This window comes from Amycolatopsis sp. 195334CR (assembly GCF_017309385.1).
Lineage (GTDB): Bacteria > Actinomycetota > Actinomycetes > Mycobacteriales > Pseudonocardiaceae > Amycolatopsis.
The window spans coordinates 1,748,349-1,803,321 of record NZ_JAFJMJ010000001.1; the positions used below are offsets into that span (position 1 = coordinate 1,748,349).

Genomic DNA, 54,973 nt, shown 5'->3' on the forward strand with positions numbered 1-54,973 from the left:
GCGTCTGGAAGCGCTCGGCGTTCTCGCAGCGGGTGATCGGGGTCTTGCCGTCCTTGACGTAGGCCTCGGTGAAGAAGGCGCGCTTGGCGCGGTCGAGGGTGATCGAGATGCCGCCCATGGACAGGTCGCAGGTGCGGCCGAGGTCGTCGACCAGCGTCTTCCAGGTGGTCGGCACGATGGTCAGCCGCACGCCGAGGCGCTTCGCGAAGTCACCGGCCATGTCCACGTCGATCCCGCTCCACTGCCCGGTGGCCGGGTCTCGGTAGGTGAAGGGGCGGTAGTCGCCGGTGGAGCAGACCTTCACCTCACCGCGGGCGAGGATGCGGTCGAGTTCGCTGCGTGCGTGGCTCACCGGGCCCGCCGCGCTCGCCGTCCCCATGCCGAGCAGGGCGAGTGCGACCAGCCAGAGCGCCGTTTTCCGAACCGTCATACCCGAAGCCAACCACACTCTCAGGGTCTCGATTCCGGGTTCGGCCAGGGCCGTTCCCTGATGTCCGTGGTGCGCGGGCGCTCCACCATGGACTCATGACGAACAACGTGTACCAGCCCGAGACCAAGAAGCTCCGCCGCAGCACCACCGACAAGATGCTGGCCGGCGTGTGCGGCGGCTGGGCGCGCATGCTCGGCGTGGACGCCGCGATCCTGCGCATCCTGCTCGTCGCCGCCACCATCTTCGGCGTCGGCACCCCGGTGCTGATCTACGCCGCCTGCTGGGTGCTGATGCCGGAGGACACCGCGAGCTGACCCGCCCGTGCCACCCCAGCGACCGACCCAGGAACGACGAACGGCCCGGCCCACGCGAACGTGGACCGGGCCGTTGTGTCTAGCGCCGGGCTGGACTCAGAAGTCCATGCCACCCATGCCGCCGGACGGGTCGGCCGGAGCGGCGGCAGCCTTCTCCGGCTTGTCCGCGACGACAGCCTCGGTGGTCAGGAACAGCGCCGCGATCGAAGCGGCGTTCTGCAGCGCGGAGCGGGTGACCTTGGTGGGGTCCGGCACGCCGGCGGCGAGCAGGTCCTCGTAGACACCCGTGGCGGCGTTCAGGCCGTGACCCTGCGGCAGGCCCTTGACCTTCTCCACCACAACGCCGCCCTCGAGGCCGGCGTTGATCGCGATCTGCTTGAGCGGAGCCTCGACGGCGACCTTGACGATGTTCGCGCCGGTCGCCTCGTCACCCTCGAGCTTCAGGCCCGCGAAGGCGGCCTCGGCGGCCTGCAGCAGCGCGACGCCACCACCGGCGACGATGCCCTCTTCGACGGCGGCCTTGGCGTTGCGCACCGCGTCCTCGATGCGGTGCTTGCGCTCCTTGAGCTCGACCTCGGTGGCGGCACCGGCCTTGATCACGGCCACGCCGCCGGCCAGCTTGGCCAGCCGCTCCTGCAGCTTCTCGCGGTCGTAGTCCGAGTCCGAGTTCTCGATCTCGGCGCGGATCTGGTTGACGCGACCCTGGATCTGGTCGGCGTCGCCAGCACCCTCGACGATGGTCGTCTCGTCCTTGGTGATGACCGCCTTGCGGGCGCGGCCCAGCAGCGACAGGTCGGCGTTCTCCAGCTTGAGGCCGACGTCCTCCGAGATCACCTGGCCACCGGTCAGGATCGCGATGTCCTGCAGGATGGCCTTGCGGCGGTCACCGAAGCCGGGCGCCTTGACGGCGACGGACTTGAAGGTGCCGCGGATCTTGTTGACGACCAGGGTGGCCAGGGCCTCGCCCTCGACGTCCTCGGAGATGATCAGCAGCGGCTTGCCGGACTGGATGACCTTCTCCAGCAGCGGCAGCACGTCCTTGACGTTCGAGATCTTGGAGCCGTACAGCAGGACGTAGGGGTCCTCCAGCTCGGCTTCCTGGCGCTCGGCGTCGGTCACGAAGTAACCGGAGATGTAGCCCTTGTCGAAGCGCATGCCCTCGGTGAGCTCGAGCTCGAGCCCGAAGGTGTTCGACTCCTCGACGGTGACGACACCTTCCTTGCCGACCTTGTCCAGCGCCTCGGCGATGAGCTCACCGATGGTGCGGTCGGCGGCCGAGATGGAAGCAGTAGCGGCGATCTGCTCCTTGGTCTCGACGTCCTTGGCGGCCTTGTGCAGCTGCTCGATGACGGCCTCGACGGCCTGCTCGATGCCGCGCTTCAGGCTGATCGGGTCGGCGCCGGCGGCCACGTTGCGCAGCCCCTCGCGGACGAGGGCCTGGGCGAGCACGGTGGCGGTGGTGGTGCCGTCACCCGCGACGTCGTCGGTCTTCTTGGCAACTTCCTTGACGAGCTCGGCCCCGATCTTCTCCCAGGGGTCCTCGAGCTCGATCTCCTTGGCGATGGAGACACCGTCGTTGGTGATCGTCGGCGCGCCCCACTTCTTTTCGAGCACGACGTTGCGGCCACGCGGGCCGAGCGTCACCTTGACGGCTTCGGCGAGGGTGTTGAGGCCGCGCTCAAGACCGCGGCGGGCGTCCTCGTCGAACGCGATCAGTTTGGCCATTACGGTGTGGTCCTCCGATATTGGGCGCCGCCACCTCGCACGGGGGCGGCAGGAACACTTCCTCGGCCAGGTTCGGTGCCCGCGACGGACGACCGGCTCGGTTTCCCGGCCCGGCCTCACCGTCCCGACCTTTCAACCGGACGATCGGTGACCGCCCGGCTGGCACTCAGGCATACCGAGTGCTAATTCCTGTTTAGCACTCTCGGAGGGCGAGTGCAAGAAAGCCAGGTCTCAGTTGCCCGGCTTGATCGGGATGGAGGCGGGCGGCGGCTTGTTGCCACCGGTGTCACCGGGCTGCCCGGTCGCCGGGCCCTCACCGACCGGGATGGACGGCGCGGGCTGGTTGGTGCCGCGATCGGTCGGGGCGTCGCCCGCGCTGTCGTCGCCGCTGGTGAGCACCAGCACGAGCACCACCCCACCGGCCGCCACGGCCAGGCCGACGAGCAGCCAGATCAGCCAGGCCTTGCTGCCGCTCTTCTTCTCCTCCCACGGGGAACCACCCGCGGGGGACGGCGGGCGCAGCCGCATCGGGTCGCCGGGCGGCGGACCGTACCCGGGCGGGGGACCCTGCGGCGGCATGCCCTGCGGGGGCATCCCCTGGGGCGTCATGCCCGGCGGCATGCCCTGGGGAGGCTGGCCCTGCGGGGGCTGTCCCGGCTGCTGGCCGTAGCCGGGCGGCGGACCGTACCCGGGCGGCGGGCCCTGCGGCGGCATCCCCTGCGGGGGCATGCCCGGCGGGGGCCCGTAGCCGGGCGGCGGTTGCTGCTGCGGTTGCTGAGGACCGCCTTGTCCGTACGGGTGCATCCGGGCCCCCTCGCCCTGTGGTCGTTGAGGTGCACTCTGCTGTGCCGGCGAGCCGACGGCAACCGGTTGCGACGGCGGCCCGGCGGGCACCGGCTGCGACGGCGGGCCCGCTGGGACCGGCTGCGACGTCGGTCCCGCGGTCTCCAGCGCGCGACGGGCCGCGGCGATCAGCTCCACGCAGCTGCCGTACCGGTCGCCCGCGCTCTTCGCCATGCCCTTGCGGACCACCGCGTCGACCGCGGTCGGCAGCGAGACCACCCGCGACACCGACGGCGGCTCGCCCTGGAGGTGGCCCTTGATCACCGCGGGCACGTCGCCCTTGAACGGCGGGCTGCCGGTCAGGCAGGCGTAGAGCACGCAGGCCAGCGCGTACTGGTCGGTGCGCCCGTCCAGCGGCTCCCCGCGCAGGTGCTCGGGCGCGGCGTAGGTCGGCGAGCCGAGGAAGTCGCCCCCGCGCGTGCGGTGCCCGGTGGCCCCGCGGCGGGTCAGCCCGAAGTCGGCCACGTAGACGTGCTCGCGGGCCGACTCGCGGCTGGTGACCAGCACGTTCGCCGGTTTCACGTCGAGGTGCACCAGGCCGCGGTCGTGCAGCGTGTCCAGTGCGTCGGCGACCTGTTCGAGCAGGCCGAGCGCGCGGTCGGGGGCCATCGGCGCGCCGTTGATCAGCCCGGCCAGGTCCTTGCCGTCGACCAGGCGCATGGCGATGTACAGCATCCCGTCGAGCTCGCCGAAGTCGTACAACGGCACGACGTTGGCGTGGTCGATCGCCGAGGTGCTGCGCGCCTCGTCGACGAACCGTTCGCGGAACTCGGCGTCGGCGCCCAGGTGCTCGCCGATCACCTTCAACGCCACCTTGCGACCCAGTCGCACGTCGGTGGCCCGGTACATCACACTCATGCCGCCCTTGCCGAGCACCCCGTCGATGCGGTAGTTGCCCAGCCGGCGACCGGTGAGGTCCCCCGACACATCGCCTGTCACGCCGTGCAGCCTAATGCCCTGTCCACGGGCGCCGCTCCCGGTTCGGCGTCTCGGCGATTTTCACTGGACGAAAGGGAGCTCAGGAGACCTTGCGGACGTCGGCCGCCTGGCTGCGGCCGTCCCGGCCCGACTGGACCTCGAATTCGACCCGGTCCCCCTCGTCCAGGGTGCGGAATCCATCGGCCTGGATGGCCGAGTAGTGCACGAACACATCGGGACCGTCCGAGCACTCGATGAAGCCGTAGCCCTTTTCCGAGTTGAACCACTTGACCGTGCCGACCGCCACGCCCGTTCCTCCTTGTATTGCACGCCGAAGCGCAAGGTGAGGTGGATTCACGCTACCGGATCGAACCGGCCCGGCAATGGTCAATTCGTCGCAAAATCACGGCGTTCTACCGGGTGCTGCGGGCCTGCACGAGCACCCGGCCGGGGCCGGCGAAATCGAGGGCCAGCCCCTCGCCGGTGCGCACCGACTGCGGTCCGGCCGGGTCGACCGCGCGCAGGCGCACCTGCACGTTGTCCGGGTAGGCGACCAGGAAGCCCGGCATCACCGTGACGATCTCGCCGGGGTCGAGGCTGAACACCTCGACCGGCCCGGTGCAGCTCAGGATCAGCGGCCCGACCCCGCCGTAGTGCTCCAGGAACCCGCCGTCGCCGCCGAACAGCGACTGCAGCGCGGGCCAGTGCTGGTCCCGGCGGACCCCGGCGGGACGGCCGAGCACCGCGTCCTTCGCCACGCACCAGCCCTGGGTGCCGTCGAACTCCAGTGGGTAGACGTCACCGGCCCGCTTCGGCGCCAGGTCGACCCAGCCGCCCTCGGCGGGCGCGGTGAACACCACCGGCCCGCCCTTGCGGACCGGTGCGCTGGGCGCCACCCCGAAACTGCTGGCCAGCAACGCTTCCGCGGCCGCCTGCACGGCCTCGCCAGGACCGAGCACGACCCTGGCGACGCCGAACGCGGGCGTGTGCCGCGTGTGCACCCGCATCTGCCCGCGCCCTACCGCTGCGGCACCTGCGCGACGACCCACGCCGCCAGCGCCGACGGGTTGCGGGTCTGGGTCAGCACCTGCCCCGGCCCGGCGAAGTCGAACACCAGGCCCTCCCCGCTCTTGATCGACTGCATGATGCCGCTGGCCACCTTGCGGGTCTGCGTCTGCACGGTGTCGGCGTAGGCGACCACGTGGCCGGAGTCGATGGTGACCACCTCGCCCGGCTGCAGGGTGACCGTCTCCAGCGCGCCGTAGCAGGCCACCACCAGCGGACCCTGGCCGTGCGCGTGGGTGAGGAAGCCGCCCTCGCCGCCGACCAGGTTGCCGAAGCCGCCCCAGCGGGTCTCGGTGGTCACCGAATGCGCGGACGCCAGCCACGAGCCCTTCGTCACACACCAGCCGGTGCGGCCGTCGAGGTTGATCACCTGGATGTCGCCGGGCAGGTTCGCGGCCACGTCCACCCAGCCGCCGTTCTGCGGCGCGGTGAAGGTGGAGATGAAGAACGACTCCCCGGAGAGGAACGCCCGGCCCAGCCCCTTCATGATCCCGCCCTGCGCCTTGGACTGGACCTGCACGCCGTAGCTGGTCGCCATCATCGCGCCTGCCTCCACCTGGGCGGGCTCGCCCGGCGCGAGCATCAGCCTGGCGACCGCGAAAGACGGCTGCTGGCGGACATTGACCTGCATGGAACCCCTCCGTGACTTCATGTCGAATCGCCGTGCGGCGGGGAGAGTCTTGCACGGCGAGCGCCGCCGAGGAGGATGGTCCGCGTGATCTCCGTCGAACATCATCGCGCCGAGGTGACCGCCCTGCTCGGCACCAGGACCCCGGTACGGCTCCCGGTGGCCGAATGCGCGGGGTTGATCCTCGCCGAGGATGTGACCGCCGACGTCTCCCTGCCACCGTTCGACAACTCCGCGATGGACGGTTACGCGGTCCGCGCGGTCGACGTCGCCGAGGCGAGCGAGGACAGCCCGGTGACCCTGCCGGTCGCCGAGGACATCCCGGCCGGCCGGGTGGATTCGCCCCCGCTGCTGCCCGGCACCGCGCACCGGATCATGACCGGCGCGCCGATGCCGCCGGGCGCCGACACCGTGGTGATGGTGGAGAAGACCGACGGCGGCGCGGAAACCGTGCGCGTCTTCGCCGCCGTGCCACCGGGCAACCACCTGCGGCGGACCGGCGAGGACGTCCAGCGCGGCACCACCGCGCTGACCCGCGGCACCCTGCTCGGCCCCGCGCAGGTCGGCCTCGCGGCCGCCGTCGGGCTGGATTCGCTGCTGGTGTTCACCCCGCCGCGGGTACTCGTGGTGTCCACCGGTTCGGAGTTGGTCACCGCGCCGAACCCGTTGAAGCACGGGCAGATCTACGAGTCGAACAGCGTGATGCTGGTGGCCGCGCTCCGCGCGCTCGGCTGCGAGGTCGAGACCGTTCGCAGCGTGGTCGACGACGTGGCCGAGTTCCGCGCGGTGATCGAGCCGAAGCTGGCCTCGGCGGACCTGCTGATCACCTCGGGCGGGGTGAGCGCGGGCGCCTACGAGGTGGTCAAGGACGCGCTGACCGGCGCCGGGGTGGAGTTCCGGAAGGTGGCCATGCAGCCGGGCGGGCCGCAGGGGCTCGGCCGGTGGAACGGGGTGCCGGTGTTCACCCTGCCCGGCAACCCGGTGAGCAGCCTGGTCTCGTTCGAGGTCTTCGTCCGCCCCGCCGTGCTCGCCGCGATGGGGCACGCGCTGGTGGACCGCCCGAGGGTGCGCGCGAAGCTGACCGAGGCGCTGCGCTCGCCGGCCGGCAAGGTGCAGTTCCGGCGTGGTTTCTACTCGCACACCGACGGCGAGGTGACCGGCGAGGTCGGCCCGCGCGGCGGTCCCGGTTCGCACCTGCTGGCCGCGTTCGCCCAGGCGAACTGCCTGATCGTGCTGCCGGAGGAGGTCACCGAGGTGCCGCAGGGCGCCGAGGTCAACGTGCTGCTGCTCTGACTGCGTGTCATTGCCCCCGCACGGGGAGTGGTCAAACTGCCGTTGGGTGGAATAGAATCCGGCTTCCGCGGGTATTCAGCCGAAAGTACCGGGCGCGTGCACTCGTCGGGGGGTGCACGTACCCGGTCGGTAACCCGGCGTTCCCGGCTGGGCGGTAGCGTGGCCACACCACGCGGCGGGCCAGCCGCGCCGCCGACCACGACCCCCGGGGATTCAGCAGAGATGAGCGCCAACGCGCCGGGCAACCCGATCAAGCACGCGATCACCCTCGCCCGCGAGACCGTGCCGCCGATGCACCGCGCCGGGCGGCCCTTCGTGCTCGGCGGCCTCGCCGCCACCCTGGTGCTGCGCCGGTTCTCCAAGCCGCTCGGCCTGATCGCCGGGCTCGGCACGGTGGCCACCGCCGCCTTCTTCCGCGAGCCCGCCCGCGTGCCACCGACCCGTCCCGGCCTGGTGCTGGGCGCCGCCGACGGCCTGGTCTCGCTGATCGAAGAGGCCACCCCGCCGCCGGAGCTGGGCCTGCCCGCCGAGCCGCGGATGCGGGTCAGCGTGTTCCTGTCCGTGTTCGACGTGCACGTCCAGCGCGCGCCGGCCACCGGTGTGGTGGAGAAGGTGGCGTACCGGCCGGGCAAGTTCCTCTCCGCCGACCTGGACAAGGCCAGCGACGACAACGAGCGCAACTCGCTGCTGCTGCGCACCGAGGACGGCCACGAGCTGGTGGTGGTGCAGATCGCCGGGCTGGTCGCGCGCCGGATCCTGTGCGAGGTCGGCGACGGCGAGAAGGTCGACGCCGGCGACACCTACGGCCTGATCCGGTTCGGCTCACGGGTGGACACCTACCTGCCGCCGGGCAGCCGGGTGCTGGTGAGCAAGGGGCAGCGCACGATCGGCGGCGAGACGCCCATCGCCGAGCTGCCGCAGCGCTAGGTAAGGGGCCCCGAGTGACCGTCCGGACCAATCCGGGCGTTCGGCTGCTGCCGAACGCGATCACCGTGCTCGCGCTGTGCGCCGGCCTGTCCGCCGTGCAGTTCGCGCTCACCGGCAACTACGCGATGGCGATCGCCTCCATCGGCATCGCCGCCGTGCTGGACAGCCTCGACGGCCGCATCGCCCGCCTGCTCGACGCCACCTCCAAGATGGGCGCCGAGCTGGACTCGCTGGCGGACGGCATCTCCTTCGGCGTGGCCCCGGCGCTGGTGCTCTACGTCTGGCACTCCGACGGCGAACGCGTCGGCTGGCTGGCCGCACTGGTCTTCGCGGTCTGCATGATCCTGCGCCTGGCCCGGTTCAACACCCTGCTCGACGACACCGAGCAACCGCCGTACGCGGCCGAGTTCTTCGTCGGCGTGCCCGCACCGGCCGGCGGCCTGCTGGTCCTGCTGCCGCTGACGCTGACCCTGCAGTTCGGCGAGGGCTGGTGGTCGGCGCAGGTCGTGGTGTGGGTGTGGACGGTGGCGATCGCCGCGCTGGCGATCAGCCGGATCCCCACGCTGTCGCTGAAGACGGTCAAGGTGGCGCCGAAGGCGGTCGGCCCGCTGCTGGTGGCGGTCGGCGTGCTGGCCGCGACGATCATCCTCTACCCGCTCATCGCGCTGGCCGTGGCGATGCTGCTGTACCTGGTGCACCTGCCCTACGCGGTGCGCCGCTACCGCTGGCTGGCCCGGCACCCCGAGGCCTGGGACGTGCCCGCGCGCGAGCGCCGGGCGATCCGCCGGGCCCGGGCGCGCGACGGCTCGGCCTCCGTCGGCCGCTGCGGCGCCGGGTGGCCGGTGCGGCCCCGCCGGGCCGTGCGGCGCAACGGTCACGACGGTGGCGGCCAAGGCCCGAGCGGCCGCCGCGACCGCGGGCGCAGCTGGCGCAGCCTCGGCATCCGCCCGCGCGGCAACCGCTCGGACTGAGCCGCCCGTTCCGGATAGGGTTCAGGCGTGAGTGCCCCGCAGATCACGCTGACCGTCCGCCACAGCCCGTCCGCGACCGACACCCGCCGCGGTGTGGTCCGCCTGCACCCGGAGGTGCTCGACGCGCTGGGCCTGCACGCCTGGGACGCGGTGCACCTGACCGGCGCGCGCGTGAGCGCCGCGCTGGCCGCGCCGTCCGACGGCGACGGCCCACCCGGGGTGGTGCTGCTCGACGACGTGACCATGTCGAACCTCGGCGTCACCGAGGGCGCGGAAGTGGTGGTCGCCCCGGCCGAGGTCGCCGCCGCGAAGTCGATCACCGTCGCCGGTTCGCGGCTGGCCAGCGTCTCGCTCTCGCCGTCGACCGTCCGGCTCGCGCTGATCGGCAAGGTGCTCACCGTCGGGGACGCGGTTTCCCTGCTCCCCCAGGACCTCGCGCCGCCGCCGGGTTCGGACGTCACCGCGGTGCGCAGCAAGCTGTCCAACGCCATCGGCGGCACGTGGACCAGTGAGCTGCTGACCGTCACCGCCGCCGAGCCGTCCGGCCCGGTCGCGGTCGGACCGTCCACTGTGGTCGCCTGGCGCGACGGCGCGCGCACCGGGGACGCGGTGCCCCCGGCTTCGGCTTCGTCCCGGCCCGGTACCGCGGTCACCGTCACCGCCGCCGCCCCTCAGTCCACTGTGGACGACTTCATCGACGCCGAGGTGGTGGAGGAGACCGAGGACGAGCCGGTGGTCCCGGTCGCCGACCTCGCCGGGGCGGCCAGTTGCGCGCGGCGGTTGTCCGAATGGTTCGAACTCGCCTTCCAGCGGCCGGAACTGCTGGCGAAGCTGGGGACTTCGGCACAGCTCGGCGTGCTGGTGTCCGGGCCGGAGGGCGTCGGCAAGACCACGCTGGTGCGGTCGGTCGGGCAGGCCGAGGACGTGCGCGTGGTGACGCTGGCCGCGCCGAACCTCGCCGTGCTGGAGCCGAACGCGGCGGCCTCGCGGCTGGACGAGGCGATCGAGCGCACCGCGGGCGGCACCACGCCGGCGGTCCTGCTGATCACCGACATCGACACGCTGCTGCCCGCCTCATCCCCGCCGCCGGTGGCGACCGTGTTGCTGGAGCAGTTGCGCGGGGCGCTGACCCGGACCGGGGTGGCGCTGATCGCGACCACCGCGCACCCCGAGGGCGTGGACCCGCGGCTGCGCGCGGGCGACCTGCTCGACCGGGAGCTCTCGCTCGCCCTGCCGGACGCGAAGGTGCGCACGGAACTGCTGCGCATCCTGCTGCGGGACGTGCCGCTCGACGGGGACGTGGACTTCGGCGCGATCGCCGAGCGCACGCCCGGTTTTGTCGCGGCGGACCTGCTCGCGTTGCGCCGCGAGGCCGCGCTGCGCGCCGCCCTGCGCCAGCGCGAGACCGACGAACCGGTGATCGGCGCGCGGGACCTGCTCGACGCGGTGGCCAGCGTGCGGCCGATCTCGATGTCCACTTCGGACAACCTGGCCACCGGCGGGCTGACGCTGGAGGACGTCGGGGACATGACCGAGGTGAAGCAGTCGCTCACCGAGGCCGTGCTGTGGCCGCTGCGGTACCCGGACTCCTTCGCCCGGCTCGGGGTCGCGCCGCCGCGCGGGGTGCTGTTGTACGGGCCGCCGGGTGGTGGCAAGACCTTCCTGGTGCGCGCGCTCGCGGGCACCGGCGCGCTGAACGTGTTCGCGGTCAAGGGCGCCGAGCTGATGGACAAGTGGGTCGGCGAGTCGGAGCGGGCGGTGCGCGAGCTGTTCCGCCGGGCCGCCGAGGCCGCGCCGTCGCTGGTGTTCCTGGACGAGATCGACGCGCTGGCACCGCGGCGCGGCCAGTCGAGCGACTCGGGGGTTTCGGACCGGGTGGTGGCCTCGCTGCTGACCGAGCTGGACGGCGTGGAGCCGATGCGCGAGGTGGTCGTGCTCGGTGCGACGAACCGGCCGGAGCTGGTGGACCCGGCGCTGCTGCGGCCGGGCAGGCTGGAGCGCCTGGTCTACGTGCCGCCGCCCGACGCCGAAGCCCGCGCGGCGATCCTGCGGGCCAGCTCGAAGAACACCCCGCTGGCCGACGACGTCGACCTGGACCAGCTCGCGTCCACTTTGGACCGCTACTCGGCGGCGGACTGCGCCGCGTTGATCCGGGAGGCCGCGCTGACCGCCATGCGCGAGTCGCTGGACGCCACCGAGGTCACCGCCGCCCACCTGGACAAGGCCCGCGGTGCCGTGCGCCCCTCACTGGACCCGGCGCAACTGGCCGACCTGGAAGCCTACGCCGCCAACCGCGCCGACTGACCCCCCACCGATGCTGTGAATGTGGCTTTCACTGCCGATTCCGGCGTGAAAGCCACATTCACAGCATGTTTGGGTGCGCTGGCGGTGGCCCTTGGGGGCTACTTGCCCTTGGTGGTGGCGCCCCGGTAGTCGTTGGTGACGATCACGATGACCCCGCCGCTGGAACCCGCGATGCCCTCGAAGCGCGGTTCGACGCGCATGCCGAACGCGGCGCCCAGCGCCCGCGCGGCGGTCTCCTCGTCCGCCACGCCGGGGCGGAAGTAGGCGGTGGTCGTCGGGATGATGCCGCCCGAGTAGTTGCTCGTCTCGGCGACGTTCCACCCCTGCGCCCGGAAGTCGTCCCCGGCGCGGGCGGCGAGGCCGTGGATCGTGCTGTTGTTGTAGACGCGCACGGTGACCCACTTCGCCGCGGCCTGGTCCTCCGGGGTACCCCCCGGCGCGGGCGGCGGCACCGGCTCACCGGGCGGCGGCGTGGAGGCGGGCGGCGTGGGCGGCGCGGCCGAGGACGGCGGCGGGACCTCCGACGAAGCGGGTGGTGAAGGCGGCACCTCCGACGGCGGCGGGTTCTGCGCGCTGCCGGAATCCCCCGGTGGCGGGGTCGACGTGGGCGCGGCGGTATCGCCGCCGTTCCCCCCGCTGAGCGCGGTGACGCCGCCGGCCACGGCGGCCACCAGCGCCAGGCCGATCAGCACCAAGCCAGCCAACCGCAGCGGCCGCCCCTGGATCCAGCTCATGGCAGATCTATCCCCAACCGTCGTGCCGCGCGGGTCCGCTGACGGGCGGCACGCGTCTTGCGCAGGCGTTTGACCAGCATCGGGTCCGCCTGCATCGCCTCATGTTTGTCGATCAACTGGTTCAGCACCTGGTAGTACCGGGTGGACGACATCGCGAAGAGCTCGCGGATGGCCTGCTCCTTGGCCCCGGCGTACTTCCACCACTGCCGTTCGAAAGCAAGGATCTCCTGCTCCCGCGGCGAGAGCCCGGCCTGATCGGCGGCGTCCGGCGGGCGGCGACGGCGAGCCATCGACTCCGCGGCGTCCATCTGGGCCCTCGCAATCAAGTTCGCTTGCGTGCGCGAATCACACGGTTGTCGTTTCCGCGGCGCCCATTAGATCACGCGCGTAGCCGTCCGTCCCGGCATCACTCCCGGCGCGTCACGGGGAAGCCGTCGGTAAGCTCCCGGGCTGTGACCGTCCACCCCATCGTGATCGCCGGCGAGCCCGTCCTGCACCAGCCAACGCGTGAGATCGACAAGTTCGACGACGAGCTGCGCACGCTGGCCGACGACATGTTCGAGACCATGTACGCCGCGCAGGGAGTCGGCCTCGCCGCCAACCAGATCGGCCTGGACCTGCGCATCTTCGTCTACGACTGCCCCGACGACGAGGGGGTGCGGCACAAGGGCCTGGTGGTCAACCCGAAGCTGGAGACCAGCGAGATCCCGGAGACCATGCCGGACCCGGACGACGACTGGGAGGGCTGCCTGTCGGCCCCCGGCGAGTCCTACCCGACCGGGCGGGCGAGCTGGGCCAAGGTCACCGGACAGGACCTCGACGGTAACCCGATCGAGGTAGAGGGCACCGGTTACTTCGCGCGCTGCCTGCAGCACGAGACCGACCACCTCGACGGCTACATCTACCTGGACCGCCTGGTCGGCCGGTACGCCCGCGAGGCCAAGCGCATGCTCAAGCGCAACAAGTGGGGCGTGCCAGGCAACTCGTGGCTGCCCGACCCGGAGCACGACCCCGAGGACTGAGTCCCCGGGGTCGCCCGCCCGTCAGCAGGAACCGAGGTAGCGGCACCGCACCACCGCGGGCTGCTCGATCACCTTCCCCTCCTGCACCGACCACGCGAGCCGGACGAACTGCGCGTGCGTCCAGGCCAGCGGCGTGGCCGACTGGTTGCCCTTGCCGGTCGGGAAGCCCGGCTGCCCCGAGGGCGCGTTCTCGTCCCACACCTGCTCGGGCATGGTGTCGCCGCTGCCCGCCACCCGGCCGAGGTCGCGCAGGCGCCGCTTTGCCGCGGCCGGCTCGCCGTTCGCCAGTTCGTACTCACCGCGCTCACCGGCGAGCAGCGGCCACAGCCGCCCGAACGTCTGCCGCGAACCCGGCGGCAGCTCCATCTCCCACTGCGAGCCGTCGGCCTTCTCGCCGTACCCGTCGCCGGTGTAGCGGTGCCAGAACTGCCCGGTCGGCGTGGCGAAGGAGATCTCCGCGTCGACCACGGCGAGGCTGTTGCGGATCACCGGGTCGTCCGGCGCGTAGATGCCGAGGCGCACCAGTTCGAGGAAGCCCGCGTCGGCGACCGCGCGCTGGTCGGCGTCGTAGCTGGAGTTGCCCAGGTTGTAGACGGTGCCGTTGTTCGCGTTGCCGTCCTTGGTCAGGCGCACGAAGTACGGGTCGTCCGACAGCGGCCCGTTCGTGGTCACCGTCCACTCGGCGAGTTTGCCCTTGAACTCGTCGGCCTTGGCCAGGTAACGCTCGGCGGAGGCCGCGTCACCGTGCTCCTTCGCCAGTTCGGCCGCGCAGACCAGCCCGGCGATCACCGAGGCGATGGTGGACGGTGAGTACCCGTCCTGCTCCTCCCACCGCTCCTGCTGCGACCACGGTGACGCCTGGCCCTTCGGACCGCGGTAGTCGATCAGGAAGTCCGCCGCCCTGCGGATGTTCGGCCACAGCTCCGGGTCGATGCCGACCTGCTGCGCGAGCACGATCGGCAACGCGGTCTCGTCGAGCTGGATGGAGGTCCAGTACGGCGTGCCGTCGACGTCGGTGTTCTGCGCCAGGTGCCCGTCGGTCTGCTGCTGCTTGGTGAACATGTACTCGATGGACCGGTGCGCCGCGCCCTCGTCGCCGGCGGCCAGCATGCCGGTGGCGATCTGGTACAGGTCACGCGGCCAGACCAGGTGGTAGGTGCCCGAGGGCAGCCAGCCGGGGCCGTTGTCGCCGAACTGCCACGGCATGCTGGGCGACGCGATGAAGGCACCCGGGTTCTGCTTGTCCTCGCTCGCGGCGAGCATCAGCATGGACGCCTCGTACAGATCGCGTTTCCCGGCGACCGAGGACGGCGTTTTCTTGAGGTCGCGCAGATAATCGCGCCAACCGGCTTCGTTCGCTTTGCGCGCCGGGCCGAATCCGGTCTTCAGCGAGGCTTTCGCCGTTTCGACGGCCTTTCCGCCGAAACCGAGGGAAAGCGTCGCCTTCCGTGACTTGACGCCGTCTGCATCGAGTTGTCCAGTTTGGACGACGTTGCCCTTGCCCGCGCTGTCGTAACTCTTCAGCTGGAACGACTTGAGCAATTGCGTCGCGCCGTCGGAAGTTCCGGAGAAACCGTTGCTGGTCTTGGTGAACGACGGGTTCGCGGCGAGCGCGGAAGTGACCTTGCCGTCGCTGGCGACCAGCGCGTCACCCACGGTTTTGGCCATGTCGTCGGTGCCGTTGTTGTCGAGATCCGGGTCGAGCACGGCGTAGAGCTGGTACGGCTTCCCGGTCAGCGAAGTGAAGTCCACGTCGACCAGCACGCTCGCGCGGTCCGGGTCGGTGACGTAGGTCTTGCGCAGTTTCCAGCGCTTCTTCTCGTCGGTGATCGTCTGCTCGTAGGTCAGCCCGTCGGTGCGCCGGACCTGTTCGAACTTCGCGTCGGCATCGGTGGCGGCGAAGCTCTTCCCGTCGGTCACCACGAAGCTGAGCGAACGGATGCTCGGCGTCGACAGATCGGGGTAGTACACGTCCGACAGCTGGCCACTGTGGAGGGTGAACCAGACGTTGCTCGCCTGGTCCCGCGAGCCACCGAACCCGGTTTTCCCCGCGGGGAGCCACAACGGGTGCGCGCCGGGACCGCCTGGCGCCGCACCCCCGTCCGGCTCAGCCGTCGCCACCGCGGGTAACAACCCCGCGGCCAGCATCCCGGTCACCGCGAGGATCAACGACCTGCGCATGCTCACCCCAATCTGCACCGTTACAGAAGCGGGCCCATTCTGCTCGTTGCCGCCCCACCGCGCATGGCCCATCCAGGTGAGTTTCTGACCGCGAAAACCGGTCGCGCGGCCACCGGCCCCCTGGGCACACTGCGCGGATGACCTGGGGAAACCTCACCGCGTTCCTGCTCAGTTCGGTCGTGCTGGCCCTCGTGCCCGGCCCGGCCACCGCCCTGCTGGTGCGCCAGTCGGTGCACGGCAAGCGGGCCGCCTTCGCCGCGGTGGCCGGGATCGAGACCGGCGTGCTGGTCTGGGCGGTGTCCGCCGCGCTCGGCGTTTCGGCGTTGCTCACCGCGTCCGAGATCGCCTACCAGGCACTGCGGATCACCGGGGTGTGCGTGTTGCTGTGGCTGGGTTTCCAGGCGCTGCGGGGATCGCGGGTGGCCGCCCCCGAACCGCCGACGGCCGCCTCCGGTTTCCGCGCCGGCCTGGTGATCGCGAGCGTGCTGAGCCGGTTCACCGGCTGGCTGCGCAGGGCGGAGATCCGGCGACGCCTGGAACGGGTGACCGGTGTGGTCCTGATCGGCCTCGGCGTCCGGCTGGCGTTCGACACCACTCGTTGACCCCCTTGTTCATCCGGCGGTCGGCATGGCATGGTCGGGGGACAACCGAACACCGCAACCGCGGGAGCTCGCGCCTTGGCGGGCTGAGAGGGTGGCTGGTGTCCTGTCGAAGGGACCCGGTGCCGCCGACCGCATGAACCTGACCGGGTAATGCCGGCGTAGGGAGTGAATGTCGTTGACGACACTGGAAAATGACGCCACCGTCGCGCCCAGCGTGACCACCGGGCCGATCACCGGATCGCACAAGGTCTACCACCGCACCGAATCGGGGCTCCGCGTCCCGGCCAGGCGGATCGACCTGTCCACGGGGGACCACTTCGACGTCTACGACACCTCGGGCCCGTACACCGATCCCGACGTGGCCATCGACGTCCACAGTGGACTGCACCGGCTGCGCGCCGGCTGGGCCGACGGCCGCGAGCACAAAACCCAGCTGGGCTGGGCGAAGGCCGGCGTGATCACCAGGGAGATGGAGTTCATCGCCGCCCGCGAGCGGGTGTCACCGGAGTTCGTGCGCGACGAGGTGGCCCGCGGCCGTGCGGTGATCCCGGTCAACCGCAGGCACCCGGAGAGCGAGCCGATGATCATCGGCAAGAACTTCCTGGTGAAGATCAACGCGAACATGGGCAACTCGGCCGTCTGGTCCTCCGTCGAGGAGGAGGTGGACAAGATGGTGTGGGCCACCCGCTGGGGCGCGGACACGATCATGGACCTGTCCACCGGCAAGCGGATCCACGAGACGCGCGAGTGGATCCTGCGCAACTCGCCGGTGCCGGTCGGCACGGTGCCGATCTACCAGGCGCTGGAGAAGGTGGACGGGGAGCCGGAGAAGCTGTCCTGGGAGATCTACCGGGACACCGTGATCGAGCAGTGCGAGCAGGGCGTGGACTACATGACCGTGCACGCCGGGGTGCTGCTGCGGTACGTGCCGCTGACCGCCCGCCGGGTCACCGGCATCGTCTCGCGCGGTGGCTCGATCATGGCGGCCTGGTGCCTGGCGCACCACCGGGAATCGTTCCTGTACACGCATTTCGCCGAGCTGTGCGAGATCCTGCGCGAGTACGACGTGACGTTCTCGCTCGGTGACGGCCTGCGCCCGGGTTCGATCGCGGACGCCAACGACCGCGCCCAGTTCGCCGAGCTGGAGACCCTCGGCGAACTGACCCACATCGCCCGTGAGCACGACGTGCAGGTGATGATCGAGGGCCCCGGCCACGTGCCGATGCACAAGATCAAGGAGAACGTGGAGCTGGAGGAACAGCTCACCGGCGAGGCCCCGTTCTACACGCTCGGTCCACTCGCGACGGACATCGCGCCCGGCTACGACCACATCACCTCGGCCATCGGCGCGGCGCAGATCGGCTGGTACGGCACGGCGATGCTGTGCTACGTCACGCCGAAGGAGCACCTGGGCCTGCCCAACCGCGACGACGTGAAGACCGGGGTGATCACCTACAAGATCGCCGCGCACGCCGCCGACCTGGCCAAGGGGCACCCCTACGCCCAGGAGTGGGACGACGAGCTGTCCAAGGCCCGCTTCGAGTTCCGCTGGAACGACCAGTTCAACCTCGCGCTCGACCCGGACACCGCCCGCTCGTTCCACGACGAGACGCTACCGGCCGAACCCGCCAAGACCGCGCACTTCTGCTCGATGTGCGGTCCGAAGTTCTGCTCCATGCGGATCACCCAGGACGTGCGCAAGTACGCCGAGGAACACGGGCTGTCCACTGTGGAGGCCATCGAGGCCGGGATGCGGGAGAAGTCCGAGGAATTCGGCGAGCAGGGTGGCAAGGTCTACCTCCCGGTGGTCGAGAAGCCGTGACCGCGACGCCGCGCACCGCGCTCACCATCGCCGGCTCCGACTCCGGTGGTGGAGCGGGCATCCAGGCCGATCTGCGCACCTTCTTCGCCAACGGGGTGCACGGCATGACCGCGATCACCGCGGTCACCGTGCAGAACTCGCTGGGTGTGCAGGGGTTCACCGAGATCCCGGCGGAGGTGGTCACCGCCCAGATCAAGGCGGTGGCCGGCGACATGGGCGTGAACGCGGCGAAGACCGGCATGCTGGCCACCGCCGAGATCATCCAGGAGGTGGCCAAGGCGCTCGACGAGGTCCACATCGGACGGCACGCGGAGATCCCGTTCGTGGTGGACCCCGTCGCCGCCTCCATGCACGGGGACGCACTGCTGCGGGAGGAGGCGCTGGAGGCCATCCGCACCGAGTTGTTTCCGCGGGCCAGCCTGGTCACCCCCAACCTGGACGAGGTGCGCCTGCTCACCGGCGTCGAGGTGACCAGCCGCGAAACCCAGCGGGACGCGGCCAGTGCCCTACTGGAGTTCGGGGCCCAATGGGCCCTGGTCAAAGGCGGCCACCTCTACGACGACCCGACCTGCACCGACCTGTTAGCCGATGGGAAGCAGTTCATCGAACTCACGGGCCCCCGGCACAACACCCCCCACACCCACGGCGGCGGCGACACCCTGGCCTCGGCCATCACCGCAGGCCTGGCCAAGGGCTTAGGCATGCCGGATGCCGTCAGCGCCGGAAAGCACTTCATCGAACGCTCCGTCGCCGAGGCCTACCCCCTAGGCTCCGGCGTCGGCCCAGTCTCCCCCTTCTGGAAACTGGCGCAGCCTTAAAAACCACCGCCAGCCGACACCAGCCACCCACCACCAAACCGCCAGCCGGCCACTCCACGCGCCCACCTACCCACCCATCCCTCCCCATCCCCGGTCCACAGCCAAAAACACGGCGAAGGCCCTGAAGTCAAGGCATCTTTCCCGCCTTGACATCAGGGCCTTCGCCGTAGTCACACTGAAATACCGGGGTGGCCCCCCTCACCGCATCCCGTCCCAGCCACCTCCCGCAGCAGTTTCTCGCTGCACTCAAGAAACCCAGCCAACTCCCCCTCATCCAGATGCCGCTCCAGCGTCTCCGACAGCACCCGCAAATACACCGCCCGAGCCGCCTCCAGCACCCGGCCCCCCTCCTCCGTCAGCACCGCGTAGACCTCTCGCCGGTTGTGCTCCGGCCGGTCCCGCCGGACCCAGCCGCGATCCACGTGCCGATCGATGATCCGCGTCAACCCGCCCCGCGTGACGCCGAGCCGGTCGGCCAGGTCGAGCATCTGCAGCTTCCCCCGCTCGCTGCAGCGCAACGCCGTAAGCAGGTCGTGATCGGCCAGTGAACACCCCGCCTCACCCTCGATCCCCTGGTCGAGCCGGCGCCGGACGGCGCCGTAGAGCTGCTGGAGGTTCCCCCAGGCCCGGGCCGCGTCACTGTCTGCCATCACCCGTCCAGTCTAGCCGGAGAACCACACAGTTGACGCACTAACGATTGTCGCTACGATAGTTGTCATGGAAATCGTGACCACGAAGAACGGCACCCGCGGCGCGCGCGGCACCAAGGCGATGCTGTGGGTGATGAAGCACCTGCGGCAGCGGCTGATCAACCAGCACCGCAAGCAGGGCGACAAGTTCCGGGGCATGGACGTGCTGTACCTGACCGCGATCGGCGCGAAGTCGGGTGAGCCGCGCACCACCCCGCTGGCCTACTTCCGCGACGGTGACGGCTGGCTGGTGATCGCCTCCGCGGGCGGTTCGGTGAACAACCCGGCGTGGTACTACAACGTGGCGAAGCACCCCGACCGCGTCTCGATCGAAATCGGCGGCCAGCGGATCCCGGTCACCGCCGAACAACTGGACGGCGAGCGCCGAGCCGAAGTCTGGGCGCGGGTGACCGCCGAAGCCCCCAGCTTCTTGGACTACGAAGCCAAAACCGACCGGCTCATCCCGGTCATCCGCCTGACCCGCACCGAAACCGCCTGACCCGAGGCGGCAACAAGCGGCGCAAGCCAGCGAGCCAGCCCCACCGAGCCACGAGACGGCGCCAGCCAACCCAGGCCACCACCGCGGTCACCCCACCGTGCGGCACGAGCCAGCGGGCCGTCCCACCTCCCCCGCACCGGCGAGAGACACTGGTGGGCATGACGGAAGCTACGAGCCCGCCTGCCGCGCTGACCATCGCCGGCTCCGACTCCGGTGGGGCCGCCGGACTGCAGGCCGACCTGCGCACCTTCCTCACCTGCGGGGTGCACGGCCTGGTCGCGGTGACCGCGGTGACCGTGCAGAACACGCTCGGCGTGCACGACCGCACGGACATCCCACCGCACATCGTCGCCGGGCAGATCGAGGCGGTCGCCGCGGACATGCGGGTCGGGGCGGCCAAAACCGGCATGCTCGCCTCCGCCGAGATCATCGAGGCGGTGGCCGCGGCCTGCGACGCCGCCGAGATCGGCCGCGACCGGCGCATCCCGTTCGTGGTCGACCCGGTGGCCGCGTCCATGCACGGGCACCCGTTGTTCGACGCGGCCGGCCTCGACGCCCTGCGCGAACTGCTGCTCCCCCGCGCCACCGTGCTCACCCCGAACCTCGACGAGGTGCGGCTGCTCACTGGTATCGACGTGACCGACCGGAACGGCATGCGTGACGCGGCCGTCGCACTGCACGCGCTCGGCCCGCGCCACGTGCTGGTCAAGAGCGGCCACCTGGTCAGCGACCCCGAATGCGTCGACCTGCTCTTCGACGGCGAGGAGTTCGTCGAGCTGACCGGGCCCCGCCACGAAACCCCGCACACCCACGGCGCCGGCGACGCGATGGCCTCGGCGTTCACCGCCGGCCTCGCCCGCGGCATGCCGGTGGTCGAAGCAGCCAGGTTCGGCAAGTGGTTCGTCAGCAACGCGGTGGCGAACTCGTACCCGATGGGCGCCAAGGTCGGCCCGGTCTCGGCGTTCTGGCGGCTGGCTCCGGAGGACCGCGCGTGACCCGAGAACGGGTGGGGGCGGTCGTCGAGAGCAAGCGGTTCCAGAACTTCATCATCGCGGTGATCATCGGCAACGCGATCACGCTCGGGCTCGAGACCTCACCGCGGATGGTCGCCGACCACGGCACCCTCCTGCACACCCTCGACTACCTCGCGCTGAGCATCTTCGTGCTCGAACTGAGCGCCAAGTTCTACGCCTTCCGCGGTGCCTTCTTCCGGGACCCGTGGAACCTGTTCGACCTGGCCGTGGTGGGCGTCGCGCTGGTGCCGGCCACCGGCCCGTTCGCCGTGCTGCGGGCGCTGCGGGTGCTCCGCGTGCTGCGGTTGATCTCCGTGGTGCCGTCGATGCGCAAGGTGGTCACCGGCCTGCTCGCCGCGGTACCGGGCATGGCCTCGATCGCCGCGCTGCTGGCGTTGATCATCTTCGTGGCCGGGGTGATGGCCACCAAGCTGTTCGGCACGATCACCCCGGAGCACTTCGGCGATCTCGGCTCCTCGCTGTTCACCCTCTTCCAGGTGATGACCGGCGAAGCGTGGCCGGACATCGCCGACGACGTGATGGCGCAGGCGCCCGCCGCCTGGATCTTCTTCGTCGTCTACATCCTGATCTCCAGCTTCGCCGTGCTGAACCTCTTCATCGCGGTGGTGGTCAGCGCGATGGAGGACGAACTGCGCGACGAACTGCGCGAAGAAGAGGACAAGCAGGCAGCCGCCCAGGCCGCGGCGAACCGCGAGATCCTGGACGAACTGCGGGCGCTGCGCTCGGAGATCGCCGAACTGCGAGCCGAGCGCGAGCGCCCCTAGGCACCGTCCTACGAGTCACGCTCGCGGGACAGCGCCCCTAACCGTCTTCGTCGTCGGAGAGCAGGGCCTCCAGCGCGGGCAACGCGTCGATCAGCTGGCGGCGCTGGTCCGGGGAAAGCCGGTCGATCCGCCGGTTCAGCTCCTGCACCCTGGTCGAGCGGACGCCGGAGACCATGCGCTCGCCCTCCTCGGTGGCGGTGGCCAGCCAGGCCCGGCGGTCCACCGGATCCGACTCGCGGCGCACGTACCCGGCCTCGACCAGCGCGGCCACTATCCGGGACATGGTCGCGGCGGCCACGCCCTCCTTGGCCGCCAGATCACCGAGGCGCAACTGCCCGTAGTTCACCAGCGTGGCCAGCGCGGAGATCGCACCGTGGCCGGGGCCCGGCGCGCCCGCCTGCCGCAGCGAGCGGGAAAGCCTGCCCACAGCCAGGAAAAGCCGGCCGGACACGTCCTGAGACGGCGACGTGGTCACCTCACGCTCCTTACCGCGCACGTAAGGTGTGGCGCGGGTCAGCCCCGAGTGGTCGAAAGTGCCGTCAACCATACGTGCCGCAACCCGGGGTTCCGCGTGAACCCACCGTGATTGTGATGGAGCCCTTCCGCTCAGCGGGGAGGCGAGGAGGCCTGCGCCCAGAACCGCTGCGGAATCCGGCCCGCACCCCGCGCCAGCCGCCCGGCGGTGACCGCCGAGCGCATCGCCAGCGCCATGCGCTCCGGGTCCTGCGCGCGGGTCACCGCGGTGGACAGCAGGACCGCGTCGCAGCCCAGTTCCATCGCCAGCACGGCGTCCGACGCGGTGCCGATCCCGGCGTCCAGCACCACCGGCACCCGCGCCCTGGACACGATCAGCTCGATGTTGTGCGGGTTGCGGATGCCGAGGCCGGTGCCGATCGGCGCGCCGAGCGGCATCACCGCCGCGCAGCCGACCTCCTCCAACCGCAGCGCCAGCACCGGGTCGTCGTTGGTGTACACCAGCACGGTGAAGTCGTCGGCGGCCAGTTGCTCGGCGGCGTCCAGCGTTTCCAGCGGATCGGGCAGCAGCGTGCGGTCGTCGGCGTGCACCTCGAGCTTGATCAGATCGGTTTCGAGCGCCTCGCGGGCCAGGCGCGCGGTGAGCACCGCCTCGGCCGCGCTGCGACAGCCCGCGGTGTTGGGCAGGAGCTTGATCCCCAAGCGCCGCAACAACTCCAGCACGCCGGAACCGCCTTCGGCATCGGCCCGCCGCATGGCCACGGTGGTCAGCTCGGTGCCCGAGGCGACCAGTGCGCGTTCGAGCGCGGCCAGGCTGCTCGCGCCGCCGGTGCCGATGATCAGGCGTGAGTTCAGCTTGTGCTCGCCGATGAGCAACTGGTCGCCGGTTTCCGCTTCGGTCATGTCAGCCTCCCTGCACGGCGGTGAGGATGTCGAGCGAGCTCCCGTCGGCGGGCACGAACCCGGCCCAGTCGCGGCGGGCGACCACGTCGGCGTCGACCGCCACCGCCACGCCCTTCTCGCCGATGCCGAGCGCTCGCAGCAGGTCCCGCACGGTGGTGCCGTCGGGGAACTCCCGTTCGTCGCCGTTGACCACGATCCGCATCAGACACTCTCCTTCTCACGAAGCCGGGCCGGATCGGCCGCGGCCACCCCGGGCGGCGCCGGTGCGCCGTCGAGCGCGGCGAGCACCGCGTCGGCGGTGATCGGCGCCATCAGCAGGCCGTTGCGGTGGTGCCCGGTCGCGGCGAACACCCCGTCCGGCAGCCTGCCGATGAAGGGCAGGTTGTCCACGCTGGCCGCCCGCAGCCCGGCGGCCGTCTCGGCCAGTTCGTACTCGGCGATCGCCGGGAACACCCGTTCGGCGCCTTCGAGCAGCTCGCGCACCCCGCGTGCGGTGACCACCTCGTCGAAGCCCGCTTCGTACTGGGTCGCGCCGAGCACCAGCTCACCGCCCGCGCGCGGCACGAGGTAGATGGGACGGCCTTCCGCGTACGCCCGCACGGTGTGGGCGGGCGGGCCGAGCGTGGTGCGGCGGGCCCGCAGGCGCAGGATCTCGCCCTTGAGCGGGCGGACCGCGGTTTCCAGCGCCGGGTGCAGGCGGGCGCTCCACGCCCCCGCGGCGAGCACGACGAGGTCGCTGGTCAGCGTGCGCCCGGTGGTCCGGACGGTCTCCGGGCCGAGTTCGACGACCTCCTCGCGGATCGGGTCGAGGTGCCGGGCCAGGGCGTCGAGCAGGGCGCGGTTGTCCACCGAGAGGTCGCCCGGGACGGACAGGCCACCGCGGATGGAGCCCGCGAGGCCGGGTTCCCGCTGCCGCAGTTGTCGACTTGTCAGCTTTTCGGCCTCGCGACCGACGTGGTGGAGGTAGGCCGCGAGCTGGTCGAGCACGCCCAGGTCAGCGCTGTCCAGAGCGGCGACGAGGGTGCCCTTTTCGGACAGTCCGCACCCGCCGAGGCCTGCGGCGAACCGCGGCCACCGGCGCAGCGACTCCTCGCCGAGGGTGAGCACTTCCTCCTCGCCGGGCCAGGCCTCGGTGACCGGCGCGAGCATGCCGCCGGCCACCCAGGAGGCGCCGGTCTTCGGCCACGGGTCGACCAGTTCGACCTCGTGACCTCGGGTTTTCACGCGCCAGGCGACGGCGAGGCCGACGACTCCGCCGCCGACCACGGTGACGCGGTGTTTTCGCTTCATGGAAATCACGCTCCCTGCGCCGGCATGACCCGGATCAGGTTCCACGGTCGGAGCGGCAGCTCCCTCTCAGCCCGTGCCTCGGGCTCCCGTGCGGACATTTCCACCGTAACACCGCGGGGTACCGTCGCGAACATGCCTGGGCTGGATGGTGACGAGATCAGGAAGCGCCTCGACGCGGCGAAGCTGTACCTGTGCGTGGACGCGCGGGGTGCCCGCGGGGACCTCGCGGAGTTCCTCGACGCGGCGCTGGCCGGTGGGGTGGACGTGGTGCAGCTGCGTGACAAGACCAGCGGCGCGCCGCTGGAGGCGAAGCAGGAGCTGGCGGCGCTGGAGGTGTTCGCCACCGCGTGCGCCCGGCACGGCGCGCTGCTGTCGGTGAACGACCGCGCGGACGTCGCACTGGCGGCCGGGGCCGACGTGCTGCACCTCGGTCAGGACGACATCCCGGTGCCGCTGGCCCGGCGCATCCTCGGTGACGACGTGGCGATCGGGCGTTCGACGCACTCGGGCGCCCAAGCCCGCGCGGCCGCCGCCGAGGCGGGCGTGGACTACTTCTGCACGGGGCCGTGCTGGCCAACGCCGACCAAGCCGGGCCGGGAAGCGCCGGGCCTCGACCTGGTGCGGGAAACCGCTTCGCTCGGCACGACCCGGCCGTGGTTCGCCATCGGCGGCATCGACCAGTCGCGGCTGCCGGAAGTCCTGGAGGCCGGCGCCACGCGAATCGTGGTGGTCCGCGCCATCACCGACGCGGAGGATCCCACGGCGGCGGCTCGCGCGCTGAAATCCGCCCTCGTTTAACGTCCTTCGCCGGCCGGAAAGTCACTACCGGTGGAGTTCGGCGTTCTGGTCCGACTATTTCCGCGACCAGCAGGGCCAGATGGTCTAAAGCCGCGCCGACTCCGCGGCAGAACGTTGAACAATGGCGACAGACCGCGCGTGTAGAACTGCCGGTCAAGCGTTATACCCAGCTGTCCGGCCGAGCCGAACACCACCCGGCAGGCCGGACAGCGGCGTGTTCGAGTCGCCGACTCGCGCCGGAAACCTTTGTCGTCCCGGGGCGAAACCACCATACTGGGCACCTGTACCTGTTCTGCACCCGCAGAGGAGAGCACAAGTGCGACGGCGACGTACGTCCGCACCACCGCCTACCTCATCGTGTGACGAGCAGGGACACATTTTCACCCGGGCAATGCACACGCGCGCCACCACACGACCGAGCAGACACCGCCCGCGTGCCCACACGACCGCCCGGCCCCTCACCCGGGAAAACCAATCGGCCCCCGGAACGAGTGAGGTGGGCCGCACTTGATCTTTTTCGCGGATGACACTGCGTCACTTGATAGCACAGACGACTGGATTCCCGCCGCGTCGAAAGTTCTGCCTCAAACTCGCACCCAGAGTGCGATTCGAATCACCCGAAAACGCCATAGCTCCGAATCTTTCGATGCAATTCGACCTGGTAGCCTCTGTGCCCCGCCAACGGAAACAATCGTGCGACAATTGACTGCGAGGGGACAAGTCCTTGTCCGAGAAAAGTGGAAAAAAAGTGGTCATAGCCGTGGACGGGCCCGCCGCCGCCGGCAAAACGACGACCTGTCTCGCCCTGGCCGACACCTTTGGCCTGCGCTACCTGGAGAGCGGGCGCACGTATCGGATCGTCGCCTACGAAGCGCTGCGCCGCGGCGTAGCCGTGGAGGACGGGCGAGCCGTGGTCGGCCTCTGCGACGACCTGATAGACGAAAGCCGCAGCACCAACCTGCTCGCCTCCACCAGATACGAGCCCCAGGAGCTGAGATCGATTTCGGTCAACCGAACGGTTTCCGCGGTGGCCAGGATCGGCGAATTACGCGGCCGCGTCACCGAGCTCATCCACCTGTGGGCGAACGCGCAAGCCCGGTGCGTGGTGGAGGGGCGGGACATCGGCACCGTGGTGTTCCCCTCGGCACGGGCGAAGTTCTACTTGACGGCGCGACCGGAAACCAGGGCGCGGCGAAGGGTCCAGCAGGAGGGGCGCGGTTCCTACGAAGAAGTGCTGAAGGACGTCATCCGGCGTGATGAAGCCGATATGTCACGGAGCGTCTCCCCGCTGAAACCGGCCCCTGACGCGGTGGAAATCGACACCACTTCACTCTCCGTCAACCAGGTGGTGGACCGAATGGTCGACGTTTGCCGAACCCGGGGTGTAGCAATTTCATGATCGACAACGACGGAACGATGGAGTCGCCCTACGCCCGACGTCGCGGTGGCGACTCCCGGCGATCGGACGGTGACGACGTGACGGACTGCTTGTTCTGCGAAACCGACGACCCGTCACTGAACGGCGTCCTGCTCGACGGACAGTTGTTCTACGTTCGCTGGGACAACTTCCCCATCGCCGAAGGACACGTCGAGATCGTGCCCAAACGGCACGTGGCCAGTTATTTCGACCTCACCGACGAAGAAGCCGCCGAAGCGTACGAGACCATCAAGAAAGCGCGCGAACTCCTCGACAAGAAGTACCAGCCGGATGGCTACACGATCGGGGTCAACGAGGGACGAGCGGCGGGACGCACGATCGACCACCTGCACATCCACCTGATTCCACGCCACGAAGGCGACGTACCCGATCCACGGGGCGGGGTGCGGGGAGTGCTGCCTGGCCCCCACCCGGACGAGTGGAGTTCTAGGACTTGAGAGCTTCGGTGACGAACCAGTCGCCACGCGAGCTGTACACGGTCGTGGTGGAAATGAACCCCACAGCCAGGAGATCCGCTTCGACCGATTCCGAGGTGCGCAGCGCGAACCACCGCTCACAGGGCAGTCGCCTCCCCGTTTTCCACCCGTCGTAGTCGCCGGCCTGGAGGCTGATCGCGGCAGTTCCTCCTGGCCGGAGCACTCGCTTCAGCTCGGAGAAACTGCGGCGGTGGTCGTCACGGGGCACGTGGAGCACACTCGCGCAGGCCCACACACCAGCGAACACCGCGTCGCGGAACGGCAGATCGAGCAGGTTGAGCTGCACGATTTCGGCCGCGGCGCACCGAGTTCGGGTCTTCTCGAGCATGCGCTCGCTGATGTCACCGGAGATCACCGCCAGCCCCTTGCCGAGCAGGTACTCGGTGTCCCGGCCCGCCCCGCAACCCAGGTCCAGCACCGGACCGCTCGGCAGCGCGGCGGCGAACCGGTCCAGTTCCAGGTCCAACCCGGGGAATTGGTCGAGGGTCCTGGTCGCCTGCTCGAACTGGTCGGCGTACTCGTTGTAGGTGTGCCTGGTCGCCCGCGCGATCTCCGCCGCGCCACGGAGGTTCAGATGCACTCGAAGTCCTCCCGGCCGATGTAGATGCCCAGGTTGGTCATCTCCTCCAGCACCTCACGGCGGTAGAGCACGGGGTAGCCGTGGCTGGCGTCGAGGCTGATGCAGCCGACGAACTTGCTCCGGCCGTTGCGGATCGGTGTCGCGAGGACCGCGGCGCGGTGCTTGACCCGGTCGAAGCCCTCCCAAGTGAGGTTCATCACCCTCTCCGGATCATCCTCCCGGACCCGGTCGAACGCATCTCGATCAGTCAGCTCGGCGGCCAACGGCCCCACATCGACGGCGTACTCGCGGTCGTACTTCCAGCACAGGCCGACCACACCCTCACCCAGGACCGGGGTGAACCGCCGCGTGACCGGGTGGGTGGACATCCGGTAGGTCGCCAGGCGCTTGAGCACCCCGCGGATCGGGTGGCGCAGCGTTCTCCGCTTCCGCCACACGTGCAACGCCAGGTCCCCGGTCTCCAGGGGCGGCTCGATGGCTTGGCTGATCACCAGCAGCTTGCCGAAGCTGGAGAGGATGCTCCGCCGCATGATCACGTTGCGGTCCGCCATCGCGCGCGCCTGCCAGGCTTCGAACGGGGTCAGCGCACCGAAGACGCCGGCGATGCCGAGCAGCACGAGCATGACGTACGGCCGGTTGCCGAGCAGCGCGTCCCAGAACGGCTTCGACGGCACGTGGTACGCCTTTCCCGCCAGGCCCAGCGTCGCGAGCAGCAGGAACGCCTTGTCCAGGAGCTTGGCCGTCGAGCGCTTCACGCTCCGACGTCAGCCGGGTCTCGGGGAGCGTGCCGCCACGCCTTGCCGGGCAGTTCGGTGCGCGTGCCGTCGTCGCGGACCAACACCACGTCCCGCTGCTCGGTGACCACGCCGACCTGGTGGAAGTCGAGCCGGTCCGCGAGCCGGCCGAGCTGGTCCTCCGGTGCGGTGAACAGCAGTTCGAAGTCGACCGAGTCGCCGAACACGACCGACAACGGATCGAGACCGAGGTGCGCCGCCACCGCGGACACCGCGCCGGGCACCAGCAAGGCCCGCTCGTGGACCTCGACCCCGACAGCACCAGCCGACGCGAGGCCGTGCAGCGCCGCCTTGAGCCCATCCGAGGTGTCCTGGCAACTCGTCACCACCCCGCTGGCACTGAGCGCCACACCGCTCTCGACCCTGGCCACCGGTCGCCGCCAGTAGGCGAGCATGGTTTCGAGGTGGCGCTCCTCGATCACGGGGTGGGGGTCGGCGGCGCGCAGGTAGGCCATGGCGGCTCCGGCGAAACCGGTGGGTGCGGTCAGGCAGATCGCGTCACCCGGCTTCGCGCCGGCCCGGAACAGCACCCCACCGGCCGGGCACACGCCGAGGGCCGACGCGGACAGGATGAGGCGCTCGGCACCACCGATGTCACCACCGACGTTCGGGCACCCCGAGGCCGCGCACGCGTCGCGGATGCCCTCCAGCACCCGCTCGAACACCGCGTCGGTCATGTCCGGCGGGTAGCGGACCACCGAGAGCAGGCCGATCGGTCTGGCCCCCATCGCGGCGATGTCGCTCAGGTTCGCCACCACGAGGTAGTAGCCGAGGTCGTACTCCGCCAAATACCCCATTTCGTACAGCCGGAACTTGGGTCCGCGAACGTAGTCGGAGCCGGCCACCAGCTCGTGGTCGCCGTGGAAGCGGAACACCGCGCAGTCGTCCTGCGCCTCGACCCCGGCCAGCAGTTCGACTCGGCTCCGGTCCGGCCGGCTCACCGGTTCGAAGGCGTCGCGCTGGCCGCGGAAGAGCGGCACGACCACGTTCGCCAGCCTGGTCGGTTCGTCCGAAAACGTCGGGTCAGTACGCATGCCGTCGGTCCTCCGCTCGGCTGTGGACGCCGGCCAGCCTGGCCGACCACGACCGGACCTCCCGCATGGTCGAACGAAGCACTTCCTTGCGCATGACCACGGCGTAATCCCATTCCGGGTCTTCGATCGAAAGGGTGGCGCCGACCACCGCACGCAGGTACTGCCGCCGCTGCGTGGTCGGCAGGTAAACGCGGCAGCCCTGCTCGTGCAAGCGCAGGAAATAAGCCGAATTCGGCCACGGCGGAAGAGAAAGTTCGGCCAGTGATCCGAGATCGCGGTAAGCCAGCCCGTCACCGATCATGATCCGGTCCACCGCGGCCGGGGAAACGGGAAGCAGGTGCAGGTGCGCATGCGTGATGCAGGCGTGGCTCACTTCTCCTCTGCTGGAACCGTGTTCGAGAAACAGCGGCTCCCGGAAAGCCTCGCGGTAGAGTTCGGCCACTCGGCCGATCAGTTCCACCGCCTCTCGCTGGTGCACGGTCAGCACCTGCGCGAAGGACAGGTAGTGCTGCTTGGGCAGCAGCAACAGGTGGCCGTCGGTCAACGGTGACAGGTCGGCCAGCAACTCGAAGTTCTCCGTCGAATGCACTCGCCTCGACGGCGGGTCGCCTTCGTAGAAACGGCTGAACGAGGTATCGGCCGCACCGGAAATTTCCTCGCAGAAATCCGCCCCCGTGCACTGCACGGCAGTGATCATCTTTCCCCCCGACGTCGCGTCGCGATGCGGCCTGGTGTAGCGGCATTTTTCCGCATGCGCTGCGCGAACTCGAACCCTCGCCGGAAGGTTAGCTCAAACGTCGCAATAGCCGTCGGGAAAGGTAGACCGGCTGTTTGGAACTTCGCCGAACAGCGACTTCACTACTCCGGACTGGCCTGCGGCACCCGCACAAGTTGTCCAGTTTCTGCCCGGCCGCCGATTAGTGATAACTCTTTCGTTTCCGATCGCAGGAAATCGCCCACACCGGAGACGGCGACCGCCCGGCGGTGCGGCCGCCGCCGGGCGGTTCGACGCGGTCTCAGCCCCCGTCGCCGGATTGGCCCTGGGGAGCGCTCGGTTGCGTGCTCGGTGCCGGTTTCTCGGTGGTGGTGACCGACGGCTTCGGGGCGCTGCTCGTCGGCGGGTCCGAGGGTTCGGCCGGGGCGGTGGTCGTGGGGGCGCTGGACTCGGTCGCCGGGGCCTGCGAGGGTTTGCTCGCCGGGGCCTCGCGGGTTTCCGACGCCGGCGCCTGCTCGGTGGGCGCGTCCTGCTTGCCACCGCCACCGCCACTGACGATGTGGCCTATGGTGCTCCGGCCATCCCCGGAGATGCTGCTGCCGGTGGCGAACTCGAACCCGGTGATCACCAGGATCGCCAGCACGAACCCGACCACGCTGGTGCCGATGACCAGCGGCCACCGCAACTTCCGCAGGCGGCTGACCTGCTGCTCACCCTCGGGCGCCTCACCATCGGTAGAGGTCACCGGCAACTCCGCCGTCGCTCCCGATGGCTCACCGGCCTCCGAAGACTCGCCGGGCGCCGACGGCACACCAGGCGCCGCGCCGCCCGCAGCCGCGCCTCCGAAAGCCGCGTCGCCCGAAGCTGGGCCCGCCGAAGCCAGGCCTCCCGAAGCCGCGTCGCCTGAAGCCGGGCCCGCCGAAGCCGGGCCTTCCGAAGTCACGCCGCCCGAAGCGGCCGTGGCGCCCGAAGCGGGTGCCACCTGGGGTCGCGTCGTCAGCGTGCGGGCCTTCAGCGCCGCCGCCTTCGTGCGGTCGAGGGACCGCAGGTACAGCTCCCCGCCCACGGTGGTGATCACGCTCGCCAACCCGGCGCCGAGCACCGTGCCCGCGACGCCCAGGGTCGAACCGAGTAGGGCCGCGGTCACCGCGGCCAGCGCGGCCGCCGCCACCTGGATCGGTCTGATTCCTGATTTCTTTTCCGTCTCCTCTGACATGGATCCGTTTCTTCTCCACCCCTGCGACTACTCCTTCTCCCAACGAACAAGGCGTCCGGGATGCTCCCCGCGTTGCCCGATGGTGAGCCCCGCCACGCTGTCTGTCCACTGTGGACTACGCGCGATTCACCGATCCTTGACATACTCACCGTTATGCAGCTGATCTCCCTCGAGCACATCCGGACCGCGGCCGGCCGGATCGCCGGCGCCGCGATCCGCACCCCACTGCTGCCCCAGCACTGGGCGACCGGCGCCCCGCTCTGGCTGAAAGCCGAGAACCTGCAAGGGATCGGCGCGTTCAAGATCCGCGGCGCGTACAACGCGATCGCCGCGCTGAGTGAACCCCAGCGCCAACGCGGAGTGGTCGCCTACTCCAGCGGCAACCACGCGCAGGCGGTCGCGGTGGCGGCGAAGATGTTCGGCGTCCCGGCGGTCATCGTGGTCCCGGACAGCACCCCGCGCAACAAGGTCGAGGCCACCACCGCGCACGGCGCGAAGGTGATCGAGGTGCCCATCGCCCAGCGCGAGATCGCTGCCCAGACCCTCGCCGACCAGCGCGGCTTCAACCTCATCCCGCCCTTCGACCACCCCGAGGTGATCGCCGGGCAGGGCACCATCGGCCTGGAGATCGCCGAGGACCTGCCCGGCACGCAGGTGGTGCTGGTGCCGGTCAGCGGCGGCGGGCTGGCCTCCGGCATCGGCACCGCGATCAAGTCCCTGCTGCCCTCGGCCAGGGTGTACGCGGTCGAGCCGGAACTGGCCGCGGACACCGCGGAAAGCCTGCTCGCCGGCACCAGGGTCGACTGGCCGGTCGAATGGCGGGCGCGCACCATCGCCGACGGCCTGCGCGCGCAACCGTCCGAACTCACCTTCGCGCACCTCAAGCGGGTGGTCGACGGCATCGTCACGGTCAGCGAGGACGAGATCCGCGCGGCCGTCCGGGTGCTGGCGACCAGGGCGAACCTGGTCGCCGAGCCCAGCGGCGCGGTGACCACGGCCGCCTACCTGTTCCGGCGCGACGAACTGCCGGAGGGCCGCACGGTGGCCGTCGTCTCCGGCGGCAACATCGACGCGGCCCTGCTCGCCGAGCTACTCCGGGCGTGACCGGGCGTAGGCCGACGGCGGCGCGTCCACCCCGCAGTGCAGGCACTCGCCCGGTTCCGGGTGGTCGTGCTCGGGTTCCGGCACACTGAGCACGTCGTTGCGCACGCCGATGGCCACCAGCCCACCGGCGACCGCCAGCCCCGCGCACACCAGCAGCGCCGTCCGCCAGCTCGCGGTCAGCGCCACCGGATCGGCGTAGGCCGCCCCGGTCAGCCCGGCGACCGCGGGCAGCAGCGCGATGGCGAGCAGCCCGCCGGTCCTGGCGATGGCGTTGTTCACCCCGGAGGCGACCCCGGCGTACTGGTCCGGCGCCGCGGCCAGCACGGTGGCCGTCACCGGCGCCACCACGGTGGCCAGCCCCAGCCCGAACACGGTCACCGCGGGCAGCACCGCCCCCAGGTACGAGGCCCCCGGTTCGACGCGGAGCAACAGCAGCATGCCCGCCGCGACCAGCATCGGCCCGGCCACCAGCTGCAGCCGCGGCCCGATCTTCTGCGCCAGCCGTCCCGAGTACCCGGAGAGCACCAGCATCACGACGGTGATCGGCAGCCCGGCCAGCCCGGCCGCGGTCGGCGAGTACCCCAGCGACACCTGGAGCTGCAGCACCATCAGCATCATCACGCCGCCGAGCGCGGCGTAGACGACCAGCGTGAGCCCGTTGGCCAGGGTGAACGTCCGGTTGGCGAACAGCTGCGGCGGCACCAGCGGATCGGCCGACCGCCGCTGGAGCACCACGAAGGCCACCAGCCCGGCGACCCCGGCCACGCCGGACCCGAGCACCAGCGCGTCACCGGCCCCGCGCACCGGCAGCTCGACCAGCGCCGCGGTGATCCCGGCCAGCCCCACCGCGCCGACCACCGAGGCCAGCACGTTCGGCTTGCCGGTGTGCTGCTGCTGGTCGCACGACTCCGGCACGTACTTGCGGGCCAGCCAGACGCAGACCACCGCGATCGGCAGGTTGATCAGGAAGGCCAGCCGCCACGACCAGACCTGCACCAGCAGCCCGCCGACCAGCGGCCCGATCGCGGCCGCGATGCCACCGAGCCCGGACCAGGCGCCGATCGCCCTGGCCCGTTCGGCCCGCGGGAACGCCGACTGCAGGATCGCCAGCGAACCGGGGGTGAGCAGCGCGCCGCCGATGCCCTGGAGGATCCGGGTGGCCACCAGCATCTCGGTGGTCACCGCGAGCCCGCACAACACCGACGCGACGCCGAACCAGACTACGCCGATGACGAAGACCCGCCGCCGCCCGTACCGGTCCCCCAGCGAACCGGCGATCAGGATCAACGACGCGAGCGCCAGCATGTACCCGTCGAGGATCCACTGCAGACCGGAAACCGAGGCCTCGAGCTCCTCGCCGATCCGCGGCAGCGCGACGTTGACGATCGTGCCGTCGAGCATGGCCATGCCCGACCCCAGGATGGTGGTGGCGAGCACGCCCCGCGCGGCGGGCGTTCCCCAGCGGACGAGATCGGGTGCGGTCACGGCCGGTTCAGCGTGGTGACGAACTTGTACCGGTCACCGCGGTAGATGGAGCGGACGAACTCCACCGGCTTGCCGTCGGCGGCGAACGAGTGCCGCGACAGCAACAACATCGGCATGCCCACGTCGGCGCCGAGCAGTTCGGCCTCCTGCGGGCCGGCGAGCGCGGTCTCGATGGTCTCCTCCGCGCGTTCCATCTCCACGCCGAACTGCTCGCGCAGCACCGCGTACAGCGAACCGCCCGCGCTGACGTGCTTGCGCAGCCCGCGGAAGCGCCCCAGCGGCAGGTGCGTGGTCTCCAGCGCCATCGGCTCGGCGTCGGCCAGGCGCAGGCGTCGCATGCGCAGCACCTTCGCCCCGGCGCGGATGCCGAGCAGCTTGGCCAGCTCGCCCTCGGCGGGCAGCTCGTCGATCTCCAGCAGCTTCGACGACGGCTCGCGCCCGGACGCCCGCATGTCCTCGGTGTAGGAGGACAGCTGCAGGCGCTGGGCGAACTTCGGCTCGGCGGCGAAGGTGCCCTTGCCCTGCACGCGGTGCAGGCGGCCCTCCACGGTCAGGTCGGCCAGCGCCTGGCGGACGGTGGTCCGCGAGACGCCGAACTCGCCGGCCAGCGCCCGCTCGGTGGGGATGGACGACCCGGCGGGCAGTGCGTCCAGCAGGTCCAGCAGGTGTTGCTTCAGTGCCCAGTACTTCGGCTCGCGTTGCCCCCTGGTCCCGGTGGCCGAGCCGGATTCCCCGGGCGGTGATGTCTCCAACATGAGCGGCTCCTTCACAACACGCGCGACTCCTCACGGAAAAAGTACTCTTCGACGGGACTGGGTCGACCAGCTAGCATTGGTCTAGACCAGACAAGAGGAGTGCACCATGACCGTAGAGGGTCAGCAGCCCGGCGCGCACATGGCCGCCGAAATCGCCGAGCAGCCCGCCGTGCTGGCGGCCCTGCGGGAGCGGCAGCCCGAGATCGCCGAGGTGGCCGACGCCATCGCGAAACGCCCGCCCCGCTTCGCTTTGCTGGCCGCGAGGGGGTCCAGCGACCACGCCGCGCTCTACGCCAAGTACCTCATCGAGGTGCTCCTCGGCCTGCCCGCGGGACTGGTCTCGCCGTCCACCGTGACGCTCTACGGGGCCGCTCCGGACCTCCGGGACGTGCTGCTGGTGACGGTCAGCCAAAGTGGAGGTTCACCTGATCTGGTGGAATTCACCGAGTCGGCCCGCAAGCAGGGCGCACGCACGGTGGCGGTCAGCAACACTCCGTCGTCGCCGCTGAGCGCCGCCGCGGAGCTGGCGGTGGACATCGGCGCCGGGCAGGAGCAGGCGGTCGCCGCGACCAAGACCTACTCGGCCACGCTGCTCGCGCTGTACCTGCTCGTCGACGCGGTGCGCGGCGGCAAGGGCGCGGACGCCGACGGGCTCGGCGAGCTGGCCCAGCAGACCCTCGACCGCTCGGCGGCGGGGGTGCAGCGCGCGGTCGACCGGTACCGCTTCGTCAACCGGGTGATCACCGCCGGCCGCGGGTACTCCTACGCCAGCGCGCTGGAGGCCGCGCTCAAGCTCGCCGAGACCAGTTACCTGGCCGCGCGCGCGTACAGCGGGGCGGACCTGCTCCACGGCCCGGTCGCGGCGATCGACGGTGAGACGGCCGTGCTCGCGCTGACCAACCGCGGCAAGGGCGGCGACGCCATGCGCGAGGTGCTGGACGCGGTCGCCGGCCGCGGGGCCGACGTGCTGGCGATCGGCTCGGCCGCCGCGGACGTCCCGGCCGCACTGCGGATCGACGTGCCGCCGGTGGCCGAGGAGCTCGCACCGATTCTCGACGTGCTCCCGGCGCAGAGCCTGGCGCTGGGCCTTTCGCTGGCCAGGGGCGGTGACCCGGACCGGCCGCGCGGGCTCAACAAGGTCACCAAAACCCGCTGATCTTCTCGCCACGACTGGTGACTCGTGACCGAATTCACGGCATAGTCACCATCGTGTTGCGAGGAGGCCCCCAGTGAGTGACCCCAGCCGTCCCTGCGTCGTCGGTGTCGACGCGGGCGGGACGTCCACCCGCGCGCTCGCCGTCGACGCCGACGGCATCGTGCTCGGCAGCGGCCGCGCGGGCGGTGCCAACCCCAACGCGCACCCGCCGGAACAGGCCGCGGCGAACATCGCCGCCGCCATCGGCGACGCGCTGCGCGACGCCGACCCCGGCGCGGTCAGAGCCTGCGTGGTCGGCATGGCCGGGGTCAGCAAGCTCACCGATCCCGCGATGGCGAAGGTGTTCGACGAAGCCTGGCTCGGCCTCGGGCTCGGCTGCGGGGTGCGCATGGTCGCCGACGCCGAGGCCGCCTTCGCCTCGGCCACCGACGCCCCGGACGGCACCGTGCTGGTGGCGGGCACCGGCTCGATCTCGGCCCGCATCCGCAAGCGGCGGCTGGTCTCCACCACCGGCGGCTACGGCTGGCTGCTCGGCGACGAGGGCTCGGCGTTCTGGATCGGCCGCGAGGCGGTGCGGGCCACGCTGACCGCGCTCGGCAAGGGCGGCCCGTTCGACGGGCTGCCGCTGGCCGTGCTGCGCGAGGCCCTGCACCTGTCCGATTTGGACGCCCTGCGCGCGCAGACCGAAACCGACCGGTTGCTCACCTCCCGCCGGTTGATCACCACCTGCAACTTCGAATCGCCGATCCGGCTGGCCAGGTTCGCCCCGCTGGTCAGCGCGACCGCCGCCGAAGGTGACGCGACCGCACGGGAAATCACCGACCGCGCGGCGGAACTGCTGGTGGCCAACGCCCTCGCGGCCCGCGAACCCGACGAGGACACCCCGCTGGTGCTCGTCGGCAGCGTGCTGGTCGGCGACAGCCCGGTCGGCGCGAAGGTGCGGGAAACGCTCCGTGCACTGGAAATCCGTTCGGCCACCGATGGCGTACTCGGCGCCGCCTGGCTGGCGGCAGTGGACGCCTTCGGCGAGAACGCTCCGCGACCGGTGCTCGAAATCCAGTAGAGCGCACCAACTCGGTCATCGACGAGCCGCGGCTTCGGCGAGTACGGTGGTAACCGGCCCCCGGACCCTCCCCCCTCGCCGGGGGCCGTCTACTTCTCCCCGGTGCGCTCCTCCGGCAGCCGCGGGTGCCGCAGACCGGGGTGTTCGGCGGGCAGCGAGCGGTAGAGCACCCAGCCGCTGACCGCCAGCGTCAGCGCCACCAGCGGCCAGGACAACACCGTGCGCGCGATGCCCAGCGCCACCACCTGGCCGCTCCACCACAGCGAGCCGTACACCAGCACGCGCAGGGTGTACTGGCCGAAGACCCAGATCCAGCTCGCCCGCGAGTACGCACGCAGCAGCTCGGGGTCGCGCCGCCAGCGCGTCTTCTGCCCGAGCGCGAAGCCGACCACCACGCCCAGCAGCGGCCACCGCACCACGATGCTCGCCGCCCACAGCAGCGCACTGGCCACATTGGACAGCAGCTGGATCAGGAAGAAGTCCTCCGCGCGCCCGGTGTGCAGCGCGATCAGCGCCGCCGCGATGACCGCCGCGAGGCTGACCACCACCGCCCGCGCCTTGTCCCCGGTGACCAGCCGGAAGACCCCTAACACCACGGCGACCCCGATGGCCACCCCGGCACCCCAGGCGATGGACGAGTCCGCGGCCAGCCAGCCGACCACGAAGGCGGCCGGCGGCACGCTCGCGTCCAGCGCGCCCTTGCGCCCGCCGAGCAGCTGGGCCAGTGACTCGCGCGATTCGGTCGAAGGGGACTCGGTCACCCCTACAGCCTGCCTCAAACCGCCAGCGAAGGGCACCCTTACCTTCCGGGGATCCGCTAGATCATTCCGCAGGATGATGCCGGGCGGCCGGTCGAGGGCGTCTAATTACGGGTGCCAAGATGACGGTGGACGTACGACACTGTGACGTCCGAGCAAAACAGAGGTTGCGGCAATCGGGATTGTGGGGCGATCTTCGAGTGTTGATGCCGTTACCGGAGAGGTTTTCGCAGGGCACGGGGTGGAGGGAGACCCAGAGTGTTTGGCTTTGACAGCTACGTCGCCGTCGGCGACAGCTTCACCGAAGGGCTGAACGACGAGCTTCCGGACGGCAGTTTCCGGGGATTCGCCGATCGGCTGGCCGAGATTCTGGCTGGGGGCCGGAGTGACTTCCGTTACGCCAACACGGCGCTGCGGGGCAAGATGCTCGCCGAGATCGTCGACGAGCAGATCCCGCTCGCGCTGGAGTTCAAACCCGATCTGGTGACGCTGTGCGCCGGGGGCAACGACATCGTGGTGCCCGGCGTGGACGTGGACGCGGTGGCCGCGCGCTTCGAGGAGGCCGTGGTCGCGCTGCGCGCCGCGGGCATCACCGTGGCCGTGTACACCGGTCCCGACACCAAGGTGATGTCGGTGATGAACCGCCTGCGCGGCAAGGTGGCGATCTACAACGCCCACGTGCGCGCGATCGCCGACCGGCACGGCGCGCACGTGGTGGACCTGTGGTCGATGGACGCGCTGCACGACCTGCGGGCGTGGAGCGACGACCGGCTGCACTTCACCCCGGACGGGCACCGCCGGATCGCCTTGCGCACCGCCGAGGTGCTCGGTGTGCCGACCAGCCAGGACTGGCGCGAGCCGTGGCCCGCCGAGCCGGAGCCGACCTGGATCTCGCTGCGGCGCTCGGATCTGGAGTGGACGCGGACGCACCTGCTGCCGTGGATCCGCCGCCACCTGCGCGGCGAGTCGCTGGGTGACGGGCTCACGCCGAAGCGGCCGCGACTGGACCCGCTGCGTCCCTCGGACGGTGGGCTGGTGGAGTCCCAGCCCACTCCCTGAGGGGTTTTCCGGACAGGAGCGTCAGGTGTGGACTATTGTCCGTCACCTGAAGTGACTGGGGGGAGGCGGTTTCGTCGTGTCCACATGGCAACAGCCCGCTGACATCGGCAAGTGGCTCGACGTGGTCCCGTGGGTGATCACGGACTCGCAGCCGGGGGCGGCCGGGCCGCCCGCCGGCGGGTTCGCCATGAGCCGCAGCGAGATGATCAACGTGCTGACCGAGGCGAAGCAGCTGCGGGTGCTGGTCGACACCCAGATCATGGCCACCGCGCCGCTCAGCCGGATCACGCCACCGGGGCGGGATCCGGCGAGCGAGCGCTACGTGGCCGCGGCCAACGCCACCGGCGTCAACTACATCAACCACCTGCGGTTGCAGTCGAAGTACCTCGGTGACCTGGTCGGCAAGCTGAACAAGGCGCTGGGCAACGTCGAAGAGGCCGACGCGAACTCGGCCGCCGCGGCACGGAAGGCCGGCGAGCACTGATGGGCTGGTTCCTCGGTCAGGCGGGCGGCTCCTGGAGCGGGCTCGACGAGTACCTGAAGAAGCTGGAGGAGGACGGCGCGTTCATCCCGCCGGGCGACCTGGTGCAGATGATCCGCGACGGCGCCGGTCCGGCCAGCCTCCAGGAGGCGCGGCAGCTGGGCCTGAACCAGCACGACGAGCAGCGCGAACTGGAGGACGGCGCGCGCCGGCTGGTGGCCAAGCTCGAATCGGCGTGGACCGGCAGCGCCTCCGACTCGGCGCGCGCCAACATCCAGCCGCTGGCCACCGTCGCCGAGGTCGCCGCGAAGACGCTCAAGGTGAACTCGGAGATCGTGCAGAACCAGGTGCACAGCTTCGACGCGCTCAAGGCGAACCTGCACCAGGTGTCGAACGACCCGCCGGAAAAGGGGTTCTGGGACAGCGCCACCCCGTGGGACACCGACACCGAGGACCAGATCAACCAGCGCAACCAGCAGGTCTCCGAGAACAGCGAGAAGTACTCGGTCTACGTGCAGACCAGTGACGACAACAAAGCGTCGATGGTCACCGATTACGGGCACGTCCCCGGTTACAGCGGAAACGATTTCGAGGTCGAACCACGCAAACCGGGCGATCCCGGCGACGACAAGGGCGATCAGGACGGGAAATACCGAATTCCCAAAAAAGACGATTCGACCAGCGTCAGCGGATTCACCGGTCACCCGACCACGCCGCCGCCGAACATCCCGCCGCCCGTGCAGCCGCCGCACCACCCGCCGGTGCAGCCGCCGAACCCGCCCATCCCGATCGGCACCACGCCGTCCGGGTACCAGCCGCCGAAGCCGAACAAGCCGGCCTGGCCGGGCATCCCCGGCCTGCCGCAGGGCGGCCCCAACGGCTTCGGGCCGCGCGGTGGCGGTGCCGGTGGTGACTTCGGCGCCGGTGCCTTCGGTCCCGGTGGCGGCATCCCGTCGGCCGGGGTCGGCGGCGGTGGCTCGGGTGTCGGTGGTGGTTCGGGGGCCGGCGGTGGCGCCGGTGCGCCCGGAGCGGGCGCCAGGGTCGGCGCGGGCGGCCTGCCCGGTGCCGGTGGGCCCGCCGCACCCGGTGGCGCGCCGGGCGGCTCCGGTTCCGGCGCGGGTGCCCGCGGCGGTATGGGCGGCATGGGCGGCGGCGGCGGTGGCCAGGGCGGACAGGGCGGCGAGGACAGCGAGCACCGCCGTGCCTCCTACCTGGAGGAAGCCGATCCCGACGCGATCTTCGGCACGGACGAGCGGACGGCGCCGCCGGTGATCGGGCAGTGAGCGTGCGACTGCCCCAGCCGATCGTGCTGCCGCTGGCGGCGTTCCGGCAGGCGTGGAAGTGGCAGCGGCTGGGCCCGCTGCACCCGGTGATCGGCATCGAGGAGCGCTGGGCCGACTCGGACACCCAGCGCGACCTGGAGCGCCGCGTGGTGGACGGGCTCAACCGCGCCGGGCTGGCCCGCAACGGGGTGCTGAGCAGGCACTTCAAGGAAGTGCTGAAGGTGCTCGCCGAGGCCGACCGCGAGTTCTACGGCTGGGTCGGCCTGGTCGACTCCGGCAACTCGGCCGGGGTGCTGGTGGCCACCGACGAGTTCGGCAGCGCGGTGCGGGTGTTCCGCGACGACACGCACATCCGGCTGGACCACGCCGAGTACCACGCGCCCGAGCGCTGCCTGGTGGACTCGCTGCCGCGGGTGCCGCCCGCCAAGGTGCCGGAGCTGCGCGTGCCCAAGTCGGGCGCGGACGCGGTGACCGAGCTGACCAGCTCGCGGCGCACCGGGGTGCACAAGCTGCACGCCGCCCGCCCGGACCGCGGCGGCTCCCGGCGGCGCAGTGCGCCGCTGACCGTGCTCGACCTCGCCGGACGCGGTCGCGTGATGACCTTCGTCACCGAGGGCAAGGGCGCCGAACCGCAGGTCAACTGCGCTTCCGGCACGCCGGAGGCGATGGTGCGCCATTTGCACGCGGCGGATTCCGCCCTCCGGCCCTACTGAGGATTAGCACCCGGATGAACCCTCAAGTTATGGTCAGAAGATGTCCGGCCGCCTGTTGCTGATCCCGTTGGCGCTGGTGGTGACCGCCGCGTTGGCGCTGGTCATCACCTGGACCGACGGTGCCCGGCTGGAGGCGGAGCTGGCGCAGCGGTCGGGCACGCCCGCCGCGGCGCCCCCGGCCCAGCCCGCCATCGCCGCGGAAGGCGCCGAGGGCGGTGACGCGAAGCGCGAGCTCCAGGCCGAAATCGATCAGCTGCTCGCGGCCGAGCCGATCACCTTCACCCCGGACACCGCCGAGCTGACCGCGGAGAGCGAGCAGACCGTCTCCCGGATCCGCGAGGTGCTGGCGAAGGCGCCCGCGGACGCCACCTTCGAGGTGGGCGGGCACGTCGCGAAGACGCCGGGGGACGAGGAGTCCGGCCTGGAGTTGTCGCGGCAGCGCGCGGAAGCGGTGGCGAAGCTGGTCGCCGGTGAAGCGGTGCCCGCCGAGCGGATCACCGCGAAGGGCTACGGGGACACGCGACCCAAGGCGGGCGGTGGGGACGACCGCCGGGTCGAGATCACGGTCAAGTAGGGGGATTCGACGATGCTGTGGTTGTTCGGCCAGATCTGGGTCTGGTTGCTGGTCGCCTTCGGCCTCGGGGTGCTGCTGACCTGGGTGGTGCTGTCCGTGGTGCACCGCAAGGAGCTGGCGCGGGCCGAGGCGGCGGCGCTGCCGTCGAGGCCGTTCTACGAGGACGAGGCGCCGGCGGCTCCGGTGGTCTATCCCGAAGACGACTACGACGACGGCTTCACCTACGACGAGCGCCCCCGCAACGGCCACGCCCACCCCGAGCCCAACGCCTACGGGCACGACAACGACTTCCCGAAGGAAGACCAGGACGAGCCCTACGCCGGCCACGACCCGTACCCGGACTCGTACCCGGGCAACCTGCACCCGGTCGACGCCTACCCCGACGACGGCTACCCCCGGGACGACTACCCGGACGAGCGGCCGCGCGGCGGTCAGCCGGACGAGATCGAGTGGCCGGTGGAGAACGCCCAACCCGCGTGGCCGACCGACGAGGACTGGCCGCCTGCGGAGCCCCGGCAGCGCAACTGGTAATTTCGGCTGTCCATTCGAGGAGGGTCGATGCCGCTGCCGCACTGGACCGCGGACGGGGTGCTCCCACCCGGCGCGCATCCGGCGGATCTGGCCGATATCTACGAGCGCCTGGTCTGCGACGCGCCCTATCAGAACGAGCGCGAGATCTTGTTCGGCGCGCTGAGCAGCTATCTCGGCGTGGTGTGCCGGGTCATCCCGTCGGGGCGCGCCTGGATCGACGGCGGGCTGGCGCTGTGGTCCAACGAGCCGCCGGGCACCGTCGACGTGGTGCTCATCCCCGACGAGTGGGGCAGCCTGAAGAAGCTCGACGGCGCCGCGCGCGCCGCGCTGTACGGCATGGTCACGCTGCGCGGCGCGATCATCGGGCAGCCCGCGATGTACCTGGACCAGGTGCAGCCGGTCGGTGGCCTGCTCGACGGTTACCTGTGCGTGCCGGGGCACGAGGAGGCGTGGGCGCAGACCTGGTCGTCGGTGCGCGGGCCGTACGGGCCGATCGAAGGGCTCGTGAAGGGGTACGCGGAGGTCCGCTGGTGAACAAGTTCCGCGAGCTGGCCGAGGACATCCCCGGCGGGACGTGGCTGGACGACCTGGCACGCGCGTCGGCGATGGCGGCGCACGCGAAGTTCGAGCGCACCTCGCGGTCGCCGCTGCTGCGGGTGTCGGTGATCGGGTCGTCGCAGCAGGACGCGTACACGTTCTCGGACATCGGCCGCGCCCTCCAGGACGCGACGGCGAAGATCGGCCGGATCATCCGCGATCCGCAGAGCGAGATCACCTACGTGCAGCCCGCTGATCGCGAGAAGGCACCGCTGATCCAGCGCGGGCAGGCGGGCAACACGCTGTTCTTCGGTTTCCCGGAGCCGGAGCCCGCCGACGCCCTCATCCACGACGGCATCGAGACGCTGTCGGAGCGCGCGGTCAAGGAGCTGTGCGACTTCCTGCCCGCCAACGGTTCCGATGACGGCGCGCTGGACGCGGTGCTGCTGCAGCGCGACACCGTGCGGAACGCGGTGAGCGACATCGTGGCGGCGGTGAGCAAGAACGCCGGGATCGGCTTGCAGCTGACCACGACGGCCGGCGAGGACGTGCTGCGGAGCATGACCACCGAGCAGGCGCGCGTGCTGCGGGGCAGCCTGCGGGAGTCGCGCGAGGAGGTCGGGTACGAGACGGTGTCCGGCAGGCTCGACGGCGTGCGCACCCGGCGGCGGATCTTCTACCTGGAGCGCGAGTCGGGCGGCACGGTGCAGGGTGCGGTGGCGCCGGACCTGCTGGACGAGATCAAACTGAACCTCGACCGGCCGGTCACCGCGCGCCTGCGGGTGGTCCGCACCACCACCATCGACGGCCGCCGGGGCCGCCCGGTGTACGAACTGCTCGAAATCACGCCAGAAACCAGCCTCTTCTAACGCCCTTTTCTCGGGTGTCACGGGCCTGCCGGGGTGCCTCCCGAGTGCTGTGAATGTGGCTTTCACAGCGGATTCGGCAGTGAAAGCCACATTCACAGCACGGGCGCCGGGGCAGCGGGCGGCAGGCAGCGAGGCAGCAGGCATGAGGCGCCGGGCAGCCGGAAGCGGGCACCGGGCGGCGGCAGGCAGCGAGGCATCGAGCGTGAGGCGGCGAGGCAGCCGGAAGCGGGCAGCGGACGGCAGCCAGCGAGGCAGCGAGCGGCGAGGTAGCGGGCGGCGAGGCGGGCAGCGGCAGCCAGCGAGGAAGCGAGCGTGAGGCAGCGGGCAGCGGGCAGCGGGCAACGGGCAGCGGGCAGCGGACAGCGGACAGCGGACAGCGGAGGAAGCTTGACAGCCGGCCGGCGCTCCCCCTCGGCGCGCCGGCCGGCTGGTGGTGCGCCGGACCCTCCCCCTGGCCCGGTCCGGCGCGGTGGCTTCCGCTCGCGTCCCACCGCGGCACCGGAAGCCGCGGTGATCGCCGGCTTGTGGCCCTCCCCGGCCGCCGGGCGATCACCGCGTTTTGAACACTACGCGTGAGCGCCGCCACCCTGCTAAGAGTTCACTAAGTAGATATTTCACCTGTCCGCGAAGATCTTCCGCTCACTGGACTTCGCCGGTGACTTACCGCTATTCGTCCAGCGCGGCGAGTTCCGCACCGAGCTCCACCGGCCACGGCGCGCCCGCCTGCCGGAACCGTTCCTCGGCGAGTTCGAGCTGCTCACGGGCCTGCACCCGGTCGCCACGGGCCTTCCGCACCCGACCCAGCGCCGCCCGGGAAACGCCCTCCTGCAGAAGGAATCCACGGCTGGTCGTCAGGCCGATCGCCTGCCGCGCATACCGCTCCGCTTCGCCCAATTCGCCGGTTTCCAGGTACAGCTCCGCCAGGTTGTTCAGCGATACCACAGCGTAACTGTCGTCCCCGAGTTCACGGTCGATCGCGAGCGAGCCGAGCTGGTGCTCGATCGCCTCGGCGAACCGCCCGGACAGCTTCTCCGCCTCCGCGCAGTTGTTCAGCGCCTGCCCGCGCAACGCCGGATCGCCGGTCCGCTCGGTCTCGGCGATCGCGTGCCGCAGCCGCTCGATCGCCTCGTCGTACCGGCCGGAACTGCTCAGCGCCGCGCCCACGTGGATGTTCGCCGACACCAGCAACCGCTTGTCCCCCACCTCGACGGCCAGTTCGAGCGCGCGCTCGGCATCGGCGAGCCCACCGCCGTCGATGCCGAAGGTGAGCGCGATGGCGCACCGCGAGATGAGCATCCAGCAGTGCGCGAGCGGGTTCCCGGACGCCTTCGCCGCGGCCAGGCCCAGCTCGACCAACCCGGTCCACTCGTCCCGCAGCGGCCGCACCACGCGATAGGTGTGCACCACGCGCGCGAGCTGCCAGGCGTCCTCGAACCGCCCGGCGCGGTAGGCGGCCTCGCAGGTTTCGAGCAGGTTCGGCCACTCCAGCGCGAACCAGTCCAGCGCGTCGTCGAAGTCGGCGAAGCCGGGCAATTCCGACTCCGGCACCGCGGCGGAGAAGTCGAGCGAGTCGACGATGCGCAGCAGCCGCCGCCGCGCCCGGTCGCCCGCCGCCTGGTAGTACCGCACCGACCGCCGCAGCACGGCTTCGCGTTCGGTGGCGGCCAGTTCCGTCTCGGCCAGCCCGCGCAGGTACAGCCGGATCAGGTCGTGCGGCGCGAACACGTCCCGGCCGACCTCGGTGAGCAGGTGGTACGCCGCGAGCGTGCGCAACAACCGCCGCGCCTCGGCGACACCGGTACCCCCGAGCGCGGCGGCCAGGTGCGGCCCGATCGACGGCCCGGTGAACGCGCCGAGCAACCGGAACAACGCGCCGACCGGCTCGGGCAGCCCCCGGTGCGACACGTCCAGCGCGGCCCGCACGCTGGTCTCCGCCACGTCCACCCCGGCCACGTCCAACGCGGTCAGCCGGGTCCGCTCGTCGGCCAGCTCCGCGACCAGGTCGTCGACGGTCCACTGTGGACTCACCGCCAGCCGGGCGCCGGCGATGCGCAGCGCCAGCGGCAGGTACGCGCACAGTTCGGCCAGCTTGCCGTAGTCACCGGGCCCGGCCAGTTCCTCGATCAACCGCACCGCGTCGGCAGGCGGCATCGTCTCCAGCGCCCGGAGGCGCGCCGCACTGGACACCACCAGCCCGTCCAACCGCGCGCGGCTGGTCACCACGGCCACCGACCCCGGCGCCGGCGGCAGCAGCGGGCGGACCTGCTCGGCCGAACGCGCGTCGTCGAGCACGACCAGCACGTTCGCATCGGCCAGCAGTGAGCGGTACAGCGCGATGCGCTCGTGTGGTTTCTCCGGGAGTTCGGCGGGCCGGACGCCGAGGCCGAGCAGGAACTGGGTGACCACCTCACCGGGCGCGAGCGGCGGGTGCTCGGGGTCGAACCCGCGCAGCGTCGCGAACAGCACGCCGTCGGGGAAGTCGCCCGCGGTGCGGTGCGCCCACGAGATCGCCAGCGCGCTCTTGCCGACGCCGGGCGCGCCGGTGACCACGCCGACCACGCTCGCCCCGTGCCGCGCGTGCTCGACCAGACCGTCCAACCAGGTCAGCTCGTCCGCGCGCCCGGCGAACCGCGGCACCGCGGGCGGCAGCTGCGCCGGGCTCACCCGGACCAGCCGGGGCGGCGGTCCCTTGGGCACCGACGGGTCGGCCAGGTCGTCACGCAGGATGCGGTCGTGCAGTTCGCGCAGCTCGCCGCCGGGGTCGATGCCGAGCGTGCCGACCACGTGCCGGGCCGCGCGGCGGTACACCGCGAGCGCGTCGGCCCGGCGGCCGGCGTGGTAGAGCGCGCGCATCAGCTGGCCGATCGTGCGTTCCGCCAACGGGTTCTCGCGGACCATCGTGGTCAGCTCGGAGATCAACTCGGCGTGCCGCCCGAGTTCGAGGTCGGCGTCCACCCGGGCGCCGTGCACGGCGAGGCGCAGGTCCTCCAGTTCGGGCGCGTGCACCGAATCCGGGACGCCGGAGAGCACCGGGCCCTTCCAGAGCGCGAGCGCCTCGGCGAGCACGGTGGCGCGGCGCTCGGCGCCGGCCGCGCTGGCGTACTCGAGCAGCGCCCGCGCGCGGTGCACGTCGATCTGCGACGGGTCGACGGTCAGCTGGTAGCCGGGCGGGCTGGTGTGGATCTGCGCGCCGTCGCCGCCGTCGCCCTGGATGGACCGCAGCACGCGGCGGAGGTGGGACACGTTGCCGTGGACTATGGTCCGCGCGGTGGCCGGTGGATCGTGGCCCCACAACGCGTCGATGATGTCGTCCAGTGGAACGACCTTGTTGGCGTGCAAGGCGAGCAGCGCCAGCAGGCCGCGCACGCCGGGCCCGCCGACCGGTACCGGGCGCGAGCCCGCGAGCAGTTGCACCGGCCCGAGCAGCTGGAACCAGGCTTGCCGGGACGCGAAATCCCCTTCGCTCACTACGCCTCCCCTGCGTCGTGGACGAGCAGGGGAAGACGTTACTCGCAAACCGGGCGAGAAGCGGCGTGTCACCGATCGCCGGTAAACCACCTTGGCGTGTCCGTACACCTGCCGTACAGTTGTCAGCATGAGCACGAAGAACGATCGCGTGGAGCTGCGCATGAGCAGCGCCGACCGGCAACTGCTGGAAAGCGCCGCCGAGCACGTTCACGAGACGTTGTCGGACTTCACCCGCAGTGCCGCGGTGCAACGCGCGCAGAAGGTGCTGGCCCGCACCGCCATCACCCTGATGCCCGAGGACCAGTTCGACGATTTGCTGCAGTCACTGGACGCTCCCGATCCCGCACCGAAGCTCGCCGAGGTGGCTGCCCGCCCGAGGCGGTTCGAACGCAAGTGATCTACCAGTCCCAGTTCCTGGCCGAGCACCACGATTCCGGCGAGTTCGACTGCAAGGTCACCGACCTCAACCGGTGGTTGGCGAACGAAGCCTGGCGCGCTCAGCGCGCGGACACCGCGCGGACCAACGTGTGGACCGAACCCGAGAGCGACAAGATCCGGGCGTACTACTCGATCACGCCCACGATGGTCGCCCGTGCCGACCTCAGTGGCGGACAAGCTTCCGGCTACACCTCGGCCATCCCCGGTTACCTACTGGCCAAGCTGGCGCTGGACCAAACCCTGCACGGCCAGGGACTGGGCGGAGAACTCCTCTTCGATGCGATCAGTCGCATCATCGGTGCTTCGGAAGCCTATGGCGGCCGCCTGATCGTCGTCGACGCCATCGACGACAACGCCGCGGCCTTCTACTCCCGGTTCGGCTTCGTACCGGTCAAGCAGACCGAGGACCGGCTGGTGATGAAGATCAGCTCCGCCCGCGCCGCGCTCAAGGCCCTCTGACACAACCCCGGACACAACACCGCCCTGCACCATCAGTCCCGATCTGATGGTGCAGGGCGGTGTTGCCGACTGCCACGGCCGGCGAGCGGACGGTCTCACCCCGAGCAAGGAGTAACCGTCGCGTCACAACAACCGTGACGGAGACAACGTAACAGGCCACGAAGGGTTAGCGAAGAGCTACCCCTCGCGGCCTGATAACGATTATCGCCGGACCGGGGTGAAGTCGCGGCCGGCGATGAACTCCGGCCTCGCCTTCTCCGCAGCGAACGGCTCCACCACCGCGTTGTCCACGCTGTTGAACACCAGGAAGATGTTCGAGCGCGGGTACGGGGTGATGTTGTTCCCGGAGCCGTGCATGATGTTCGAGTCGAACCACAGCGCCGAGCCCGCGGCACCGGTGAACTGCTCGATGCCGTGCTCGGCGGCGAGCTTCGCGATCTCGTCCTCGTGGGGCACCCCCACCTTCTGCTCCTTGAGCGAGGACTTGTAGTTGTCCTCCGGGGTCCGCCCGGCGCACTGCACGAACGTGCGCTGGGAACCCGGCATCACCATCAACCCGCCGTTGAACGGGTAGTTGTCGGTGAGCGCGATGGAGCAGCTGACCGCCCTCGGCACCGGCATGCCGTCCTCGGCGTGCCAGGTCTCGAAGTCGGAGTGCCAGTAGAAGCCGTTGCCGCGGAACCCGGGCATGTAGTTGACCCGGCTCTGATGGACGTACACGTCGGACCCGAGGATCTGCCGCGCCCGGTCGAGCACTCGCGGATCCCGGACCAGCTCGTTGATCAGGTCGCTGATCTTGTGCACTTCGAAGATCGAGCGGACCTCACCACTGGCTTTCTCGGTGATCACCCTCTCGTCCGCCTTCAGCTCTTCGTCACCGGAGAGCCGGACGAGTTCCTGCCAGTAGGCCTGCACCTCGGCCGGGGAGAGCAGGCCCTCCACCTCCGAGTACCCCTTGGCGTCGTGCGAAGCCAAGGTCGCCGCGTCGATCGGACCGTCCGCCTCGGTGCCCCACACCGTGGGGTCCAGGCGGTCGATCGCCCCGGCCTCCCCCGCCGGGAGTCGGGTCGGGTAGGCGTCCCCGATCCGGGTGTCCATCAGAGTCAAACTGCTCGCCTCCTCGTGCTTCGCTCTTTCCGTCAGGACTCTTCGGTCACCAGCGGGTACACGCCGTTCTCGTCGTGCACCTCGCGACCGGTGACCGGCGGGTTGAAGACGCAGACCGTCTTCATGTCGGTCTTGGGCAGCACCTGGTGCTTGTCGTGGTCGTTGAGCAGGTACAGCGAACCGGGCTTGAGCTGGTGGCGTTCGCCGGTCGCCTTGTTGACCAGCTCGCCCTCGCCCTCGTAGACAAAAACGGCCTCGATGTGGTTGGCGTACCAGAAGTCGTTGACCGTGCCCGCGTAGAGCGTGGTCTCGTGCACCGAGAAGCCGACCTTCTCCTTCGCCAGGATGATGCGCTTGCTGCGCCAGTTCGGCGTCTTGATGTCGGCGTCGGTGTCGGTGATCTCGTCGAGGGTGCGGACGATCAAAGTCGTGTCTCCTTAGCTTCCTACTTGGTCAGCACGGCGCGAACGGACTCGCCGATGATCTCCAGGCCCTGGTCCAGCTCGGCGTCGTTGATGGTCAGCGCGGGCAGCAGCTTCATCACCTCGCCGTCCGGGCCGGAGGTCTCCATCAGCAGACCACGGTCGAAGGCCTCCCCGCACACCGAACCGGCCAGCTCGCCGCTGGCGAACTCGATGCCGCGGGCCAGGCCGCGGCCCTTCGCGACCAGCCCGGCCTCGGGGTACGCCTGCACGATCTCCTCGAAGACCGAGGCGATGCGCTCGCCCTTGGCGCGGGTGGACTGCTCGAGCTTGTCGTCGCTCCAGTACACGCGCAGCGCCTCGGCGGCGGTGACGAACGCCGGGTTGATGCCGCGGAAGGTGCCGTTGTGCTCACCCGGCTCCCACACGTCCAGCTCCGGCTTGATCAGCGTCAGCGCCAGCGGCAGGCCGTAGCCGCCGATCGACTTCGACAGGCAGACGATGTCCGGCTTGATGCCGGCGTCCTCGAAGCTGAAGAAGGGGCCGGTGCGGCCGCAGCCCATCTGCACGTCGTCGAGGATGAGCAGGATGTTGTGCCGCTGGCACAGGTCGGACAGGCCCTTGAGCCACTCCAGCCGGGCCGCGTTGATGCCGCCCTCGCCCTGCAGCGCCTCGACGATCACCGCGGCGGGTTCGTTCAGCCCGCTGCCGGAGTCCTCGAGCAGCCGCTCGAAGTACAGGAAGTCGGGGTAGGCGCCGTCGAAGTACTTGTCGTACGGCATCGGGGTGGCGTGCACCAGCGGCACACCGGCGCCCCCGCGCTTCATCGAGTTGCCGGTGACCGACAGCGCGCCCAGCGTCATGCCGTGGAAGGCGTTGGTGAAGTTGATGACCGACTCCTTGCCGGTCACCTTGCGGGCCAGCTTGAGCGCGGCTTCGACGGCGTTCGCGCCACCGGGACCGGGGAAGACCACCTTGTAGTCCAGCTCGCGCGGACCGAGGATCTTCTCCTGCAGCGTCTCCAGGAAGTCGCGCTTGGCCACGGTGAACATGTCCAGCGCGTGGGTCACGCCGTCGCGCGCGATGTAGTCGATCAGCGCCTGCTTGAGCGCCGGGTTGTTGTGGCCGTAGTTCAGCGCGCCCGCGCCGGCGAAGAAGTCGAGGTAGCCCTTGCCGGTCTCGTCGTAGAGCATGCTGCCCTGCGCCCGGTCGAAGACCACCGGCCAGCCGCGGCTGTAACTGCGGACCTCGGATTCGAGTTTCGAAAAGATTTCCATGTTCATCGCCAGTTCCGTCCGTCCCTGTGGAGTTGCCCCGTGGTTATGTGCGAATTACCTGCGCGCCAACGGCCCGATTCGATAAAGGTGCTCGGGTTCGTGCGCGCCGTCGTCATCCGGGAAATCGGCGGAACCGAAGAGTTCAGCGCTTTCCAGATCGGCTTCCCAGCGCTTCGCGAAGGACTCGAAGAGCTTGATGGAAGCCTGGTTGTCCGGGGTGATGGTGGTCTCGAGGTAGCGAACGCCCTGGCCGACCAACCGGTCGAACAGGGCGTCGAGCAACGCTCCGGCCAGCCCTTTTCCGCGTTGGGACGCGTCGACGGCGACCTGCCAGACCAGTGCCGCCTCGGGTTCGGACGGCTTGCGGTAGCCGATCACGAAGCCCACCGCCGCGCCGTCGGAACGCGCGACCACCGAGGTGTCGGCGAAATCGCGGCACCACAGCAGATAGGCGTAGGCCGAGTTCAGATCGAGCTTCTGGGAATCGCGCGCGATTCGCCAGAGCGCGGCACCATCTGCCTTGGTCGGGGATTCGATCAAGTGCTTTCCGGACATGTCAAACGAACTTAACAGAATCGCAAAGGGGGCTCAGCCCGAACGAACTAGTGCAGGTGCCCTACCAGGGCAGACACAGAAAACCCTGTGAGTATGGCAACAGTAACGTAGGATCGGCCGATTCCGTCGCCTATAATGCCGCAGCCAATCGATACCGCTTCGTGACGAAGCGGTCTCACTTCGGACACGGTAGTGGTCACGCTCACCAGATGCATCCCAAAGTGCACGTTTGGCCTAAGCATACGTTGGGTACTCCGGTACTTTTCCCAGCCGGAGGAGCCTACTCCCCGACCTCGCCATCGGCGAACTCCCGCAGCACGTCGAGGTGCCCGACGTGCCTCGCGGTCTCCTGGATCAGGTGGGTGAGCACCCACCGAACGGTCTTGTCCTCGCCCGGTCGTCGCACCGCGTCATCAGCGGTCAAACCGGCCAGCGCCTCGCGCGAGATCCGCCATTCCTCCTGGTAGGCGGCCACCAGCTCGGCCGGCGTCCCCGTCCTGCCCAGGCGGAACAGGTAGTCGTGGTCGCCGGTGTCGCCCCAGAGGTCTGGCCGGTCGCTGCCGCCACCGACGATGGTCAGCCACCACCGCTCGACCGCGGTCAGGTGGCGGAGGACGCCGAGCGCGTTCATCTCCGGCGACGCCGGGAACGGGCAGCCCGCGGCCTCGGCCCGGCTCAGCCCGGCGACCTTGTTGACCGCCGTCGCGCGCAGGAAGTCGAGGAAGCCCCAGAGCAGCGTCAGCTCGTCGCCCGCCCGGGTTTCCGGCCAGTACCGGGCCACCGATTCCGCCATTTCTCCCGAACTGGAGTTCGACATGCGGAAAAGGTATCAGGCGGCGAAGTGCTCCAGCAGCAGAACCTGCGCCTCACCGACGGCGAACCCGAGCAGCGCGCCGGTGGCGATCAGGATCCATTCGTCCTGCTGGAAGGCCGGCCGGAGCAGGCCCTCGAACTCGGCGGGCGGCAGTTCCTTCATCTTGGTGACCAGCAGGTTCCGGATGTCCATCGCGTCTTCGGCGTAGTCCTCGATGTAGGTCATCGTCTCCGGCAGCCGCGCCATGATCAGCTCGGAGATCCGCAGCTTCATCGACTGGTAGCGCTTGCTGCCGACGGCCATCACCACCAGCGGCCTGGCCAGGCTGGTGTGCTTGGCCAGCTCGGCGTCGACCTGCCGCTGGACCAGCGCCAGTACCTTGTCCGAGGCGGGTCCGCGCAGCACCGCCTCGATCACGTTGTGCGGGGTGATGATCTCCTTGGCGATCAGCGCGCCGTAGGCCTCGGACACCTCGGCGCGGCGCTTGAGGAACAGGCCCTGCCACTCGAACAGGCCGAGGTAGCGCTTCGGCTGCTGCGGCCGGAAGATCATCTTCAACGCCAGCCAGTCGGTGAACCACCCGGTGAACAGGCCGAACAGCGGCATGATCAGCGGGGCCTTGAACAGGATCCAGACCACCATCTGGACCACGCCGATCGCCCCGCCGAAGAAGATGCCGGAGCGGGCGATGAACTTGAACTCCTTGTCGCCTGCCTCCTGGAAGATCCGGTTGAGCAGCCGCTTGTCCTTGACCAGGCTGGTGACCACCATGTCCTTGAGGTCGAAGACGCTGTCCACGTCCTCCTTGACCCCGTCCATGATGGACGCGACCATCCGCGGCGACTCGGCCTGCACGCGGGTGATCACCAGCCGCTGCACCCGCGTCGGCAGCGATTCCCACAGTCCGGGCTGGTACTCGGCGGCGACCTCGCGGACGATCTCCTCGACCCCGGCCAGCAGCGGTTTCTCGATCTCCTTGGCGATGCGCTCGGGATCGAGCCGGTTGAGCACGTCCCTTGGCTTGATCAGCTGCTGGGTCATCGTGTCGCAGGCGATGCCCGCCATCCGGGCCGCACGCTTGGGCACCACCCCCTGCCAGCCCAGGAACGGTTTGATGCCAACGAATTCCACCGGCTGGAACATCATCCGGATGGCCACCAGCTTGGTGGTGTACCCGATCAGCGCGGCGATCAGCGGGATGGAGCAGTAGAGCGGCCAGTTCCGCGCGAAGTCGTCAACGATGCCGCTCATGGCTCATGATCACACGGGGGTCCACCTGGGACAATGATCAGCTTCGCGCCGGATCGCAGGCCGCCCAGAATTCCTTGCCGAGCCGCGAGATGTGCACGGTCCGGCGAACGAACTTCACCCGTTTGACCGAGTTCTCCGCGGCGCGCACCGCGTCGTCGGTCATCAGGATCTCGTACTGCGTCTCCAGTTCCGGCACCTCCTCGTCCAGTTCGGCCAGGCCGAGGCCGAGCAGCCGGGTGACGTAGCTGGGCACGTGGTCGAGCAAGGTCACCCCGGCCGCCTTGCCCACGGTGGACGCGTTGCGCAGCACCACCCGCCCGGTGCCGCCGAGGCCGTTGCGCTCGGTGACGTCGATCAGCGGGAACGGCGCGCCGTCGGCCAGCGCGGAGAGGATGCGTGCCTCGTCCGGGGTGAGCTGGCGCAGGATGATCGCGTACAGGTACTCGCGGGCGCGCTCGCGGCCGAAGCCGATGGACCGGTTCAGCAGCTCGGCCATCGCCGCGCGCAGCGGTTCGATGGTCTCCGAGGACGGCATCACCACCACCGTGCCGCGGATCTCGCCGGTCAGCGGGGGCTGGATGTGCCGCCCGTTGCCGACGTTCATCGCGGACGCGGCGCTCAGCGCGGCGAGGTACGGGTCGTCGACCTCTTCGAGCCGCTTGCGCAACTCGGTCAGCGCGAGCCGTTCGAGCGAGCGCAGCCCGCGCTCGGCGGCGTCGGCGCCGGGCAGGCGCTTGCCGAGCGTGTAACCGGCGCGGGCGGCGATGCTCGCCAGCTTGCCCGCCCGCTCGGCGAAGTTCTCCGGAGCTCCCACGACGCGCTCTCCCCTCGTGACGCCCCGGATACTACTTTTCAGTAGGTTCGTTGGTCCGAACGGACGCCCGTTGCCTCCATCACACCACGAGCCAGGCCTTCGCGGCGGCCAGCCCGTCGAGGGTGATCTGGTGCCCGCCCGCGTGCCGGTGCTCGGTGACCTCGGCGGAGCGTTCGCGCAGGAAGTCCACGTACTGCTCGGTCGAGGCCAGCGGCGCCATCGGGTCGCGCTCGCCGTTGGACAGGAAGACGCGGGTGCCGCGCAGTTCCCGCTTCGGCGGGTCCGGCACCGGCGACATCGCGGCGAACAGCATCGCCTCGGTCAGCGCGTCCGGCCGCAGCAACGCCGTCGCGCCCGCGATGTTGGCGCCGTTCGAGAAGCCGACCGCGACCAGGCGCCGGTCACCGAGGCCGTACAGCTCCCGCGCCTCGAGCACGAAGTCGGCGAGCTGGTTGGCCCGGAAGAGCACGTCCTGGGTGTCGAACACGCCCTCGCGCAGGCGGCGGAACCACCGCGCGGCGCCGTGCTCGGACACCGGACCGGCCGGCGCGAGCAGCGTCGCGTCCGGGTTCAGCTCCCCGGCGAGGCCGACCAGGTCCTCGGGCCCGCCGCCGGTGCCGTGCAGCAGGAGCAGCACGGGCGCCGACGGGTCGCCTTCGACGAACTTGTGCTCGAACTGGAGGTCGGTCATTTCCGCTC

At 70.4% G+C, this 54,973-nt stretch carries 58 protein-coding genes, 2 pseudogenes and 2 riboswitches (2 of these 62 only partly in view); of the genes and pseudogenes, 28 read left to right on the top strand and 32 right to left on the bottom strand.

Annotated elements, in window-relative coordinates:
- Positions 1–430: the 5' portion of a transporter substrate-binding domain-containing protein gene (locus tag JYK18_RS08485; protein ID WP_206801568.1), read on the bottom strand. It extends 365 nt beyond the left edge of the window; the window shows 430 of its 795 coding nt (coding positions 1–430); it begins with the start codon at positions 428–430; the stop codon falls past the left edge of the window.
- A 95-nt stretch (positions 431–525) separates the two neighbouring features.
- On the opposite strand from JYK18_RS08485, the gene JYK18_RS08490 reads away from it, so the two are divergent.
- Positions 526–744: a PspC domain-containing protein gene (locus JYK18_RS08490; protein WP_206801569.1), complete on the top strand. Its 219-nt coding sequence runs from the start codon at positions 526–528 to the stop codon at positions 742–744.
- A 96-nt stretch (positions 745–840) separates the two neighbouring features.
- Here JYK18_RS08490 and groL read toward each other — a convergent pair whose 3' ends face one another.
- The 5 genes from groL to JYK18_RS08515 form a co-directional block, all read right to left on the bottom strand.
- Complete coding sequence (gene groL, locus JYK18_RS08495) at positions 841–2,469, bottom strand: chaperonin GroEL (RefSeq protein ID WP_206801570.1); 1,629 nt, start codon at positions 2,467–2,469, stop codon at positions 841–843.
- A 231-nt stretch (positions 2,470–2,700) separates the two neighbouring features.
- Positions 2,701–4,251: a serine/threonine-protein kinase gene (locus JYK18_RS08500; RefSeq protein ID WP_206801571.1), complete on the bottom strand. Its 1,551-nt coding sequence runs from the start codon at positions 4,249–4,251 to the stop codon at positions 2,701–2,703.
- A gap of 79 nt (positions 4,252–4,330) precedes the next feature.
- On the bottom strand, positions 4,331–4,537 hold the full coding sequence (locus JYK18_RS08505) for a cold-shock protein (RefSeq protein WP_113694765.1): 207 nt from the start codon (positions 4,535–4,537) through the stop codon (positions 4,331–4,333).
- Between the two features lie 106 nt (positions 4,538–4,643).
- Complete coding sequence (locus JYK18_RS08510) at positions 4,644–5,237, bottom strand: AIM24 family protein (RefSeq protein WP_206801572.1); 594 nt, start codon at positions 5,235–5,237, stop codon at positions 4,644–4,646.
- Between the two features lie 11 nt (positions 5,238–5,248).
- On the bottom strand, positions 5,249–5,926 hold the full coding sequence (locus JYK18_RS08515; protein ID WP_206801573.1) for a TIGR00266 family protein: 678 nt from the start codon (positions 5,924–5,926) through the stop codon (positions 5,249–5,251).
- Between the two features lie 75 nt (positions 5,927–6,001).
- Here JYK18_RS08515 and glp point away from each other — a divergent pair, with 75 nt between their 5' ends.
- The 4 genes and pseudogenes from glp to JYK18_RS08535 all read left to right on the top strand — a co-directional run bounded on the left by glp (position 6,002) and on the right by JYK18_RS08535 (position 11,418).
- Positions 6,002–7,216, top strand: a complete 1,215-nt coding sequence (gene glp / locus JYK18_RS08520; RefSeq protein WP_206801574.1) for a gephyrin-like molybdotransferase Glp — start codon at positions 6,002–6,004, stop codon at positions 7,214–7,216.
- A 222-nt stretch (positions 7,217–7,438) separates the two neighbouring features.
- A complete protein-coding gene (locus tag JYK18_RS08525; RefSeq protein ID WP_206801575.1) occupies positions 7,439–8,143 on the top strand; it encodes a phosphatidylserine decarboxylase in 705 nt (234 codons plus the stop codon).
- A 14-nt stretch (positions 8,144–8,157) separates the two neighbouring features.
- Positions 8,158–9,114: pseudogene (gene pssA, locus JYK18_RS08530) on the top strand (CDP-diacylglycerol--serine O-phosphatidyltransferase).
- 27 nt (positions 9,115–9,141) lie between these two features.
- The gene (locus tag JYK18_RS08535) at positions 9,142–11,418 is read left to right on the top strand and encodes an AAA family ATPase (RefSeq protein ID WP_206801577.1); all 2,277 of its coding nucleotides are present in this window, start codon (positions 9,142–9,144) and stop codon (positions 11,416–11,418) included.
- A gap of 98 nt (positions 11,419–11,516) precedes the next feature.
- Here the strand turns inward: JYK18_RS08535 and JYK18_RS08540 are convergent, their stop codons facing one another.
- Together JYK18_RS08540 and JYK18_RS08545 are read right to left on the bottom strand one after the other, a co-directional pair.
- Positions 11,517–12,152 carry a LytR C-terminal domain-containing protein gene (locus JYK18_RS08540; protein WP_206801578.1) on the bottom strand — a complete coding sequence of 212 codons (636 nt, stop codon included), beginning with the start codon at positions 12,150–12,152 and terminating at the stop codon, positions 11,517–11,519.
- A complete protein-coding gene (locus JYK18_RS08545; RefSeq protein WP_206801579.1) occupies positions 12,149–12,460 on the bottom strand; it encodes a DUF3263 domain-containing protein in 312 nt (103 codons plus the stop codon). The genes JYK18_RS08540 and JYK18_RS08545 overlap by 4 nt, the downstream gene beginning before the upstream one ends.
- Positions 12,461–12,604: 144 nt before the next feature.
- On the opposite strand from JYK18_RS08545, the gene JYK18_RS08550 reads away from it, so the two are divergent.
- Positions 12,605–13,174 carry a peptide deformylase gene (locus tag JYK18_RS08550; protein ID WP_206801580.1) on the top strand — a complete coding sequence of 190 codons (570 nt, stop codon included), beginning with the start codon at positions 12,605–12,607 and terminating at the stop codon, positions 13,172–13,174.
- A gap of 21 nt (positions 13,175–13,195) precedes the next feature.
- Here JYK18_RS08550 and JYK18_RS08555 read toward each other — a convergent pair whose 3' ends face one another.
- Positions 13,196–15,355: a glycoside hydrolase family 15 protein gene (locus JYK18_RS08555; protein WP_206801581.1), complete on the bottom strand. Its 2,160-nt coding sequence runs from the start codon at positions 15,353–15,355 to the stop codon at positions 13,196–13,198.
- Positions 15,356–15,492: 137 nt separating this feature from the next.
- Here JYK18_RS08555 and JYK18_RS08560 point away from each other — a divergent pair, with 137 nt between their 5' ends.
- From JYK18_RS08560 to thiD (JYK18_RS08570), 3 genes are all read left to right on the top strand, one after another.
- Positions 15,493–15,957, top strand: coding sequence for a LysE family translocator (locus JYK18_RS08560; RefSeq protein WP_206801582.1), 465 nt, complete (start codon positions 15,493–15,495; stop codon positions 15,955–15,957).
- A 50-nt stretch (positions 15,958–16,007) separates the two neighbouring features.
- A riboswitch (TPP riboswitch) is annotated at positions 16,008–16,141 on the top strand.
- Complete coding sequence (thiC, locus tag JYK18_RS08565) at positions 16,133–17,779, top strand: phosphomethylpyrimidine synthase ThiC (RefSeq protein WP_206804106.1); 1,647 nt, start codon at positions 16,133–16,135, stop codon at positions 17,777–17,779. It overlaps the preceding riboswitch by 9 nt.
- Positions 17,776–18,597, top strand: coding sequence for a bifunctional hydroxymethylpyrimidine kinase/phosphomethylpyrimidine kinase (gene thiD / locus JYK18_RS08570; RefSeq protein ID WP_206801583.1), 822 nt, complete (start codon positions 17,776–17,778; stop codon positions 18,595–18,597). Before thiC ends, thiD (JYK18_RS08570) begins: the two co-directional genes overlap by 4 nt.
- A gap of 170 nt (positions 18,598–18,767) precedes the next feature.
- Here the strand turns inward: thiD (JYK18_RS08570) and JYK18_RS08575 are convergent, their stop codons facing one another.
- Positions 18,768–19,247: a MarR family winged helix-turn-helix transcriptional regulator gene (locus JYK18_RS08575; protein ID WP_206801584.1), complete on the bottom strand. Its 480-nt coding sequence runs from the start codon at positions 19,245–19,247 to the stop codon at positions 18,768–18,770.
- Positions 19,248–19,314: 67 nt separating this feature from the next.
- Here JYK18_RS08575 and JYK18_RS08580 point away from each other — a divergent pair, with 67 nt between their 5' ends.
- From JYK18_RS08580 to JYK18_RS08590, 3 genes are all read left to right on the top strand, one after another.
- Positions 19,315–19,785 (top strand): nitroreductase family deazaflavin-dependent oxidoreductase, encoded by a 471-nt coding sequence (locus tag JYK18_RS08580; protein WP_206801585.1) that lies wholly within the window; start codon positions 19,315–19,317, stop codon positions 19,783–19,785.
- 158 nt (positions 19,786–19,943) lie between these two features.
- Positions 19,944–20,780 carry a bifunctional hydroxymethylpyrimidine kinase/phosphomethylpyrimidine kinase gene (thiD, locus tag JYK18_RS08585; protein ID WP_206801586.1) on the top strand — a complete coding sequence of 279 codons (837 nt, stop codon included), beginning with the start codon at positions 19,944–19,946 and terminating at the stop codon, positions 20,778–20,780.
- The gene (locus JYK18_RS08590; protein ID WP_307795827.1) at positions 20,777–21,583 is read left to right on the top strand and encodes an ion transporter; all 807 of its coding nucleotides are present in this window, start codon (positions 20,777–20,779) and stop codon (positions 21,581–21,583) included. Before thiD (JYK18_RS08585) ends, JYK18_RS08590 begins: the two co-directional genes overlap by 4 nt.
- A gap of 37 nt (positions 21,584–21,620) precedes the next feature.
- On the opposite strand, the gene JYK18_RS08595 is transcribed toward JYK18_RS08590, so the two are convergent.
- From JYK18_RS08595 to thiO, 4 genes are all read right to left on the bottom strand, one after another.
- Positions 21,621–22,058: a MarR family transcriptional regulator gene (locus JYK18_RS08595; RefSeq protein WP_206801587.1), complete on the bottom strand. Its 438-nt coding sequence runs from the start codon at positions 22,056–22,058 to the stop codon at positions 21,621–21,623.
- 131 nt (positions 22,059–22,189) lie between these two features.
- Complete coding sequence (locus JYK18_RS08600; protein WP_206801588.1) at positions 22,190–22,960, bottom strand: thiazole synthase; 771 nt, start codon at positions 22,958–22,960, stop codon at positions 22,190–22,192.
- A gap of 1 nt (position 22,961) precedes the next feature.
- Positions 22,962–23,162, bottom strand: a complete 201-nt coding sequence (gene thiS / locus JYK18_RS08605) for a sulfur carrier protein ThiS (RefSeq protein WP_206801589.1) — start codon at positions 23,160–23,162, stop codon at positions 22,962–22,964.
- Positions 23,162–24,250 carry a glycine oxidase ThiO gene (thiO, locus tag JYK18_RS08610; protein WP_206801590.1) on the bottom strand — a complete coding sequence of 363 codons (1,089 nt, stop codon included), beginning with the start codon at positions 24,248–24,250 and terminating at the stop codon, positions 23,162–23,164. The genes thiS and thiO overlap by 1 nt, the downstream gene beginning before the upstream one ends.
- Positions 24,245–24,350, bottom strand: a riboswitch (TPP riboswitch). (Overlaps the previous gene by 6 nt.)
- Positions 24,351–24,382: 32 nt before the next feature.
- Here thiO and thiE point away from each other — a divergent pair.
- The 3 genes from thiE to JYK18_RS08625 all read left to right on the top strand — a co-directional run bounded on the left by thiE (position 24,383) and on the right by JYK18_RS08625 (position 26,923).
- Positions 24,383–25,048, top strand: coding sequence for a thiamine phosphate synthase (gene thiE, locus JYK18_RS08615; protein WP_206801591.1), 666 nt, complete (start codon positions 24,383–24,385; stop codon positions 25,046–25,048).
- Positions 25,049–25,772: 724 nt separating this feature from the next.
- The gene (cmk, locus tag JYK18_RS08620) at positions 25,773–26,447 is read left to right on the top strand and encodes a (d)CMP kinase (RefSeq protein WP_206801592.1); all 675 of its coding nucleotides are present in this window, start codon (positions 25,773–25,775) and stop codon (positions 26,445–26,447) included.
- Positions 26,444–26,923, top strand: coding sequence for an HIT family protein (locus JYK18_RS08625; RefSeq protein WP_242579023.1), 480 nt, complete (start codon positions 26,444–26,446; stop codon positions 26,921–26,923). Before cmk ends, JYK18_RS08625 begins: the two co-directional genes overlap by 4 nt.
- Here JYK18_RS08625 and JYK18_RS08630 read toward each other — a convergent pair.
- The 5 genes and pseudogenes from JYK18_RS08630 to JYK18_RS48280 all read right to left on the bottom strand — a co-directional run.
- A complete protein-coding gene (locus JYK18_RS08630; protein ID WP_206801593.1) occupies positions 26,913–27,542 on the bottom strand; it encodes a class I SAM-dependent methyltransferase in 630 nt (209 codons plus the stop codon). The two genes, JYK18_RS08625 and JYK18_RS08630, sit on opposite strands and share 11 nt — an antisense overlap.
- Positions 27,533–28,297 (bottom strand): hypothetical protein, encoded by a 765-nt coding sequence (locus JYK18_RS08635; protein ID WP_206801594.1) that lies wholly within the window; start codon positions 28,295–28,297, stop codon positions 27,533–27,535. The genes JYK18_RS08630 and JYK18_RS08635 overlap by 10 nt, the downstream gene beginning before the upstream one ends.
- A complete protein-coding gene (gene thiL, locus JYK18_RS08640) occupies positions 28,294–29,370 on the bottom strand; it encodes a thiamine-phosphate kinase (protein ID WP_206801595.1) in 1,077 nt (358 codons plus the stop codon). Before thiL ends, JYK18_RS08635 begins: the two co-directional genes overlap by 4 nt.
- On the bottom strand, positions 29,360–30,067 hold the full coding sequence (locus tag JYK18_RS08645; RefSeq protein ID WP_206801596.1) for an HIT family protein: 708 nt from the start codon (positions 30,065–30,067) through the stop codon (positions 29,360–29,362). Before JYK18_RS08645 ends, thiL begins: the two co-directional genes overlap by 11 nt.
- 759 nt (positions 30,068–30,826) lie before the next feature.
- A pseudogene (locus JYK18_RS48280) lies at positions 30,827–30,964 on the bottom strand (hypothetical protein); the annotation flags it as partial.
- A gap of 490 nt (positions 30,965–31,454) precedes the next feature.
- On the opposite strand from JYK18_RS48280, the gene JYK18_RS08660 reads away from it, so the two are divergent.
- Positions 31,455–32,405, top strand: a complete 951-nt coding sequence (locus tag JYK18_RS08660; RefSeq protein WP_206801597.1) for a threonine/serine dehydratase — start codon at positions 31,455–31,457, stop codon at positions 32,403–32,405.
- Here the strand turns inward: JYK18_RS08660 and JYK18_RS08665 are convergent.
- Both JYK18_RS08665 and JYK18_RS08670 read right to left on the bottom strand, forming a co-directional pair.
- On the bottom strand, positions 32,391–33,890 hold the full coding sequence (locus JYK18_RS08665) for an MFS transporter (protein ID WP_307795828.1): 1,500 nt from the start codon (positions 33,888–33,890) through the stop codon (positions 32,391–32,393). The two genes, JYK18_RS08660 and JYK18_RS08665, sit on opposite strands and share 15 nt — an antisense overlap.
- Positions 33,887–34,645 (bottom strand): GntR family transcriptional regulator, encoded by a 759-nt coding sequence (locus JYK18_RS08670; protein WP_206801598.1) that lies wholly within the window; start codon positions 34,643–34,645, stop codon positions 33,887–33,889. The genes JYK18_RS08665 and JYK18_RS08670 overlap by 4 nt, the downstream gene beginning before the upstream one ends.
- Positions 34,646–34,751: 106 nt before the next feature.
- On the opposite strand from JYK18_RS08670, the gene JYK18_RS08675 reads away from it, so the two are divergent.
- Together JYK18_RS08675 and JYK18_RS08680 are read left to right on the top strand one after the other, a co-directional pair.
- Positions 34,752–35,801, top strand: a complete 1,050-nt coding sequence (locus JYK18_RS08675) for an SIS domain-containing protein (protein ID WP_242579025.1) — start codon at positions 34,752–34,754, stop codon at positions 35,799–35,801.
- Positions 35,802–35,874: 73 nt separating this feature from the next.
- Entirely contained in the window at positions 35,875–36,864 is a 990-nt protein-coding gene (locus JYK18_RS08680) for an N-acetylglucosamine kinase (RefSeq protein WP_206801599.1), read from the top strand.
- A gap of 89 nt (positions 36,865–36,953) precedes the next feature.
- Here the strand turns inward: JYK18_RS08680 and JYK18_RS08685 are convergent, their stop codons facing one another.
- Positions 36,954–37,625, bottom strand: coding sequence for a DUF3159 domain-containing protein (locus tag JYK18_RS08685; protein WP_206801600.1), 672 nt, complete (start codon positions 37,623–37,625; stop codon positions 36,954–36,956).
- 255 nt (positions 37,626–37,880) lie between these two features.
- Here JYK18_RS08685 and JYK18_RS08690 point away from each other — a divergent pair, with 255 nt between their 5' ends.
- The 8 genes from JYK18_RS08690 (at position 37,881) to JYK18_RS08725 (ending at position 43,669) form a co-directional block, all read left to right on the top strand.
- Positions 37,881–38,681 carry an SGNH/GDSL hydrolase family protein gene (locus JYK18_RS08690; protein WP_206801601.1) on the top strand — a complete coding sequence of 267 codons (801 nt, stop codon included), beginning with the start codon at positions 37,881–37,883 and terminating at the stop codon, positions 38,679–38,681.
- Positions 38,682–38,757: 76 nt separating this feature from the next.
- A complete protein-coding gene (locus JYK18_RS08695; protein ID WP_206801602.1) occupies positions 38,758–39,165 on the top strand; it encodes a hypothetical protein in 408 nt (135 codons plus the stop codon).
- Entirely contained in the window at positions 39,165–40,445 is a 1,281-nt protein-coding gene (locus JYK18_RS08700) for a hypothetical protein (RefSeq protein ID WP_206801603.1), read from the top strand. The genes JYK18_RS08695 and JYK18_RS08700 overlap by 1 nt, the downstream gene beginning before the upstream one ends.
- A gap of 2 nt (positions 40,446–40,447) precedes the next feature.
- The gene (locus JYK18_RS08705) at positions 40,448–41,158 is read left to right on the top strand and encodes an ESX secretion-associated protein EspG (RefSeq protein WP_206801604.1); all 711 of its coding nucleotides are present in this window, start codon (positions 40,448–40,450) and stop codon (positions 41,156–41,158) included.
- 40 nt (positions 41,159–41,198) lie between these two features.
- A complete protein-coding gene (locus JYK18_RS08710) occupies positions 41,199–41,732 on the top strand; it encodes an OmpA family protein (RefSeq protein WP_206801605.1) in 534 nt (177 codons plus the stop codon).
- Positions 41,733–41,744: 12 nt separating this feature from the next.
- Positions 41,745–42,263 carry a hypothetical protein gene (locus JYK18_RS08715; protein ID WP_206801606.1) on the top strand — a complete coding sequence of 173 codons (519 nt, stop codon included), beginning with the start codon at positions 41,745–41,747 and terminating at the stop codon, positions 42,261–42,263.
- 27 nt (positions 42,264–42,290) lie between these two features.
- Positions 42,291–42,797 (top strand): hypothetical protein, encoded by a 507-nt coding sequence (locus JYK18_RS08720; protein ID WP_206801607.1) that lies wholly within the window; start codon positions 42,291–42,293, stop codon positions 42,795–42,797.
- Positions 42,791–43,669 (top strand): hypothetical protein, encoded by an 879-nt coding sequence (locus tag JYK18_RS08725; protein ID WP_206804111.1) that lies wholly within the window; start codon positions 42,791–42,793, stop codon positions 43,667–43,669. Before JYK18_RS08720 ends, JYK18_RS08725 begins: the two co-directional genes overlap by 7 nt.
- A 666-nt stretch (positions 43,670–44,335) precedes the next feature.
- Here JYK18_RS08725 and JYK18_RS08730 read toward each other — a convergent pair.
- A complete protein-coding gene (locus JYK18_RS08730; protein ID WP_307795829.1) occupies positions 44,336–47,137 on the bottom strand; it encodes a BTAD domain-containing putative transcriptional regulator in 2,802 nt (933 codons plus the stop codon).
- Between the two features lie 127 nt (positions 47,138–47,264).
- Here JYK18_RS08730 and JYK18_RS08735 point away from each other — a divergent pair, with 127 nt between their 5' ends.
- Positions 47,265–47,534 (top strand): DUF1778 domain-containing protein, encoded by a 270-nt coding sequence (locus JYK18_RS08735; protein WP_206801609.1) that lies wholly within the window; start codon positions 47,265–47,267, stop codon positions 47,532–47,534.
- Positions 47,531–48,034 carry a GNAT family N-acetyltransferase gene (locus tag JYK18_RS47965; protein WP_206801610.1) on the top strand — a complete coding sequence of 168 codons (504 nt, stop codon included), beginning with the start codon at positions 47,531–47,533 and terminating at the stop codon, positions 48,032–48,034. The genes JYK18_RS08735 and JYK18_RS47965 overlap by 4 nt, the downstream gene beginning before the upstream one ends.
- Before the next feature lie 201 nt (positions 48,035–48,235).
- On the opposite strand, the gene thpD is transcribed toward JYK18_RS47965, so the two are convergent.
- The 9 genes from thpD to JYK18_RS08785 form a co-directional block, all read right to left on the bottom strand.
- Positions 48,236–49,132, bottom strand: coding sequence for an ectoine hydroxylase (gene thpD / locus JYK18_RS08745; protein WP_374194998.1), 897 nt, complete (start codon positions 49,130–49,132; stop codon positions 48,236–48,238).
- 41 nt (positions 49,133–49,173) lie between these two features.
- Positions 49,174–49,566, bottom strand: coding sequence for an ectoine synthase (locus tag JYK18_RS08750; RefSeq protein WP_113694800.1), 393 nt, complete (start codon positions 49,564–49,566; stop codon positions 49,174–49,176).
- A 20-nt stretch (positions 49,567–49,586) separates the two neighbouring features.
- Complete coding sequence (gene ectB, locus JYK18_RS08755) at positions 49,587–50,840, bottom strand: diaminobutyrate--2-oxoglutarate transaminase (RefSeq protein WP_206804112.1); 1,254 nt, start codon at positions 50,838–50,840, stop codon at positions 49,587–49,589.
- Between the two features lie 54 nt (positions 50,841–50,894).
- Positions 50,895–51,395, bottom strand: coding sequence for a diaminobutyrate acetyltransferase (gene ectA / locus JYK18_RS08760; RefSeq protein ID WP_206801612.1), 501 nt, complete (start codon positions 51,393–51,395; stop codon positions 50,895–50,897).
- A gap of 280 nt (positions 51,396–51,675) precedes the next feature.
- On the bottom strand, positions 51,676–52,212 hold the full coding sequence (locus JYK18_RS08765; RefSeq protein WP_206801613.1) for a DinB family protein: 537 nt from the start codon (positions 52,210–52,212) through the stop codon (positions 51,676–51,678).
- Positions 52,213–52,224: 12 nt separating this feature from the next.
- Positions 52,225–53,460, bottom strand: a complete 1,236-nt coding sequence (locus JYK18_RS08770; protein WP_206801614.1) for a DUF445 domain-containing protein — start codon at positions 53,458–53,460, stop codon at positions 52,225–52,227.
- 37 nt (positions 53,461–53,497) lie between these two features.
- On the bottom strand, positions 53,498–54,274 hold the full coding sequence (locus tag JYK18_RS08775; RefSeq protein WP_307795830.1) for an Abi-alpha family protein: 777 nt from the start codon (positions 54,272–54,274) through the stop codon (positions 53,498–53,500).
- A 79-nt stretch (positions 54,275–54,353) separates the two neighbouring features.
- Positions 54,354–54,965, bottom strand: coding sequence for an alpha/beta hydrolase (locus JYK18_RS08780; RefSeq protein WP_206801615.1), 612 nt, complete (start codon positions 54,963–54,965; stop codon positions 54,354–54,356).
- A protein-coding gene (locus JYK18_RS08785; protein ID WP_206801616.1) for a ring-cleaving dioxygenase crosses the window boundary here: on the bottom strand, positions 54,962–54,973 show its final stretch. Its footprint extends 954 nt past the window's final position; the window shows 12 of its 966 coding nt (coding positions 955–966); the start codon falls outside the window, past its right edge — the gene reads right to left on this strand; it ends in the stop codon at positions 54,962–54,964. The genes JYK18_RS08780 and JYK18_RS08785 overlap by 4 nt, the downstream gene beginning before the upstream one ends.

What these genes read in the sequence shown, in the direction of transcription:
- JYK18_RS08715 (WP_206801606.1), top strand. Translation starts at nt 41,745, where the DNA reads ATGCTGTGGTTGTTCGGCCAGATCTGGGTCTGGTTGCTGGTCGCCTTC.
- JYK18_RS08780 (WP_206801615.1), bottom strand. Translation starts at nt 54,965, where the DNA reads ATGACCGACCTCCAGTTCGAGCACAAGTTCGTCGAAGGCGACCCGTCG.
- JYK18_RS08700 (WP_206801603.1), top strand. Translation starts at nt 39,165, where the DNA reads ATGGGCTGGTTCCTCGGTCAGGCGGGCGGCTCCTGGAGCGGGCTCGAC.
- JYK18_RS08540 (WP_206801578.1), bottom strand. Translation starts at nt 12,152, where the DNA reads ATGAGCTGGATCCAGGGGCGGCCGCTGCGGTTGGCTGGCTTGGTGCTG.
- glp (WP_206801574.1), top strand. Translation starts at nt 6,002, where the DNA reads ATGGTCCGCGTGATCTCCGTCGAACATCATCGCGCCGAGGTGACCGCC.
- JYK18_RS08765 (WP_206801613.1), bottom strand. Translation starts at nt 52,212, where the DNA reads ATGTCGAACTCCAGTTCGGGAGAAATGGCGGAATCGGTGGCCCGGTAC.
- JYK18_RS08525 (WP_206801575.1), top strand. Translation starts at nt 7,439, where the DNA reads ATGAGCGCCAACGCGCCGGGCAACCCGATCAAGCACGCGATCACCCTC.
- JYK18_RS08545 (WP_206801579.1), bottom strand. Translation starts at nt 12,460, where the DNA reads ATGGACGCCGCGGAGTCGATGGCTCGCCGTCGCCGCCCGCCGGACGCC.
- JYK18_RS08670 (WP_206801598.1), bottom strand. Translation starts at nt 34,645, where the DNA reads ATGTTGGAGACATCACCGCCCGGGGAATCCGGCTCGGCCACCGGGACC.
- thiD (WP_206801586.1), top strand. Translation starts at nt 19,944, where the DNA reads ATGACGGAAGCTACGAGCCCGCCTGCCGCGCTGACCATCGCCGGCTCC.
- thiE (WP_206801591.1), top strand. Translation starts at nt 24,383, where the DNA reads ATGCCTGGGCTGGATGGTGACGAGATCAGGAAGCGCCTCGACGCGGCG.
- JYK18_RS08735 (WP_206801609.1), top strand. Translation starts at nt 47,265, where the DNA reads ATGAGCACGAAGAACGATCGCGTGGAGCTGCGCATGAGCAGCGCCGAC.
- JYK18_RS08770 (WP_206801614.1), bottom strand. Translation starts at nt 53,460, where the DNA reads ATGAGCGGCATCGTTGACGACTTCGCGCGGAACTGGCCGCTCTACTGC.
- ectB (WP_206804112.1), bottom strand. Translation starts at nt 50,840, where the DNA reads ATGGAAATCTTTTCGAAACTCGAATCCGAGGTCCGCAGTTACAGCCGC.
- JYK18_RS08510 (WP_206801572.1), bottom strand. Translation starts at nt 5,237, where the DNA reads ATGCGGGTGCACACGCGGCACACGCCCGCGTTCGGCGTCGCCAGGGTC.
- JYK18_RS08675 (WP_242579025.1), top strand. Translation starts at nt 34,752, where the DNA reads ATGACCGTAGAGGGTCAGCAGCCCGGCGCGCACATGGCCGCCGAAATC.
- ectA (WP_206801612.1), bottom strand. Translation starts at nt 51,395, where the DNA reads ATGTCCGGAAAGCACTTGATCGAATCCCCGACCAAGGCAGATGGTGCC.
- JYK18_RS08490 (WP_206801569.1), top strand. Translation starts at nt 526, where the DNA reads ATGACGAACAACGTGTACCAGCCCGAGACCAAGAAGCTCCGCCGCAGC.
- thiS (WP_206801589.1), bottom strand. Translation starts at nt 23,162, where the DNA reads ATGCGGATCGTGGTCAACGGCGACGAACGGGAGTTCCCCGACGGCACC.
- thiL (WP_206801595.1), bottom strand. Translation starts at nt 29,370, where the DNA reads ATGCGTACTGACCCGACGTTTTCGGACGAACCGACCAGGCTGGCGAAC.
- JYK18_RS08555 (WP_206801581.1), bottom strand. Translation starts at nt 15,355, where the DNA reads ATGCGCAGGTCGTTGATCCTCGCGGTGACCGGGATGCTGGCCGCGGGG.
- JYK18_RS08645 (WP_206801596.1), bottom strand. Translation starts at nt 30,067, where the DNA reads ATGATCACTGCCGTGCAGTGCACGGGGGCGGATTTCTGCGAGGAAATT.
- JYK18_RS08600 (WP_206801588.1), bottom strand. Translation starts at nt 22,960, where the DNA reads ATGACCGAAGCGGAAACCGGCGACCAGTTGCTCATCGGCGAGCACAAG.
- groL (WP_206801570.1), bottom strand. Translation starts at nt 2,469, where the DNA reads ATGGCCAAACTGATCGCGTTCGACGAGGACGCCCGCCGCGGTCTTGAG.
- JYK18_RS08660 (WP_206801597.1), top strand. Translation starts at nt 31,455, where the DNA reads ATGCAGCTGATCTCCCTCGAGCACATCCGGACCGCGGCCGGCCGGATC.
- JYK18_RS08720 (WP_206801607.1), top strand. Translation starts at nt 42,291, where the DNA reads ATGCCGCTGCCGCACTGGACCGCGGACGGGGTGCTCCCACCCGGCGCG.
- JYK18_RS08515 (WP_206801573.1), bottom strand. Translation starts at nt 5,926, where the DNA reads ATGCAGGTCAATGTCCGCCAGCAGCCGTCTTTCGCGGTCGCCAGGCTG.
- JYK18_RS08575 (WP_206801584.1), bottom strand. Translation starts at nt 19,247, where the DNA reads ATGGCAGACAGTGACGCGGCCCGGGCCTGGGGGAACCTCCAGCAGCTC.
- JYK18_RS08625 (WP_242579023.1), top strand. Translation starts at nt 26,444, where the DNA reads ATGATCGACAACGACGGAACGATGGAGTCGCCCTACGCCCGACGTCGC.
- thiO (WP_206801590.1), bottom strand. Translation starts at nt 24,250, where the DNA reads ATGAAGCGAAAACACCGCGTCACCGTGGTCGGCGGCGGAGTCGTCGGC.
- JYK18_RS08580 (WP_206801585.1), top strand. Translation starts at nt 19,315, where the DNA reads ATGGAAATCGTGACCACGAAGAACGGCACCCGCGGCGCGCGCGGCACC.
- thpD (WP_374194998.1), bottom strand. Translation starts at nt 49,132, where the DNA reads ATGGACACCCGGATCGGGGACGCCTACCCGACCCGACTCCCGGCGGGG.
- JYK18_RS08710 (WP_206801605.1), top strand. Translation starts at nt 41,199, where the DNA reads ATGTCCGGCCGCCTGTTGCTGATCCCGTTGGCGCTGGTGGTGACCGCC.
- JYK18_RS08560 (WP_206801582.1), top strand. Translation starts at nt 15,493, where the DNA reads ATGACCTGGGGAAACCTCACCGCGTTCCTGCTCAGTTCGGTCGTGCTG.